Annotated in this window: 56 protein-coding genes and 2 tRNA genes (1 of these 58 running past the window's edge); 20 read left to right on the top strand and 38 right to left on the bottom strand. The window is 45.2% G+C overall.

The window, feature by feature from the left end; all coding sequences use genetic code 11:
• From ICN11_RS10790 to ICN11_RS05050, 3 genes are all read left to right on the top strand, one after another.
• A partial coding sequence (locus ICN11_RS10790) for an IS3 family transposase (protein WP_370623601.1) occupies positions 1–108 on the top strand: 108 nt, incomplete at its 5' end.
• A 45-nt stretch (positions 109–153) separates the two neighbouring features.
• Positions 154–831 (top strand): site-specific integrase, encoded by a 678-nt coding sequence (locus ICN11_RS05055; RefSeq protein ID WP_216229435.1) that lies wholly within the window; start codon positions 154–156, stop codon positions 829–831.
• 23 nt (positions 832–854) lie between these two features.
• On the top strand, positions 855–1,391 hold the full coding sequence (locus tag ICN11_RS05050) for a GIY-YIG nuclease family protein (RefSeq protein ID WP_216229434.1): 537 nt from the start codon (positions 855–857) through the stop codon (positions 1,389–1,391).
• A 339-nt stretch (positions 1,392–1,730) separates the two neighbouring features.
• Here the strand turns inward: ICN11_RS05050 and ICN11_RS05045 are convergent, their stop codons facing one another.
• From ICN11_RS05045 to ICN11_RS04985, 13 genes are all read right to left on the bottom strand, one after another.
• Complete coding sequence (locus ICN11_RS05045) at positions 1,731–3,011, bottom strand: type II toxin-antitoxin system HipA family toxin (RefSeq protein ID WP_216229433.1); 1,281 nt, start codon at positions 3,009–3,011, stop codon at positions 1,731–1,733.
• Positions 3,008–3,346 (bottom strand): helix-turn-helix domain-containing protein, encoded by a 339-nt coding sequence (locus tag ICN11_RS05040; protein WP_216229432.1) that lies wholly within the window; start codon positions 3,344–3,346, stop codon positions 3,008–3,010. The genes ICN11_RS05045 and ICN11_RS05040 overlap by 4 nt, the downstream gene beginning before the upstream one ends.
• Before the next feature lie 97 nt (positions 3,347–3,443).
• Positions 3,444–3,659: a ParD-like family protein gene (locus tag ICN11_RS05035; protein ID WP_216229431.1), complete on the bottom strand. Its 216-nt coding sequence runs from the start codon at positions 3,657–3,659 to the stop codon at positions 3,444–3,446.
• Between the two features lie 97 nt (positions 3,660–3,756).
• Positions 3,757–3,954 carry a hypothetical protein gene (locus tag ICN11_RS05030; protein ID WP_216229430.1) on the bottom strand — a complete coding sequence of 66 codons (198 nt, stop codon included), beginning with the start codon at positions 3,952–3,954 and terminating at the stop codon, positions 3,757–3,759.
• Between the two features lie 15 nt (positions 3,955–3,969).
• Entirely contained in the window at positions 3,970–4,581 is a 612-nt protein-coding gene (locus ICN11_RS05025) for a hypothetical protein (RefSeq protein ID WP_216229429.1), read from the bottom strand.
• On the bottom strand, positions 4,578–5,459 hold the full coding sequence (locus ICN11_RS05020; RefSeq protein ID WP_216229428.1) for a DUF4747 family protein: 882 nt from the start codon (positions 5,457–5,459) through the stop codon (positions 4,578–4,580). Before ICN11_RS05020 ends, ICN11_RS05025 begins: the two co-directional genes overlap by 4 nt.
• Positions 5,460–5,768: 309 nt before the next feature.
• Complete coding sequence (locus tag ICN11_RS05015) at positions 5,769–9,161, bottom strand: tyrosine-type recombinase/integrase (RefSeq protein ID WP_216229427.1); 3,393 nt, start codon at positions 9,159–9,161, stop codon at positions 5,769–5,771.
• Between the two features lie 2 nt (positions 9,162–9,163).
• Positions 9,164–11,953, bottom strand: coding sequence for a hypothetical protein (locus ICN11_RS05010; RefSeq protein ID WP_216229426.1), 2,790 nt, complete (start codon positions 11,951–11,953; stop codon positions 9,164–9,166).
• Positions 11,946–12,494 carry a hypothetical protein gene (locus ICN11_RS05005; protein ID WP_216229425.1) on the bottom strand — a complete coding sequence of 183 codons (549 nt, stop codon included), beginning with the start codon at positions 12,492–12,494 and terminating at the stop codon, positions 11,946–11,948. The genes ICN11_RS05010 and ICN11_RS05005 overlap by 8 nt, the downstream gene beginning before the upstream one ends.
• Positions 12,495–12,713: 219 nt before the next feature.
• Positions 12,714–14,750, bottom strand: coding sequence for a bifunctional (p)ppGpp synthetase/guanosine-3',5'-bis(diphosphate) 3'-pyrophosphohydrolase (locus ICN11_RS05000; protein WP_216229424.1), 2,037 nt, complete (start codon positions 14,748–14,750; stop codon positions 12,714–12,716).
• Positions 14,751–14,765: 15 nt separating this feature from the next.
• Positions 14,766–16,586: an alpha/beta fold hydrolase gene (locus tag ICN11_RS10785; protein WP_216229423.1), complete on the bottom strand. Its 1,821-nt coding sequence runs from the start codon at positions 16,584–16,586 to the stop codon at positions 14,766–14,768.
• Between the two features lie 65 nt (positions 16,587–16,651).
• Positions 16,652–17,302, bottom strand: coding sequence for a CoA transferase subunit B (locus tag ICN11_RS04990; protein ID WP_216229422.1), 651 nt, complete (start codon positions 17,300–17,302; stop codon positions 16,652–16,654).
• Positions 17,303–17,352: 50 nt separating this feature from the next.
• On the bottom strand, positions 17,353–18,051 hold the full coding sequence (locus ICN11_RS04985) for a CoA transferase subunit A (RefSeq protein ID WP_216229421.1): 699 nt from the start codon (positions 18,049–18,051) through the stop codon (positions 17,353–17,355).
• A 207-nt stretch (positions 18,052–18,258) separates the two neighbouring features.
• On the opposite strand from ICN11_RS04985, the gene ICN11_RS04980 reads away from it, so the two are divergent.
• Complete coding sequence (locus ICN11_RS04980; protein WP_216229420.1) at positions 18,259–19,929, top strand: electron transfer flavoprotein-ubiquinone oxidoreductase; 1,671 nt, start codon at positions 18,259–18,261, stop codon at positions 19,927–19,929.
• 22 nt (positions 19,930–19,951) lie between these two features.
• Here the strand turns inward: ICN11_RS04980 and ICN11_RS04975 are convergent, their stop codons facing one another.
• The 4 genes from ICN11_RS04975 to ICN11_RS04960 form a co-directional block, all read right to left on the bottom strand.
• Positions 19,952–21,109, bottom strand: a complete 1,158-nt coding sequence (locus ICN11_RS04975; protein ID WP_216229419.1) for an MFS transporter — start codon at positions 21,107–21,109, stop codon at positions 19,952–19,954.
• Between the two features lie 27 nt (positions 21,110–21,136).
• Positions 21,137–22,252: a chorismate synthase gene (gene aroC / locus ICN11_RS04970; protein WP_216229418.1), complete on the bottom strand. Its 1,116-nt coding sequence runs from the start codon at positions 22,250–22,252 to the stop codon at positions 21,137–21,139.
• Positions 22,253–22,294: 42 nt separating this feature from the next.
• The gene (locus tag ICN11_RS04965; protein ID WP_216229417.1) at positions 22,295–22,750 is read right to left on the bottom strand and encodes a CBS domain-containing protein; all 456 of its coding nucleotides are present in this window, start codon (positions 22,748–22,750) and stop codon (positions 22,295–22,297) included.
• Positions 22,751–22,827: 77 nt separating this feature from the next.
• Entirely contained in the window at positions 22,828–23,676 is an 849-nt protein-coding gene (locus ICN11_RS04960; RefSeq protein ID WP_216229416.1) for a YihY family inner membrane protein, read from the bottom strand.
• 30 nt (positions 23,677–23,706) lie between these two features.
• Here ICN11_RS04960 and wrbA point away from each other — a divergent pair, with 30 nt between their 5' ends.
• The 3 genes from wrbA to ICN11_RS04945 all read left to right on the top strand — a co-directional run bounded on the left by wrbA (position 23,707) and on the right by ICN11_RS04945 (position 25,010).
• A complete protein-coding gene (wrbA, locus tag ICN11_RS04955) occupies positions 23,707–24,303 on the top strand; it encodes an NAD(P)H:quinone oxidoreductase (protein WP_216229415.1) in 597 nt (198 codons plus the stop codon).
• Positions 24,304–24,312: 9 nt separating this feature from the next.
• On the top strand, positions 24,313–24,711 hold the full coding sequence (locus tag ICN11_RS04950; protein WP_216229414.1) for a DUF2069 domain-containing protein: 399 nt from the start codon (positions 24,313–24,315) through the stop codon (positions 24,709–24,711).
• A gap of 113 nt (positions 24,712–24,824) precedes the next feature.
• Positions 24,825–25,010, top strand: coding sequence for a hypothetical protein (locus tag ICN11_RS04945; protein ID WP_015420997.1), 186 nt, complete (start codon positions 24,825–24,827; stop codon positions 25,008–25,010).
• A 43-nt stretch (positions 25,011–25,053) separates the two neighbouring features.
• Here ICN11_RS04945 and ICN11_RS04940 read toward each other — a convergent pair whose 3' ends face one another.
• Positions 25,054–26,238 carry an MFS transporter gene (locus tag ICN11_RS04940; RefSeq protein ID WP_216229413.1) on the bottom strand — a complete coding sequence of 395 codons (1,185 nt, stop codon included), beginning with the start codon at positions 26,236–26,238 and terminating at the stop codon, positions 25,054–25,056.
• 146 nt (positions 26,239–26,384) lie between these two features.
• Between ICN11_RS04940 and ICN11_RS04935 the strand changes: the two genes are divergently transcribed.
• Both ICN11_RS04935 and ppk2 (ICN11_RS04930) read left to right on the top strand, forming a co-directional pair.
• Positions 26,385–26,687, top strand: coding sequence for a serine/threonine protein kinase (locus ICN11_RS04935; RefSeq protein WP_216229412.1), 303 nt, complete (start codon positions 26,385–26,387; stop codon positions 26,685–26,687).
• A 30-nt stretch (positions 26,688–26,717) separates the two neighbouring features.
• On the top strand, positions 26,718–27,491 hold the full coding sequence (gene ppk2 / locus ICN11_RS04930) for a polyphosphate kinase 2 (protein WP_370623598.1): 774 nt from the start codon (positions 26,718–26,720) through the stop codon (positions 27,489–27,491).
• 5 nt (positions 27,492–27,496) lie between these two features.
• Here the strand turns inward: ppk2 (ICN11_RS04930) and ICN11_RS04925 are convergent, their stop codons facing one another.
• From ICN11_RS04925 to ICN11_RS04910, 4 genes are all read right to left on the bottom strand, one after another.
• The gene (locus ICN11_RS04925; protein WP_216229411.1) at positions 27,497–28,390 is read right to left on the bottom strand and encodes an alpha/beta fold hydrolase; all 894 of its coding nucleotides are present in this window, start codon (positions 28,388–28,390) and stop codon (positions 27,497–27,499) included.
• Positions 28,391–28,452: 62 nt separating this feature from the next.
• On the bottom strand, positions 28,453–28,716 hold the full coding sequence (locus ICN11_RS04920) for a hypothetical protein (RefSeq protein ID WP_216229410.1): 264 nt from the start codon (positions 28,714–28,716) through the stop codon (positions 28,453–28,455).
• A gap of 2 nt (positions 28,717–28,718) precedes the next feature.
• Complete coding sequence (locus tag ICN11_RS04915; protein WP_216229409.1) at positions 28,719–29,405, bottom strand: DUF3313 domain-containing protein; 687 nt, start codon at positions 29,403–29,405, stop codon at positions 28,719–28,721.
• A 91-nt stretch (positions 29,406–29,496) separates the two neighbouring features.
• On the bottom strand, positions 29,497–29,844 hold the full coding sequence (locus ICN11_RS04910; RefSeq protein WP_255539885.1) for a hypothetical protein: 348 nt from the start codon (positions 29,842–29,844) through the stop codon (positions 29,497–29,499).
• A gap of 88 nt (positions 29,845–29,932) precedes the next feature.
• Here ICN11_RS04910 and ICN11_RS04905 point away from each other — a divergent pair, with 88 nt between their 5' ends.
• Complete coding sequence (locus ICN11_RS04905) at positions 29,933–30,310, top strand: carboxymuconolactone decarboxylase family protein (RefSeq protein WP_216229448.1); 378 nt, start codon at positions 29,933–29,935, stop codon at positions 30,308–30,310.
• Between the two features lie 37 nt (positions 30,311–30,347).
• Here the strand turns inward: ICN11_RS04905 and ICN11_RS04900 are convergent.
• Together ICN11_RS04900 and ICN11_RS04895 are read right to left on the bottom strand one after the other, a co-directional pair.
• A tRNA-Arg gene (locus ICN11_RS04900) sits at positions 30,348–30,424 on the bottom strand.
• Positions 30,425–30,461: 37 nt separating this feature from the next.
• Positions 30,462–30,538 (bottom strand) — tRNA-Pro (locus tag ICN11_RS04895).
• 60 nt (positions 30,539–30,598) lie between these two features.
• Here ICN11_RS04895 and ICN11_RS04890 point away from each other — a divergent pair.
• Positions 30,599–30,964: a hypothetical protein gene (locus ICN11_RS04890; RefSeq protein ID WP_216229408.1), complete on the top strand. Its 366-nt coding sequence runs from the start codon at positions 30,599–30,601 to the stop codon at positions 30,962–30,964.
• Between the two features lie 89 nt (positions 30,965–31,053).
• A complete protein-coding gene (locus ICN11_RS04885) occupies positions 31,054–33,156 on the top strand; it encodes a TonB-dependent receptor (RefSeq protein WP_216229407.1) in 2,103 nt (700 codons plus the stop codon).
• A gap of 8 nt (positions 33,157–33,164) precedes the next feature.
• Here ICN11_RS04885 and ICN11_RS04880 read toward each other — a convergent pair whose 3' ends face one another.
• From ICN11_RS04880 to ICN11_RS04860, 5 genes are all read right to left on the bottom strand, one after another.
• The gene (locus ICN11_RS04880) at positions 33,165–33,692 is read right to left on the bottom strand and encodes a chromate transporter (RefSeq protein ID WP_216229406.1); all 528 of its coding nucleotides are present in this window, start codon (positions 33,690–33,692) and stop codon (positions 33,165–33,167) included.
• On the bottom strand, positions 33,689–34,255 hold the full coding sequence (locus ICN11_RS04875) for a chromate transporter (RefSeq protein ID WP_216229405.1): 567 nt from the start codon (positions 34,253–34,255) through the stop codon (positions 33,689–33,691). The genes ICN11_RS04880 and ICN11_RS04875 overlap by 4 nt, the downstream gene beginning before the upstream one ends.
• Positions 34,256–34,257: 2 nt before the next feature.
• Positions 34,258–35,085, bottom strand: a complete 828-nt coding sequence (locus ICN11_RS04870; protein ID WP_216229404.1) for a hypothetical protein — start codon at positions 35,083–35,085, stop codon at positions 34,258–34,260.
• 48 nt (positions 35,086–35,133) lie between these two features.
• Complete coding sequence (ppk2, locus tag ICN11_RS04865) at positions 35,134–36,039, bottom strand: polyphosphate kinase 2 (protein WP_216229403.1); 906 nt, start codon at positions 36,037–36,039, stop codon at positions 35,134–35,136.
• Between the two features lie 63 nt (positions 36,040–36,102).
• The gene (locus tag ICN11_RS04860) at positions 36,103–36,879 is read right to left on the bottom strand and encodes a 1-acyl-sn-glycerol-3-phosphate acyltransferase (RefSeq protein WP_216229402.1); all 777 of its coding nucleotides are present in this window, start codon (positions 36,877–36,879) and stop codon (positions 36,103–36,105) included.
• A gap of 85 nt (positions 36,880–36,964) precedes the next feature.
• Here ICN11_RS04860 and ICN11_RS04855 point away from each other — a divergent pair, with 85 nt between their 5' ends.
• The 4 genes from ICN11_RS04855 to ICN11_RS04840 are packed head-to-tail and all read left to right on the top strand — an operon-like array spanning position 36,965 to position 40,193.
• Complete coding sequence (locus ICN11_RS04855) at positions 36,965–37,774, top strand: UDP-2,3-diacylglucosamine diphosphatase (protein ID WP_015420981.1); 810 nt, start codon at positions 36,965–36,967, stop codon at positions 37,772–37,774.
• Positions 37,771–38,799: a glycosyltransferase family 1 protein gene (locus tag ICN11_RS04850; protein ID WP_216229401.1), complete on the top strand. Its 1,029-nt coding sequence runs from the start codon at positions 37,771–37,773 to the stop codon at positions 38,797–38,799. Before ICN11_RS04855 ends, ICN11_RS04850 begins: the two co-directional genes overlap by 4 nt.
• 8 nt (positions 38,800–38,807) lie before the next feature.
• Entirely contained in the window at positions 38,808–39,209 is a 402-nt protein-coding gene (locus ICN11_RS04845; protein ID WP_216229400.1) for a diacylglycerol kinase, read from the top strand.
• Positions 39,210–39,254: 45 nt separating this feature from the next.
• Positions 39,255–40,193: a GNAT family N-acetyltransferase gene (locus ICN11_RS04840; protein WP_255539884.1), complete on the top strand. Its 939-nt coding sequence runs from the start codon at positions 39,255–39,257 to the stop codon at positions 40,191–40,193.
• 32 nt (positions 40,194–40,225) lie between these two features.
• On the opposite strand, the gene ppx is transcribed toward ICN11_RS04840, so the two are convergent.
• From ppx to ICN11_RS04810, 6 genes are all read right to left on the bottom strand, one after another.
• The gene (ppx, locus tag ICN11_RS04835; RefSeq protein ID WP_255539883.1) at positions 40,226–41,791 is read right to left on the bottom strand and encodes an exopolyphosphatase; all 1,566 of its coding nucleotides are present in this window, start codon (positions 41,789–41,791) and stop codon (positions 40,226–40,228) included.
• Positions 41,792–41,890: 99 nt separating this feature from the next.
• Positions 41,891–42,103: a GDCCVxC domain-containing (seleno)protein gene (locus ICN11_RS10780; RefSeq protein ID WP_083893709.1), complete on the bottom strand. Its 213-nt coding sequence runs from the start codon at positions 42,101–42,103 to the stop codon at positions 41,891–41,893.
• Between the two features lie 65 nt (positions 42,104–42,168).
• Positions 42,169–42,885 carry an MgtC/SapB family protein gene (locus tag ICN11_RS04825; RefSeq protein ID WP_216229398.1) on the bottom strand — a complete coding sequence of 239 codons (717 nt, stop codon included), beginning with the start codon at positions 42,883–42,885 and terminating at the stop codon, positions 42,169–42,171.
• A gap of 13 nt (positions 42,886–42,898) precedes the next feature.
• Positions 42,899–44,647 carry an alkaline phosphatase gene (locus tag ICN11_RS04820; RefSeq protein ID WP_216229397.1) on the bottom strand — a complete coding sequence of 583 codons (1,749 nt, stop codon included), beginning with the start codon at positions 44,645–44,647 and terminating at the stop codon, positions 42,899–42,901.
• Between the two features lie 47 nt (positions 44,648–44,694).
• Positions 44,695–45,201 carry an arsenate reductase ArsC gene (locus tag ICN11_RS04815; RefSeq protein ID WP_216229396.1) on the bottom strand — a complete coding sequence of 169 codons (507 nt, stop codon included), beginning with the start codon at positions 45,199–45,201 and terminating at the stop codon, positions 44,695–44,697.
• Between the two features lie 12 nt (positions 45,202–45,213).
• Positions 45,214–45,378 carry a hypothetical protein gene (locus tag ICN11_RS04810; RefSeq protein ID WP_216229395.1) on the bottom strand — a complete coding sequence of 55 codons (165 nt, stop codon included), beginning with the start codon at positions 45,376–45,378 and terminating at the stop codon, positions 45,214–45,216.
• Between the two features lie 192 nt (positions 45,379–45,570).
• Between ICN11_RS04810 and ICN11_RS04805 the strand changes: the two genes are divergently transcribed.
• From ICN11_RS04805 to ICN11_RS04790, 4 genes are all read left to right on the top strand, one after another.
• Positions 45,571–46,407 (top strand): hypothetical protein, encoded by an 837-nt coding sequence (locus ICN11_RS04805; RefSeq protein WP_216229394.1) that lies wholly within the window; start codon positions 45,571–45,573, stop codon positions 46,405–46,407.
• 234 nt (positions 46,408–46,641) lie between these two features.
• The gene (locus ICN11_RS04800; RefSeq protein ID WP_216229393.1) at positions 46,642–47,652 is read left to right on the top strand and encodes a CorA family divalent cation transporter; all 1,011 of its coding nucleotides are present in this window, start codon (positions 46,642–46,644) and stop codon (positions 47,650–47,652) included.
• Positions 47,653–47,714: 62 nt separating this feature from the next.
• Complete coding sequence (locus tag ICN11_RS04795; protein WP_255539882.1) at positions 47,715–48,164, top strand: MgtC/SapB family protein; 450 nt, start codon at positions 47,715–47,717, stop codon at positions 48,162–48,164.
• Positions 48,165–48,245: 81 nt separating this feature from the next.
• Positions 48,246–48,461 (top strand): hypothetical protein, encoded by a 216-nt coding sequence (locus ICN11_RS04790; RefSeq protein ID WP_015420968.1) that lies wholly within the window; start codon positions 48,246–48,248, stop codon positions 48,459–48,461.
• Positions 48,462–48,466: 5 nt separating this feature from the next.
• Here the strand turns inward: ICN11_RS04790 and phoR are convergent, their stop codons facing one another.
• The 3 genes in view from phoR to phoU are tightly spaced (at most 60 nt apart) and all read right to left on the bottom strand, a layout consistent with a single transcriptional unit that may run on beyond the window.
• Complete coding sequence (phoR, locus tag ICN11_RS04785) at positions 48,467–49,774, bottom strand: phosphate regulon sensor histidine kinase PhoR (protein WP_216229391.1); 1,308 nt, start codon at positions 49,772–49,774, stop codon at positions 48,467–48,469.
• 60 nt (positions 49,775–49,834) lie between these two features.
• On the bottom strand, positions 49,835–50,548 hold the full coding sequence (gene phoB / locus ICN11_RS04780; RefSeq protein WP_216229390.1) for a phosphate regulon transcriptional regulator PhoB: 714 nt from the start codon (positions 50,546–50,548) through the stop codon (positions 49,835–49,837).
• A 21-nt stretch (positions 50,549–50,569) separates the two neighbouring features.
• Positions 50,570–50,601, bottom strand: partial view of a phosphate signaling complex protein PhoU gene (gene phoU / locus ICN11_RS04775; protein ID WP_015420965.1) — the end only. It continues 676 nt past the right edge of the window; only the last 32 of its 708 coding nucleotides appear in the window; its start codon lies off the right edge, out of view; it ends in the stop codon at positions 50,570–50,572.

Raw genomic sequence — 50,601 nt, 5'->3', positions numbered from 1 at the left:
GATTACATCGAAATGTTTTACAACCCGGTTAGACGCCATAGCTACAACAATGGGCTTTCTCCGGTAAGATTTGAACAGCAGTACCAAGCGAGGTTGGGAAGTGTCTAGGATATTGGTAGCGATTCAACCAGAATTAATGGGATTCTGAATATCTTGAAACAAATTCTGACTGAAGCAGCTGATCGCCACGAATTTGAAACAGGTTTTCGCGGCATTAAACCCTTGCGGATCTCCAAGACCAAGATTGAGCCCTTCTCCTTGCTAGAAGTAGGGCAAATCCTAGAGGCGGCTCCCAAGGAATATCAACCCTATCTCACTACCGCATTTTTTACTGGTATGCGTACCTCTGAATTGCTCGGTCTTACTTGGGCCAGCGTTGATTTAAATAATGCTCGACTAACCATTGAACAAGCTTGGGTAGGTGGTGAAATTGATTCAACCAAAACTGCTGGATCAGAGCGCACGATTGACTTGTCAACTCCAGTCATTCAAGCCTTAATCGAGCAACGTAAAAACACAGAAGCAATTGAATCTGAATACGTCTTTTGCTCAAGCAACGGCAACCCCTTTAGTCGCCACAACTTTGCTAATCGCATCTGGCATCCCCTGCTAACGCAATTAAACATTAAGCGACGACGACCCTATCAAACACGCCATACAGCGGCAACGCTTTGGCTGGCCTCAGGTGAAAACCCAGAGTGGATTGCGCGGCAAATGGGTCACACGTCGACTCGCATGCTTTTTACTACCTATTCAAGGTATGTACCTAACCTTACTCGTAAAGACGGCTCGGCTTTTGAGCAACTACTGAACTCTCAACTTCCAGGATAAAAATGAATACCCCATATTACCTAATGACACAACAGGACAAAGAATATCTACTTCGTGGCGAGGAATTTCTTCGCAATCTTCTCAAAACAAGATTGATCGACTTTTCTATTAATGAAATCAAAGCAGCAGGTTATACATGCCCTGACTATCGCTCGCTTTATTTGCTTGGAAGAGATTTACCCCCAGTTCCAGCCATCTACTTTCTCTTTAATCAAGCCGGCGGAATCTACTACATTGGCCAAAGCGTGAATGTCTTTAAACGTATCTGCTCAGGACATACAAAAACGATGGGCCGCAACTGGACCAAGCTTTCCATTCTGGGACTAAAACCAGGTGCAACCCAAGAACAATTGAACTATGCCGAAGCGATGTTTATTTTTATTCATCAACATAAACGTTCTCGCAATAAACATGGCAAGACTTTGGTTGATATGAGTTTTAAAGAGGTAATACATCGTTTTGATGCTCAATTTGAAGAAACCATCTTTCCAATTGCACTTTTAGATATAGCTCAATTTATTGAATATTGGCAAAGAAATGAGGCTTTATTCCAAAAATAAGATCGGAGAGCTATGGGGGCGGGCTACCAAATACTCATAATATTTGAACAATAAAGGCTATTTGCGAACAGAATAAGCGGCTTAAAAGAGAATGCTTGAATGTTGGCTGCACCCGGCCCTACCTCAACCACCCAAACTTCATCCCCCCCACCACCTACAGTCGTAATCCGTTGCCCTCGGTTCGAGCAAAGATCGAGGGGCCAAGAATTAGAAAAAAAATCAATAGCCTGCAAAGATGCAGGCTATTTTTACCCAAAATAAACTTGGAGCACTCAAAGAAATGAGTGAAAAGCGAGGCTTACAAAGCTTAAAATCTATTTTGAGGCTGATATAGGCTGATTACAGCAACTTTAAATTAGACCAAACTTCGTTCGTTAATTTGTCGCTTACCCCAACTTCCTTAGCAAACAACCTCCAGGAGCTAACAACTCTTTTCACATCATCTAATATCAATTCTGGTTTTTTAATATCAAATTGTTTTGCTAGTGTCAGTAAGTCCGCTCTCGTATGTTCATCGAACTTGCCATTAATGCCGCATAAATGTTGATAAGTCCATTCGCCTTTTGGGTTATACGCATACATCACATCATAAGCAGGTGCTAATTTCCAAACGCCATCTGGACCCATTAAGAAGCCAAAGTTCTTAGTATGGTCATCACAATTGCGAGCCATGATATTAAAAGCGATACGTCTAAATGCCTGGGATAAAGCGTCATGCCCTAAGCTGAGTGCATTGATTGCTCTTAAGTACTGCTGATAGTCATGCACGCCTTTTAGTCTGAAATCCATTTCCATCAATCCACATAACGATTGATAAAAGATCTTTTGGTTACCCTCTCGATCGAAGCGCTTAGTCATAAAATGTGAGCGGCCATTTTCTTCAAACAGTTTGGACTCAGCCATATCTATACCAGCTTCTTTTGCCATCAAGTAGTAGGCATACTCTACCTTGCCGTAGCCCTCTGATAAACCATGCTCAGTATCCTCACCCACACCATCAAACTTTAAAAGCCAGTGCTCTGAGCCCGGTGGCGCATCAAACTGACCACCAAATACTTCATTAGTTTTGGGATTCCAAGCAATTACCGCTTTTGCTCTTGCGCCACCAGCAGAAGTGCCAACTGACAGTAAGTCTTGCAAAGATTCCTCGGGAGTATCTTCCAAATTACCCGTTAGCGCCCTTCTTGCCATCTCGACAAGATTGGACATTTCTAAAGCAGCTTTATTTTTAACAATATCTTTAGTGGCTGGCACAAACTCAAATGCGCCCATTGCTCTTTTGCCTGTATAGGCCAATCGATCCAACACAGTCACATCTCTTGGCAAAATACCTTTTGAAGCCATGTATTGATTGACCAAGGCGTTACCAAAATCATCTGGCAACGAGTCGACTAAAAATGCTGGCAAGCCTCGATAGGTTCGCTCAGGCAAACCATCAAATCGTTGTATTTGAGAAGGATTTTGGCGCAAATCTTCAAGGGGTAAATTAATCGGCGCAATATCTAAATTCAATTTAACAAACTCCGGGTCAAACTGCGTGTTCAGTTGACCGTTAGCATCTACAGCAATAGCGCAGACTCTTTTTCCCCAAAGGCTTACTGAGATCGCCCCAACACTCATGGCCTACCCTTTGATGTAGTTGCCTTCTTTCCAAAGCGTCTTGCATTCTTGCGCTCATGCCCAAGGTCGACTGCTTCAAGAGGTGATACTTGCGCTACTGGAATGAGTTGAAGCACTTGATCTAAGCCGCCTAATACACGCATTAATCGTAGTAAGGTCGACAATCGAATATCCTCACCCGCTTCGGCTTTAGCAATAGATCCTGCTGCTACGCCTGCTTTTTCCGCCAACTCTGCTCTAGGCATATTGCGCTGTAAACGTAGGCGACGCAAACGCTGCCCAAGCTCTGCTTGAAGCTCAGAATTGGTCTTAAATTTGAATTTTATATTAGACATAATAGTAGTAAATATAGCACATTATTATCTTTATTTACTATTTTAATATCAAATAAAGTCTAAGGATTTAGGCCAAACCAAACAGCATTACCCCCGCCTAAAGCTTGCCAATGCCATATTCACCGATAACTGACTCTTTATCAGCCAATAAGATCCCAAAGATTACCGAATACGACAAGTCTGGGTTATCAAGACCAACCTTCCCAATCTGCGCCCAATACTCAATTTGCTCTGCTGTTGAACGATGCTGATCAGCGCCACAAGACTTCGCTTGCCGCACAATTGCTTTTGATAATTTAACGTTCACTAACATATAGATTGACTGTATATGGAACAGGCTAATTTTCAAAGTGTTACTTTAAGTAACCCTTACATGCAAAAAATAAAAGAATTGAGTGGAAAAGTGAGATTTATGAATTGGAATCTATGACAAATCTATATTCCAGCCTTTTATCTAACTCAACTAGCTTATCGTCTACAGCACACTTCCATGCTTCATTATAAAAATCAATTTCACCAATATTAAGAGCTATATAGTCAATCGAGATTGGATATTCAACAACCTGCTTTCCTGATTTGGAATCTAGTATTTTTACGCACTTTTTCATTCTTCACTCCGATCTCTAATTGCCTTCATTATTTGACATGTTATTAATGCGATCAAACCAAGATGTAACCCTAAAAATCGATAAAGTCGCCGCTACAGCGGCTAATAATGCATATATAAACAAGAAAAATCCCGTAGCATTAAATAAAGCAGGAGTCTTGGTCAAGATGTATGAAAAATCCCATCCGAATATTATTGGCCCCACACTTTTCTCTCCGAGCTTTATTACACCGTCAACAGAAATACCGATAGCAATGATTGCAAAGAAAAGTGCGAGTAGTTGGACTATTATGAAATGTGCAAATGCGGCACTCACCTCGAGAAATGGACTGTAGGAAACTTTGGTTTTTTCTGATTTTCTTGAAATTACCTTCATAAACTTATCATCACCAAATCCAACCAAAATTGCATAGCCACCCAAAGCAAAGCCCACGATATTTGGCAATATTGAAATCGATGTATTCCACCACTGACCTGATATCCAATAGGGTTGAAGAAGCCAAGCAATCAAAATTGCTAAATGGAAGTATGGAGAAATAATCAGCGATGAAAAGCCGCCGTATGCTGCCCAATACATTTTGAATATATTGAAAACACCGCTGTAAGAAGCATATAATTTTTTTATCATTTCAACTCCCTTCGAATGATCCGAGGCAACAATTCAAAAGCTGTTGAAATCAACATTGATAGTCTTGTTTGAATCCTAGGATTGTAGGTAACACGCTCTTCCAGCGGATGCTCTTGAGTCGATAGTGTGATTACACTTCCCGCCTCATCAATACCTCGACCCGTTACATTCCCATTGGACTGAGCGATTTTTGCTAGCAATCTAATTTCATTGCTAGGGGTTAAGCCGGACTGCTGATTAGAGTGAAGTTCAATCACTTGTTTATCAACTCCTTGTTCATATAGATTCTCGAATAACCTCTTCTCAGCAGCCTCTTGATCATCAGGGTTTGGGGGCTTCACCTCAATATGAAGGTATTTAATGGTTGGCATCTTAAGAATGTTCGAGAGCGTATCTATACTAGGCTCAATGGTTATCTCTACTTGTCCATATTTAGCCTGCAGCAAGCCCGTATTAAGCAGACCCTCAAATAATCGATGAGCCTGGTTAGGTGTAAATGCACCGTCAATCTCTTTTGAGATAAACAAAAGTCTATGTTTATGCGGGAAGAAAACAAAGGGGGTAACCTCAAAATGAGGCTTCAAATGCCCTGGGATGTTAATTTGGGCTTTTTCATCTTCATCTGCGATTTTATTTTCGAGGGTATTAAACCACTGGCTATCAACTTTTAATTCAAAATACTTATAGAGCTCTCCAACAACTGCTGGCCTGCCTTCTATTGCATCATCCCGACATGCGCCAAGAAGAGCCACATAGTCGCCGCGAATATTTATAGACCTTCGAAGCTTATATGCATTATGAAATAACTCAACATACCTCTCCGGACTATGCGGCGATGGCATAACAATATTTAAAGCGCTGATACTTACTGTTCTCATTGGATTGATTAATTATTCATTACAGAAAAAATCATTAAATCATGAAAAGAACGAAAATTCAGGCGATCCAGACCCAACCCACTACATTTATTTGAATTGACCGCGAATATATTGAGACTCTTTGCCATTAACTCCTGGGTCAGCAACTCGAGCCATAGTATGCAAATTCGAACTCTGCACCAAAAAGCAATCACATATTCAATCGCACACCGATTTTTTCTAACAGCTAAGCCAATAGCTATATAGTAATTTTTAGAGACACGACTTCTTTTAATCCGTCGCCCCCCTTTAAAAATTGAGATGCAAACCTCAATCTAGAAAGGTGCACTGAACCAAAGCTAGAAGAGATAATGCCGCCCTCACCCCAAACATCGCGGCAATCACTTCATATTGCTGAAAGCCCTTCTTCTTGGAAATTTGAGTTAAATCGAGATCCACTCGAATCCTCCCCCTTGTGCTGTCGGAGACTTTTGGCTCAGCCTCTTGGATCTGACCTATCTCAAGTTGATCTTTCCAATATTGCCGCTGACGCTTAGCGGATGGAAAATCCTTACCAATGGATGGAGTGTGAGTGATATCAATTGCCTCGACAATTTGCAGCTCCCGCAAAAACCAAAGCCAACGCTTAGCCTTGGGCAACGAATCGGTCTCAATCGAAAGGTGAGTCCCAATAACCCAAAGTTCAAGAAAGTCACTCAACAATTCTTGAACGCGCTTTTGACAGGCTAGCTTCTTGCCAAGCCATGGCATTTCACCTTGATAGATCTTTTTCAGCAATTCACAAGTTTCCATTGCAATGCTGACTTGTTCAGGCTTACCAACCAAATCGGCAACTAGCCTATTGGCTTTGGGTTTTGTTAGAAACACTCCTTTTGAACGCAATACCCCCTGAGGAAGACTTGGTAGCTTCTGGATCCATAAATACAAATCCTCCAACCGATAGCCATAGCGCTCTGACGCCAACTTTAACGGGTGCAAAGCAGAATCTTCATTCTCAGGTAGTGGCACAGTTTTTGCATATTCAATGAAATTCAAAATCTCTAATACCTGTAAAGTTTTTGCCGTTATTTCCTTTGGTGGAATTACAGCCGATGACTTTGTAAATTTCACTGTCGACTTCTTTTTGACTGGAGCAATATTTTTTCCCTCCAGCAACATTCGATCGCAAATGGAATCCAAATAAACGCCCGACCTAATCTGAGGGGGCGTAGCAACCGATAGTTTTCTCTCGATTTCGTATAGATATGAAGTCGAGTAACCACTTAGAAGCTCTAAAGTAGCAGTATCCAATTGGGGCGTGAGTCTATAGGCCTTGCGCCCTAAAATAAAATCCGCCAAGTGGATGTACGAGCCCATAGTAATATCAAGTCCCGCATGGCCCATCAAGCTACTGATCTGAAGCATCGATCTCGTATTGGTTGGCGCTGATCCTAGCAATGATTGGCGCACGGATGCAGAAATCATTAATCTTCTAGAATCATGCTCTGTTGGCAAGAACCATTGCGGCAAAAAAACGCCTTTACCCTGCTCGCCTAACCAGAACATCAGCGCAAGCCAGTTGGCAAAACTATGTCTTAGATGATGAAACCGTAGCCCTTCATCATCATTTAAATGCTTAAGCGCTTTAGTGAGACGCTCTAAATTGGGGTCTCTGTCATTGACCTTGCCGTTTTTAACAAATAGGTTAAACAAGGGCTCAGCTCCCGTAATCGCCTTCAGCGGATCATGGGTATTAGGATTCTGAGCTTTATCGCTTGCCCTAATTTGATTGCGGCGAAGCACCCATAAATTGCGCACTGCAATTAATGCATGTGCAGGCATTAAAGCAAAAGCCGGCAAAAGTCGATTAGCAGAGCGTGACTTAAGTTCACGCAATCCATTTTTACAAATTTCAATCCAAAATTCAGGCGGGGTCTCCTGTGTAATGGAGACGCCTTCAATAAAGTCGATATCTTGGATTTGCAAACCCAAGACCTCCGATCGTCGCAAACCACAGAAAAAACCCAAACTCAGAGCAACCTGAAGTTGCTGGACTAGAGCATTCACTTTTGGATTCTTGCCTTCTAGACCCCCATAGAGCTTTTTAATTTCTTGCTCAAGGTGGTTGGAAATTTGAAGACAAGAATCCAAACTAATCAGATTAGTATCTACGGCACTATTACCACGACCACTTACTCGAAAAATATCATGGTCACTTAATGGCAATACACCATGCTTTGATTCCAGATACTGATGTAGCGATTTAAGAGCCCGGCCAACAATACGGCGAACACCGTTAGAAGGTGTGTCCTCTAGAGCAACTTGATAGACTTCGAGATAGGCTTCCTCATCACCTAACTTCGTTAAATCCAAACGTCCCAGCTGCCCCACTAAGCGCCCGGCAATACAGTTCACCATTTGATAAGTTGTGCGCGGTCTTTTAACCCTTCGTCCACGACCCTTGGCCAGAAGATGCTCCGCTGCCCATAACCCTAGGATGCGTACACTCGGTAGTAGCTCACCCTCATTGGCGGCCAACCAGGCCTTTACCCTTTTTTGAGGCTCATCTAGTTTCGAATTTAATACGCCACCCAAGTCTCGCAACTGCGAGGGAAGCATTTCATCTTGCTCAATCGGAGCGTTTCTCTGCTCATACTCATCATCACCCTCCTCTTGCTCCTCCTCGTCTGAATCATCTACCAAAGAAATGGGGCCCACCAAGGCGGGCATCTCCCTACTAGTAAGGCTGCTTTCATATTTAGTAGGGGGATGAATCAATCGGTCCCAAACGTGCTCGGGTAGCGAGGTACTCACAAGGCGATCGCTTGCATATTGAACTAACCAAGGAGGCATATGCAAATGAAGCCGTACCCTTACCCCATCCAAAAGGGCTTTAATTCCACCGGGCAACTTATCTGAAAAATCATGGTGGTGTGTATAAGCGCTAATCAAGCCATAAACATTTTGCCCATCAGAAACCCGTTTGAGTTCCGGCATCACTAGTTTTTGTTGATTGATAGAGCTAACTAAGATTAAACGGGTTGCCGGGTCAATAAACCAGCGCCGCAATACCGGATGCTTTGGAGGGTTTTTCCCTTTAACGGGATATAAAGAAACCCAGCGTAGCTGAGGATCATACCTCCCTTGCGCGAGAGATTTAACGAGCTCCATCAGAAAAACACTATCTACCAATGCACCATTTAACATGGCCGAGAGTAGTGCTTGACCCCACCAAGCCTGCGAACTTACGGTACACCGAGTCTCTTTTAAAGAGTGATTGAAAGCTTCAAGCAAAGGGCTAATCTTTGCCATCTTTTTCATATTGTCATGAGTAAAAGGGGATGGCGGCATTGGAGGCAGTGGTGCCGGCACATAGGGAATGGGAATATCAAAACGGCCCAGGGTATTGCCAGCCTCAATTACCTCTAAAAATCGACGTCGCACTTTAAAGCCAGAGCCAGTTTTAGCGGAGTGCTTCACCTCTAAAAGAATTGCTCTGATAGCAGACTTGTCTAATTTGAGAGTCTCTGGTTTGCACTTGAGAATTTGAGTATTTTTTTGCTGAACCTGATACAAGATTTTGAGCGTGTCCACGCTTAGATCGCTTAAATTTATCGACTGCTCGGCATGAGCTTTGTCTGATAATTTGGGATATGACTTCTCCAAATGTGACCAGCCCACCCAAATATCGGGATCTAAGTCAGAGATCTGGACTCGTGCCATGATTAAAAATCGATCACCTGAAAATCAATACCCTCTTTGCCCAATAATTTTTCAAATGGACTTTTGAGTGCCTCTCGCAGATAGTAGGGATCCATGGCCGAATCAGGCCCCCAAGGAGATTCCCCGAGTTGCCAGTGGCCCATCACCGTTTTAATCACCGTTGCAAAACTTTTCTGCTTCTCATTAAACAAAGTGGTTGCTAAAAAATGGCGCCCATTATTGGGGATCGGCCAAGAACCTAACTTTAAGGAATCTAATAGCGCTTGCAATCTTCTGCCCGAGAATTCCTTGGGTTGCCATATGCCGCCCACTTCTTCAAAAAGAAAGAGCGAGCTTTGCAATGACAGCGCAAATGACTTGGTGCCGTAGATGCGGATGTCACGATTTTTCGTCGCAGGGACTTTGAGCTCTGGACTGGTTTGAAAGGAAAGGGTTACCCATAATCTTTTGAGGTGATTCAAATAGGCGCTTACACAAGCACGTACATCGTCAGGAATCCATACAAGGCGCGCATGCGAACCGTTGTCCCGATCTTTCTCCTCCATATGCAAGAAGCCCGTTTCCTGATCAATCAGACCTAAATCCAAAATAGGAGTATTGGCATTACGAAAGGCCGTAACAATACTTAGAGCAATGCCGGTATAGGCCACTACCAGGTTGTGATAATGATGTGGCTCTTGTTGATCATGATCGGCAATTTGAGCGCGCAGCATTTCTAAGAGCGTTTTAATACCCTCTACTTTTGGAGCCCAATCATTGCCCGTGAGACTATTTGGAATCTGCGCAGTATTCTTCGATAAAGAAAAGAGAGGCTTTACTAGTGAGCCATCTTTTAGTAATTTTTTATCATCAGGCGTAGCAACTTGAATTTGCTTCCAGAGATTACGCATGATCTTGCAGTAGTAATCATCCAAAACCGCTCTATCAAGGGCGGCGTAATGAGACTGGACCTCAGACTGGGGGCTACTTCTGCCAAAAAGAGCACAGTTTCTGAGCAACTCCCCCTCTTCCAGACCTTCGAACCAGCTTGGCAAAAGCTCCCCAATGCTATCGACCCCGACCCAATCCTCATCAACCCCCGCCTCAATTAAGGCGGGTGCTATCTGCGTAATAAAAACTTTTTTATAGACCGCCTCAGTTTGGGTGAACCATTTCTTGTTACGAGTCTTGGGAAGTAATTGACCCACAGACCATATATCCGAAAAGGCAATTCGGGGAGATACCGCAACAGAGTCGCTAAAAATGATGCGGGCATTCTTATTTCTATCGGGTACTGGATATGGTCGAAGCCAAACACGATACTGATCTGAATAAGCAATCCTCCATTCAGATGGCAACTCTTCAATAGAGGTGAAACAATGCAATGAGGTCGCTTCTTTAAGGCTATGGCCAGTAAATAAAGCTACTGCGCAAAGTTTGACGGTCTCATTAAGCAGGGCTTTGGCTTGGTCACTAGCATCCATCAAGCTTTGACTGTAAAGATTTTGCAAGACGCCTATGACCCTGACAAAGAGCGGGACTCTGGCACGATCCAATCGGTTACGAAAAGATTGTGCCCTCATGATTTCCATTCGATACCTAGCTCTAGCTGCAGCGTAAAGGGTATTTAATGGAGGCAGCTCTCGTGGGCCGCCATCGGTGGAGGCTGGGTCTAAAAAATCGTCAGGCTCAAAAAAGATTTCTTCTGCCTCAAGATACTCACCGGGATGAGCGCCCTCCTCAAATAGAGTCGCTACTGTATCCACTTCTGGACCAATCCATTCGATATGGGGCCGAGTATTACTCTTACGCTTTGATGCGATGGCGGGAAAACCTTGGGCAATCCAAAATAAATGGTGATCCTCATAAATCCTTGAATCCGTCAATTTTTTTTGGGGAATCTTTTTTCTATCACCAGGAAGAGAAAAGGTATCAACTAATTTTTTTGCAAATTCACTGGGATGCCTCAATACATACCCAAAATTGACCACATCGGCAAACCCAGCAAACTCCTGACGGAATAATTCCTCAGGATTGGCGTGAATATCCGAGAACACCTGATGCATCGCATTGGGCTTGTTATAGGCAAAACAATGCGTGCTTAGGCGCTCTAGTAAAAAACCATGCTCAATAGAATGAATTTTGCGCAATAAGCGTCCGGAGTCCCGCAAGCGAGCATAGAGGTCGCTACCGTAAAAATACTTTGACTGCGCTTCCTCCTGGGAGCGGCGCAGCCTCATATAGGAGCTTAGATACAAGCCTTGCAAGCCTCGATAAACCTGATCACGCACCGTATAAATAGCCTCAGTGGGAGGTGTAGCTGATCGGTACCAAAGAGTCATCCACACGGGATGCTCCTCCTCAATCCCCCAAAATGGCGGGCCAATCGATTTCAAAACCCGCTTCTTATTCGACGCCTCACCATCCCCAGCTTCTGGACCCCATCTTCTTTCAACCTTACTTAAAAGGTATATCTTTTGGAGCTCAGGGGATTGGCGCTCTGCTTGAACAATCTCGATCCACCGCCCTAAATGATGAAAAATCTCATCTAGATCATGGGTGTAAATTGGCCCTTGGCCCAAACTCCACTGTTTTGCGCAAGCCAGAATTTCGGGCAAGTTATCTAGGTTTAGCCAAAGACCAGCCAAAGATTTAGGGATATCGAGATACCATTCGGCCACCTGGTGCAAAGCCTCAAAACCATCATATTTTGAGAAGGCAGACAGAAATGGTGTTCGATTGTCCTCATCCCTTGCAGGGGATTTACGGGGGCCCTTCCCCTCGAGAATCTGGGGTAACTCTTCGTTATCCACCAGCCCTCGACTCCCCAATATTTAATGCCTTAGCCGAACCGAGCACCTCTTCTATTTTTTTATCGGGATCTTGAAAGGCTAAATCTATTAACTTTGACCAATTTTTAGGCAGGTTAAGGGGTGGGCCCATTTTGGCCAATTCATCCTTTGGGAAGGATCTAACTCTCTCTCGCAACTCTTTAGGTCTGTTTCCAGAGAAAAACAATGGGATTAATAGATCTTGAGTCAATTCAACCAATTTTGAGGTTTTGGCATCGTCAACAAGCCAAACTGGGATCTTCGTCTTCAGACCCAAAATTGCTTTTGCTAGGAGAAGTTGGGGTTTTCCACAAATTACCTTATATTTTGCCCCTCCCCCGTTAGCTAGGAATTCGGCCGAGGACTCCTCAAACAAGACAATGGGGTGCATAACAAGCAAGGTCTCAAGGGCTTCAGAATTTAGGGATTGAACTAACTGCTGTAGAAACGGTTGATTCTCAGAAAAATCTGATTCAAGCTCGATTTGCTGGATGGTAAGAGAAATTTGCTTGATTTTCGTCATGAGACCAATTTGGGTGGTGTTCCCTTTTTAGCACACTATTTACCGAAAATCCACTATGGTCTTTGACTATTATTTTTATGTTTTTGTCAGTTTTAAAATGTCTTAATATGTATAAAACCTTATTTTAAAGCATTTAAACGCTGTTTTTTAAATATGAGCTCGACTATGTCAAGGTGGTGCAACCAGCTGAGCTACGAGCCTATATAGCCATAGAGTTTATCACCGGCGGCGCACTTGGGTCACCCCTTTGACCTCTTCGAGACTGTTTTGAACCAAACGTAAGGCTTCTGAGTCTTTAATTTCCACAGTCAATAGGATTTGAGCAAGGCCACGCTTGGCTGATTTACGCAAGTCAATGACGTGAACACCTTGCCTTGTCAGGATTTCAAACAACTCGCGCATGAGTTCAGGGCGATCTAGCCCTGTTACCGCTAAATCAGCCGGAAATACCCGTTTTGCATCACCTGTAGGCAAAGCTTCTGTAGAAACTGCATTCCAAGCAGTCTGAATCACGCGTTCTGGAGCGCGCTCCAATAGACCTCTGAAAGTTTTGCAAGATCGACGATGAATCGATACGCCGCGGCCTTGAGTAACAAAACCAGCGATCGCATCCGGCGGCACCGGCCTGCAACAACGCGCCAACTGGGTCAGTAATGAATCCACCCCAACCACTAAAACATCGCCAGCTTGACCTTGCTTGCGAGTGCTTTGCTTGAGGACAATCTCTGGGGCTGGTGCAGTAACCTTGGTCTCAGCCTTCGATTCTGTTTTGATTTCAGGAGACCTTGCACCCGCTTCTTCATCATCTAAAGCGTTAAACCAAGTGCGCACACGAGTGCGGGCACGCTGTGAGCGCAAGTAGTTGCGGTTAGGGCTTATCCAATCGCGAGATGGTCCGCCATGCTTGACGGCAATGATTTCAATAGTCTGGCCGTTCTGCAAAGGCGTATCCAGGGGAACCATCGCACCGTCAACCCGAGCGCCACGACAGCGATGACCAAGATCGGTATGAACCGCATAGGCAAAATCGATTGGTGAAGAACCCTTCTCCAAAGAAATCACCTTACCAAGCGGGGTTAGAACATAAATATGGTCATCAATCTCGTGGTGCTTCAATTGCTCCCAGGCATCTTCTTTCCAGGAGATCAGCTGCCTAGCCCAAGCAATCTGACGCTCATAGGCTACTGCTGCACTATGTGTGCCAGTTTGATGATTTGGGTTTGGTGAGCTTGGAGTATTGGATGTGGGTTTATTTTTTGGCGGTGTTGCAGTCCCAACATAAGCGCCCTCTTTGTAGCGCCAGTGCGCAGCCAAACCATACTCAGCTTGTTGATGCATTTCATTGGTGCGCACCTGAATTTCAAATGCGGTGCCATGCTCGTCCATTACTACGGTGTGCAAGGATTGATAACCGTTGGGTTTAGGTCTGGCGATGTAATCATCGAACTCGCGCGGGACGGGCTGCCAGACGTTATGTACTATTCCTAAAATGGCGTAGCAAGATTTCACATCATCTACTAAAACCCTAAATGCCCTGACGTCATAGAGGTTAGCAAAATCGAGTGACTTGCCCTGCATCTTTTTCCAAATACTGTAGATGTGTTTTGGGCGACCCTGCACCTCACCTTGAATATGGGCGGCATTTAATTCTTCTTTAAGCTTTCTGACAATCTGATCGATAAAAGATTCACGCTCAATGCGCTTGCCATCCAACATCTTGGCGATGTCGCGATACACCTCAGGGGAGAGAACTCGAAACGCCAAGTCCTCCATCTCCCATTTCATTTGCCAAATACCAAGGCGATTAGCCAATGAGGCGTCAATGTTCAGAATCTCTTGCGCCCAAGCTTTTGGCATCTCCAGCTTTTCTTGGGTAACCCACCTTAGCGTTTGCAAGCGAGAAGCAAGGTAGATGAGAACGACGCGTAAGTCATCACCAAAGGCGAGCAACATCTTTCTGAGCATTTCTTCTTGCCCAGAAATACTCAGACCACCATCGTTACGTACTAGCTTGGCTTGAGCCTGTCTAAGGCCGCGATATCCAATTAGGAGTTTGGCTGACTCATCACCAATAAGCTTAGTCAATGCTTCTTTGCCATGGGTGCGCGCAATATTAGTTGCAGCGGTTAGCGTTGCCTCATCAAGGTGCAGCTGCTTAAGGATACTAAGAACACCAGTAGCATGATTTTCTGAGGGCTCACCATACCAGCCGTCAACAATTTTGATGCTCTCAGATGCATTGCCAGCATTGGTCATGGGCGACTGAAGTCCTTAACTAAAGAATTCTTTTGCTAGAGCAACTTGTTCTGACTTCACAAAAGCAGGTGCATGCCCTACTCCTGGAATTTCAATGCTACGAATGTATGGGTTGACTTTGCACATCTCCGCCACTGTTTTAGCTGAGAGCAAATCAGATTCCCCGCCACGCACAATCAGCATCGGGATATGGATTTGTTTAAAGGCGTGCCACATCGCCATCTCCCCTGCCTTTGCCATGATTGGATTGACGGAGGCAAACGGTACAGAAATATCTGGGTCATAGTGCATAACCCAGAGGCCATCCTTTTGCACTAGCATCGGCCCGTTATAAATTTCCCACTCTTCGGGTGTATGACTTCCAAACGATGCGCAGATCTCATTTAGACGTTGCAAGGCATCTGCACGATCAGTAAAGGTAAATGGTTGACCAACATAAGAACCCAAGCGCTTAATTGCCTCTGGCTCAATGCGTGGACCGACATCATTAATCAACATGCGACGAATTGGATTCTTGGGCATTGAGGCATAGACCATACCAATCAGGCCACCCATGGAAGTTCCAAACCAATCTACTTGCGCAACGCCAAGCTGTTTAATCAAGCTTGCCATGTCTGCTACGTATTGCGGCACGGCATACAACATGGGGTTCTTGAGACGATCAGAGTCGCCTCGACCGACTACATCTGGACAGACGACGTAGTAATCATTACTCATCGCCTGCGCAAGGGTATTGAAATCACTACCTCTGCGAGTCAAGCCATGAACGCAAACTAATACCTTAGGATTATTCGGATTGCCCCAGGCGTGATAAGCCATACGATGCGGGCCATCAGGACTAGTGCAAGTAACGAAGAAAGTATCGCCATGATGAGTCACATTCGGCCTCTTAATCTCTTCGTTGAGGTGTTCGTCGTGAGTATGCTCATCCACCATACCCGCCGCTTCTGGCTGCAGGGTGACATGATCGATGCCATGATTATCTAATAGCATCGTATTGATGCGCGCCATGATGTCTGGCCACTCAGTCATATTTTCAATTTCAATATGGCCAATCAAGGCTGGGAAGCTAGGTGTCATTTCCCATACATGTAAATCATGAACTGCCAATACACCGGGGACGTTTTTAAGATCACTGCCTACTTGTAGATAGTCAATATGTAGTGGCACGCCCTCCATCAAGAAGTGATAAGACTCACGCAAGATGGAAACGGTAGACTTCAAAATCAGCAGTGAAACCAAAATAGAAAGAATGGCATCGATTGGCATCCAACCAGTTAGCTGAATCACGACACCTGCAATCAAGGCGGCGATAGAGCCCAATAGATCGCCCATCACATGAACCAGTGCAGCACGGGTATTAACGCTCTTTTTGTCGCGCGACAACACCCAAGCAACAACAATATTCATTAATAGGCCAATAGCTGCGACTACGGTAACAGTTAAGCCATCGACATTATGTGGATCATAGAAGCGACTAATCGCCTCCACCATGATCCAGACTACTAGAGCCAACATCGCAATGCTATTAACAAATGCCGCTAAGGCTTCAGCCCTTCCGAAACCAAAGGAATGTTTAGGCGATGGGGGGCGACGAGAAATAATTTGAGCCAGTAAGGCCAAGCCTAATGCAGCCGCATCCGTCACCATGTGCCCTGCATCCGATATCAAGGCCAAGGAATTTGCAAAATAAGCTGCGGCGCCTTCTACACCAGAAAAACCTAATGTCAGAACTAAAGCAATGAGGAGAAGGTTTTGATTGGAGACCTGCTTGGCATGGGAATGCTTAGCATCACCCTGCTTATGCGCATGAAGCGAATGATCAACAGCACTCATAAAAGGCTCTTTAAAAATAGAAATGGGGTCATTGACCCCATTATTTCACTATCCGATGAAAAAGGTTAGAAACCGGTTGTGTCGACAGGGGCACCTGTTTTAGACACGACTTCTTCCTTGCTTACACCTGGGGCCAACTCCACCAACTTCAAGCCCTTAGGCGTGATATCGAGGACACAAAGGTCGGTAATGATGCGACTAATGACACCCACACCAGTTAATGGCAAGGTGCACTTAGGCAAGATCTTGATTTCTTCAGTGCCGTCTTTTTTCTTGGCAACGTGCTCCATCAAGACAACTACATGCTTTACACCAGCAACCAAGTCCATGGCGCCACCCATGCCTTTAACCATCTTGCCTGGAATCATCCAGTTCGCTAAGTCACCATGCTCGCTTACCTGCATTGCACCCAAAATCGCGATATTGATTTTTCCACCACGAATCATCCCAAATGAATCCGCAGAAGAAAAGATTGAGGAGCCTGGCAAAGTAGTAATCGTTTGCTTGCCCGCATTAATCAAATCAGCATCAATAGTTTCTTCAGTTGGGAATGGACCAATACCCAATAAACCATTCTCAGACTGGAGCCAAACTTCCATTCCTTCAGGAACATGGTTCGCCACTAGAGTTGGCATACCAATACCTAAATTAACGTAGTAGCCATCCTTTAATTCTTTAGCAGCACGTGCCGCCATTTCATCTCTATTCCAAGGCATATCAATCTTCCTAAATATTCTGTACTGTTTTTATATAGCGGCTATGGGTATCAAACTGCAGACAATGTGCGTTGCTCAATACGCTTCTCAGGTGTGGTGTTGAGCACCAAGCGATGCACATAGATGCCTGGTGTGTGAATCTGATCGGGATCTAACTCGCCGTTTTCCACAATCTCTTCCACTTCGGCAACAGTAATCTTGCCCGCCATGGCGACAACTGGATTGAAGTTACGAGCGGTATAGCGATAAACCAAATTGCCAGATTTATCAGCCTTCCAAGCTTTCACTAGGGAGATATCAGAAACGATTGAACGCTCCATGATGTAGCGCTCGCCATCGAATTCTTTTTCCTCTTTACCTTCAGCAACCAAAGTACCCACACCAGTTTTGGTATAGAAAGCCGGAATACCGCAACCGCCTGCGCGCAACTTTTCTGCCAAGGTTCCTTGCGGAGTAAATTCCAACTCAAGCTCACCAGCTAAAAACTGACGCTCAAACTCTTTGTTCTCACCTACATAAGATGCAACCATCTTCTTCACTTGCCTTGAGTTCAACAGCAAACCCAAGCCAAAGCCATCTACCCCAGCGTTATTGGCAATCGCCGTCAGATTTTGCGCACCAAGATCCTTAACCGCTTGAATCAAAGCTTCAGGAATACCGCACAAACCAAAACCGCCAACGGCGAGCTTCTGGCCATCCTTCAAGATATCCCGCAGGGCATCCACGGCTGATGGGTAAGTCTTATTCATAAATTCGTCCTAATATTGCCAAAAAGGGTAAAAAAGTAATCATAACGCTTTAGCCCCTCAAGCCCGTTAGCATTGGGCACCAACCTGGTTTTTCCGGCTTGGAGCTAAACTATAGGCGTGATTTGGGGCTATATAAATGGCAGAAATGCTTAAAACACCCCAAATACCTGAAGCACCCTATTTTTTAAGCAATGCCGGAGAGATTAAATGACTGCCCAGGAATTACTCGAACAGTTTGGCCCTAGAGAATCAATGGACTACGACCTAGTCATCGTAGGTGGTGGCCCAGCAGGCTTATCTGCAGCTATTAAAGCAAAACAGCTAGCCAATGAATCCGGCAAAGAGATTAGCGTTTGCGTTCTCGAAAAAGGATCTGAAATCGGCGCGCATATTCTGTCTGGCGCAGTGATGGATCCCAAGGCGCTTACCGAACTCTTCCCGAACTGGAAAGAGCTAGGAGCACCACTCGATACCGAAGTCAGTCAAGATCAGTTTTTATTTCTAACAAAAGACAGTTCGTTCCAAGTTCCGAATTGGATGCTGCCCCACTGCTTCAAGAATGAAGGTAACTATATTGTTAGCTTAGCCAATGTCACTCGCTGGCTGGGCCAACAAGCCGAGAATCTCGGTGTAGAAATTTTCCCCGGCTTTCCGGCCGCAGAAATTCTGTACAACGAACAAGGTGCCGTATGTGGCGTTATTACAGGTGCAATGGGTCTGGATAAAGAAGGTCTGCCTACCGATCAATTTCAACTCGGCATGGAACTGCGTGCCAAGTACACCCTGTTCGCCGAAGGTTCACGTGGACATTTAGGCAAGCAACTCATTAGCAAGTTTGCGCTGGATAAAGATGTTGATCCGCAAAGTTACGGTATTGGCATTAAAGAGTTGTGGGAAGTTGAACCCTCTAAGAGCAAACCTGGCCTAGTGGTTCATACCGCTGGCTGGCCATTGGAGAGTGATACCTATGGTGGTTCATTCTTGTATCACTTGGGCGATAACAAAGTGGCTGTTGGCCTAGTGGTGGGCCTCTCCTATAAGAACCCTTACCTCTCGCCGTTTGAAGAATTCCAGCGCTATAAGTTACATCCAAAGATCCGTGAGACTTTTGAGGGCGGAAAGCGTCTCGCCTATGGCGCACGCGCACTCACAGCGGGTGGCTTAAATAGCCTACCGAAAACTGTTTTTCCGGGTGGCGCATTAATTGGTTGTGATGCTGGCTTCTTAAATGCATCACGCATCAAAGGAAGTCATGCAGCCATTAAGACCGGCATGTTGGCTGCTGAAGCTGCAGTTGCCGCACTTGCTGAAAATCGCTCTGCTGATGTGTTGGCTGCCTATCCAAGCGCGTTCAAAAATAGCTGGCTCCATACTGAGTTAAGTCAGGCGCGCAACTTTAAGCCGTGGATGTCAAAAGGTTTGTATTTAGGCACCCTCATGGTTGGCCTTGAACAAAAGCTTTTGGGTGGCAATATGCCTTGGACAATTCATTTAAAGCATGCAGATCATGAGTGCCTTGAACCAGCAGCGCAGCATCAGCCAATCGACTATCCAAAGCCCGATGGCAAGATTACGTTTGATCGCCTCTCATCCGTATTTATCTCCAATACAAATCATGCCGAAAATCAACCTATCCATCTCACCTTAAAAGATGCATCGGTACCGGTGAATTTGAATCTCAAAACCTACGCAGGTCCAGAGCAACGTTACTGCCCTGCTGGTGTATATGAGTATGTAGAAAAAGATGGTCAAGCGCAGTTGCAAATTAATTCACAAAACTGTGTGCACTGCAAGACTTGCGATATCAAGGATCCAAGTCAAAATATTATTTGGATTACCCCTGAAGGCGGTGGTGGCCCTAACTACGGATCAATGTAGAAATAGTTTTTTGAGTTTTTTGCTATCTAGCTGGGTAGTGGCGTGGACGTAGTTTCCCAATCGCCATACCTGCTAGACCACAGGCCAAAGCCGACATTACAAATACATTGCGTGGCTGAGTAGCATCCCATAACCAACCAGCAACCAAGCCCCCTAGCGTTCCACCCAAGCCATAAGATACTGTTGCCATTAATGCCTGGCCTCGCGCCTGCAGTGGGCCAGTAAACCATCGTTGTAGTAGCTTTGTGGCCGCACTATGATGGGCACCAAAAGTACCCGCATGCATTAGCTGAGCCAGAATCAATACCCAGGTCACCGGGAAGAATGCAATCAAGATAAATCGGAACACACCAATACCAAAAGCGATTTGCAAAACGACTTCAGCATCTAAGCGACTTAGTACTTTGCTCTGGAAATAAAAGAAGATCACTTCGGCCCCAACGCCTAATGCCCAGAACAAACCGATCTGAAATTTATCGTAGCCAAGATCCGCTAAGTACAGTGAATAGAACACATACAAAGCAGCATGCGCAAAGATCATAAAAAATCCAGAGAGCAAGAACCAGCGCACATCAGGATTAAATAAAACAATCAGGAGTTCGCCCTTCACCATCTTGCGACGCTCCATCTTTGGCTCATGCAAGCGAAAAGTAACTAGTGCCAAGAAGACCAAAATTACCGCGCCCACAATAGGGTAAAGCTCAATACCTTTTCGCTGAAATAATTCACCGGCAAATAAGACCATGGCAATAAAACCAATTGAGCCCCATAGGCGCAAACGGCCATAACGTTTATCAAATGAATTGTCTTTAAATAAAGCGTGTACCGTAGCCGACTCACCTAAGGGCATTAGACTACTGAGGATGGTGTGCAATACAAACATCCAAATGAAGAATGCAATGTAGCTTTGCAGGAAAAAGATACATAAAAAAGTGACTGCAGCCAAGCAGGCGCAAAAGCGAATGATCCCGATGCGATCTGAGAGATAGTCAGATAACCATCCCCAAGAGAATGGGCCGACTATTCGTGTAATTTGCAGCATGGACATTAAGACTGCGATCTCAATAACGCTAAAACCACGATCAAGAAAAAAGAGGCTGGCATAGGGAGAAACTAAGCCAACGTAAGCGAAATATAAAAAGAAAAAGGACCCGAAGGCCCAACGCACTGAAGGTGTCATTTTCTTTTTCTTAGCTGAATATTGTTATTAATCAGTTGCAGAGCCGGGACGTGCCGCTGGTATCGGAGGAACAGCATGCTTCACATCACCACACTGAGCGCGATGACGCAAAGCGTGATCGATCAACACTAAGGCTAACATCGCCTCAGCAATCGGCGTTGCCCGAATGCCGACACAAGGATCATGACGACCTTTGGTTTGCACAGTAATAGGATTGCCATCCAAATCAATTGATTGCTTTGGACTCAAAATACTAGAGGTTGGCTTGATTGCTATCGATACACGCAAATCTTGGCCGCTACTGATGCCGCCTAAAGTGCCGCCACTATGATTGCTAGCAAATCCATCTGGATGAAGCTCATCACCATGCTCGCTACCGCGTTGCGCTACCGACTTAAAGCCGGCACCAATCTCTACGCCCTTAACAGCATTGATACCCATCATGGCATGCGCAATATCAGCATCCAACTTATCAAATAAAGGCTCACCCAATCCAATAGGCACATTACGCGCCCGTACCTCAATCTTCGCCCCACAAGAATCCCCTGCTTTACGCAGTGAATCCATATAAGCCTCTAACTCAGGAACGATATCGGTATTGGCGGCAAAAAAAGGATTGCTCTCAATTAGGGCCGCATCTTTAAATGGAATCTCAATTTCACCGAGCTGACTCATGTAGCCATAAAACTCAGTGCCATATTGCTCTTTCAACCACTTCTTCGCAATTGCTGCTGCAGCCACTACAGGTGCAGTCAATCTTGCTGAAGAGCGCCCGCCACCACGAGGGTCTCGTAAACCATATTTATAGTGATAGGCATAGTCCGCATGGCCAGGTCTAAATGTTTGCAGGATGTTGCCGTAGTCTTGGCTGCGTTGATCGGTATTTCGAATCAACAATCCAATTGGCGCGCCGGTAGTTTTACCTTCGTAAACGCCAGACAGAATTTCAACCCTGTCGGCCTCTTGACGCTGAGTCACATGACGCGAAGTTCCTGGTTTGCGACGATCCAAGTCAATCTGCAAATCTGCTTCAGATAAAGACATTCCTGGAGGGCAACCATCAACAACAGCGCCGATCGCGGGACCATGGGATTCACCAAAAGTGGTGACAGTAAAGAGGAGGCCTAAAGTATTTCCTGACATATCGACATTATGTCATTTGTCAGTGCTATCAGGCTAGGCTGCTTACGGGGAGGCCTTTTGGGCCTCTTCTGGCCAGTCGCGGATATAAGCCTTGAGCATGGTGTTCTCAAAGTCTTGAGCCTCAACCACCGATTTAGCCACGTCATAGAAAGAAATCACGCCCATCAGCATCTTTTGATCAATAACCGGCAGATAGCGGGCATGCTCCACTAGCATCATCCGGCGCACTTCATCAATCTCGGTTTCCATATTACAGGTAAGCGGCTTGGCATTCATGACGCCCTTCACCTTCAGGTCATCCAATTGACCGTGGTGTTTTGCTAATGCTGCAATCACTTCACGGAACGTCAGGATGCCCACGAGTTTGTCGTATTCCATGACAACCAAAGAACCGATATCGTGCTCACTCATTACCAAGACGGCCGTTTGTAAGGCAGTGTCTGGCGCCACTGTAAATAGTGTGCTGCCCTTTACGCGCAATATGTCACAAACTTTCATATGGTCTCCAGCAATGAGTTCTTATTTAAACAATATATTCTTAAGCCCCCAAGGAATCAAGGGTCTAGCAAGGGATTTCAGTAACGAATAACCCTAACCACCCCACTCCGAATACTGGGGAGGTTGGCAACCAGGACTGCGCCAGCCAAGGTAATCCACCAAGTCAGGTAAATCCAGATAAGCGCCAATGGGAAGATGGCAAAGGCACCATAGACCGTTTTGTAAAAGGCTACATTCGTTAGAAACAGGCCAAAGCCAAACTTCATCAACTCAAAAGTCAGCGCCGCAAAGAAGGCTCCACTCAAAGCGTCACGCCACTGGATTTGCGCATACGGGAGAATTTTGTAGGCAACCGAGAATACGGACATTGCCAGCAGCACTGGAACTACTGTTGCAAATAAACCTAAGCCAAAACTCAGCGTCTCAGTCCATCCCTCCGCAGCACTAAATAAAAGACCGCTCAAGTAAGTCCCGATACCCAGCAGAATAGGTCCCAATATAGTTGCTGCAGAGTAGATAGCAATCTTCTTCAGGATGGGTCGACTTTGAGTAACTCGAAAGATCTGATTAAAGGCGCTCTCAATCACCGCCATGGTCATGATGGTCGTAATCACCAGGCCAACTAAACCAATCAAGGTAAGGCCCTTGGCCTGCGCTGAAAATTGATCCAAATAATTAAAGACCTGCTGATTTAGGCCGCCAGGCATATAGGTATCAAGAAGCCATGCCTGAAAGGCATATTTAATCCTGACTACGCTGGGTAAGTAGCCAATCAGAATCGAGGCCACTGTCAACATCGGAACCAAGGCAAGCGTAGTCGTAAAGGCCAAACTGGCAGCAACTTGCTTCAGATTTTGGCCACGATTGCGCTCCCATATCTCTTTTCCAAGAGAGAGCCATAATTGAGGATTCTGAATGAGGCGCATCGCCCATATCATAAGAGATAAGAGAACCATATGAGCCAATCTGACATTTTAGTTTTGTACTACTCACGCTACGGAGCCACCCGAGACTTGGCACGCCTAATTGCTGAGGGCGTTGAAAGCGTTCCAGGAGCGAATGCCCGGTTACGCACAGTCCCGGCCATCTCCACCGTTTGCGAATCTACCGAAGCTGCTGTCCCAGCAGATGGCGCCCCTTATGTTGAGTATTCAGATTTAAAAGAATGTATTGGTTTAGCACTTGGATCCCCAACTCGCTTTGGCAACATGGCCGCCCCGATGAAATACTTTTGGGATGGCAGCTCCTCCGAGTGGATGAATGGCGCTCTCGTTGGTAAACCTGCTTGCGTCTTTACCAGCACAGGCAGCCTGCATGGCGGACAAGAAAGCACCCTACTCACCATGATGATTCCCCTGCTTCACCACGGCATGATGATTATGGGTATTCCGTATAGCGAGCCCGATCTGATGAGCACCTCAACCGGTGGCAGTCCTTATGGCGTAACTCATCTTGCACATGCTGACGGCAGAGCACCCGTTAGCGCCGAAGAACAACGCTTAGCCATTGCCCAAGGTAAGCGCCTGGCACTGACCGCCCTCAAACTTATCTAAAGGCAATTCATGTTCAAAAGCTGGCTCTCCAAAAATCCATATCAGTTCATCGCAACTGCAGCTTTTGTTGACTTGTTCATTCTCTGCATAGCCTGGGAATGGTTTATCTCTCCGCTCAGACCTGGTGGCTCATGGCTCATTCTAAAAGCCATCCCCCTGTTATTTGCTATTCCAGGCCTATGGAAAGGCAATGTCTACACCATGCAATGGGCTTCGATGCTGATCTTGCTCTACATCACCGAAGGCTTAGTCCGGATTTTGGAAACCGGGGCTAATTTTTGGATGGCCGCCCTAGAAACTACCCTAGGAACGGTTGCCTTTGTTTGCCTACTGATCTACCTCAAACCGATCAAAGCGCGGGCCAAAGCGGCAAAAAAGGAGTTGGCTGAGGCTGAAAAACAGGCTTAGAGGGCAAAAAATGGTTGATTTGACTGGTTTTTGTTAATTTCTTCAAAAATATTACTTATTCCTGTCATCTCAGCCACTTTTCCATGCGTTGTATGGTCATGGAGGTGGCAAATATGTCAACAAGACTCAAACGTTGGGCCCGTGCAATTCAACAAATCGACTTGTCCAAAAGGACGCCTGAGGTCGCGATCGGCTATTTAGATAGCAAATACCGCGATATCGCTTGGCGCTATATCCGAATCTTAGGCTTTGAGCGCACCATCAGCTTTATGGCTAGCAATAACTTCCACCCGGAATAACTCTGCAGAGCCCTTAGCTTTCCAATCACCCCAGATGAGGTATTTATCTGGGGTTTTGTGTTTCTGGGGGTCCAAAAACCCAAAAGCCGAGCAATAGAAAAGCTAGGCCAGCGCACGAGCCTGAAAACAGAAATGCATAACTAGGGTCAAAGGATTCATAAAGCCATCCAAATATCAATGAGGCTGGGAGCAGCATCAATCCTGAGATAAGGTTAAACCAACCAAAAGCTGTACCAGCCATTCCCTTTGGAGCCAAGTCTGCCACCAGCGCCTTCTCAACACCTTCTGTCGCAGCCTTGAATAATCCATAGATTGCAAATAGCCCGCAGAGCATCCACAAAGAAATGCCAGAAAAACTCATTGCGATATAAAAGAAGGCAAAAGCACTCCAGGCAATCAAGATGAAATTTTTACGACTAAAGCGATCCGATAAGGATGAAAGCGGAGTTCCGAAAATAGTTGTGATCAAAGAAATGGCAGCCCATAGCAATGGAATTTGCTCTTGAGGAACACCAAGCTCCCTTGCTCGCAATAAGAGAAACATGTCAGATGAGTTTGCTAGAGCAAAAATACCAGCAACCAAAATATAACGCTTAAATTGCGGAGGTAATCCTTGTAGAGACCAGGAGAATGGCTGCACTACAGCTTGCTCCCGCTCTGGCTCTTTCAGACAAAGAGCCAAACCAACCGCAATAATCCCAGGAACAATCGCCCATAGAAAGATATCTCTCAAGGGCACCTGCATCGAAAGCAAAAATGCTGCAATTAGAGGTCCGAGCACAGCGCCCGCATTATCCATTGAACGATGCAGCCCAAATGTAATGCCACGTTGATTAGGTGCAACACTCTCCGCTAATAATGCATCTCGCGGGGAGCTTCTCAAGCCCTTGCCAAGACGATCCGTAAATCGAATACATAAAACCCATGTCCATGAATTTGCAATTGCAACTAAAGGCCTCCCAATACCAGCCAAAAAATAGCCGATCACAATCCAAGGCTTTGTCTTTTTTGTACGGTCAACAATGACGCCGGAAACCAACTTAAAGATGCTGGAGGTAGCTTCAGCAATCCCCTCAATTAAGCCCAGCGCCTTTGGTCCAGCCATGAGTACAGTAGCAAGATATAGAGGCATCAAGGGATACAGCATCTCGCTGGCAGCGTCATTGACAAAACTAATTAGCCCAATGAGCCAGACCGTTCGAGGAAGAGAAAATAAAGTCTTAAACATATTGACCCAATTTAGCATCAAATTAAATATGACTTCGACTGTCACAATCGCTTGAAACTCCACTCAATAAAACGTAGCATCAGGGGGATAGGCATAAGCCTTTTAGCAAGTTTTAACAAATAGCACTCTCTTCAAAGGAATACATCATGAGTCAAAAAAAGTTAGTAAAGCAATTATTGAAAAAATTGGACAAGCTGGAAGCCGAAAGAGAGAAGCTGATTGACAAGCTAGCAAAAGCATTGGATAAGCTGGAGAAAAAGACTCCGGCTAAAAAAGTACCGGCAAAGAAAGTTGCTGCGAAAAAGACTCCAGCCAAAAAAGTAGTTGCCAAGAAGGTAGTAGCTAAAAAAGTTCCAGCCAAAAAAGTTCCTGCTAAGAAAGCTCCGGCTAAAAAAGCAGTTGCCAAAAAGGTAGTAGCTAAAAAAGTAGCTCCAGCAACAACCGCTTAATAATCATTAAGCGAAATCTAAAGGCTGCCCGTGAGTAAATCACTGATTTCCGAGGATACTTACGAGGCAGACTTACGACTTCTTCAAATTGAATTAGTCAAACTACAGCGCCACATTATTCAAAGCGGTAAACGCATCCTAGTAATTTTTGAGGGGCGTGATACTGCGGGCAAAGATGGAAGCATTAAAAGCGTTACTGAAAATTTAAGCCCTAGAGACACTAAGGTTGTTGCCCTGGCGGCCCCCTCCTCTCTTGAGGAGCATGAATGGTACTTTCAGCGCTATGTTGCACAGCTACCCTCATCCGGTCAAACCGTCCTCTTTAATCGAAGTTGGTATAACCGTGCCGGTGTTGAAAAAGTAATGGGGTTTTGCACCGATGATCAATACAAATTATTCATGGCAACAGTGAATGATTTTGAATCCTTGCTTGTAAGATCCAATATTCAGATCATCAAGTACTACCTAGATATCTCCAAGGAAGAGCAAGCCAAGAGACTCAAAGATCGGGAAAAAGATCCTCTGAAGCAGTGGAAGATTAGCCCTATAGATCAGAAAGCTCAAAAGATGTGGGGCGCTTACTCGGATGCTCGAGACAAAATGCTCAAGCAAACTAGCTCATCAGATGCACCTTGGACCGTCATTAATGCAAACGATAAAAAGCTTGCACACCTCAATCTGATTGCGGATTTGTTATCAAGATTTTCTTATCCAGAGAAAGACAAGAAAATTCTCAAGATTGATCCAAAGATTGTTTTAACTTGGCCAGCAAACTCTAAAAAGCTACCCAAGCTATATCCGTAGATCCATCAAGTAAAAAATAATTCTGCCTCAGCAAGAAGCTCTTGAGGCAACTCTTCAGGGATGTAGTGACCGGATGGAACACTTTTCCCAGAGACGGTTTTCGCCACTCTCTTCCAATCTTCGATTGGAGTGAAGCATTTAGAAACCAGGCCATGTTCACCCCAGAGAACTCTCAAAGGCATCGCCAGCATTTTTCCAGCATCTCTATCTGCTCGATCATGAATTAAATCAATTGATGCTGCAGCACGATAGTCCTCGCACATAGCATGCATAGACTCTGGATTACTTGCACCCGCTAGATACTCTGCCCACGATTGCGCATCAAAAATTGCGGTACCAGCATGTCTACCCATATGATTTCTGAGCCAGAACTCGGGATTGGCACCAATCAGTGTTTCTGGAATCGGATTAGGCTGGATCAAGAAAAACCAATGCCAATAGCCTTTGGCAAATTCCATGGTCGTATTCTCATACATCGTCAGCGTTGGAGAAATATCGAGCACCATCAAACGCTCCACACTTTCAGGGAAATCCATCGCCAAGCGATGCGATACCCGCCCGCCTCGGTCATGACCCAATACAGAAAACTTTTTATGCCCAAGCGCTTGCATCACAGCATGCTGATCAGCAGCCATGGATCTCTTTGAATATGTTGAATGATCAGGTGCGCCCACTGGTTTTGATGAAGCGCCATAACCTCGAAGATCAGTCACAACCACCGAAAACCGTTTTGCCAATTCCGAGGCGACATGCCTCCATATAGCCTTAGTTTGAGGGAAGCCATGAAGTAATAGCAACGCTGGTCCTGAGCCCGCAGTCTGGCAAGCAATTTCAATCGGCCCATCTACAGAGGGGACCGTCACGATGGACTCTTTAAAACCTTCAATTACATAGGACATGATTTGCTCCAATAAAAAAGAGCCTCTTTCGAGGCCCTTTCATTCTATCAATCTATTGCCAATTACCTTGCAGCCATAACTTCAATTTCAGCAACCGTCACATAACCCTTACCCTGCGCATCAATCCTACTGAAATGATCATAGATCCGAGGCATACAACCCTTTGCCTCATCAAGAGTCAGCTTGCCATCACGATTGGTATCGCATTTAGCAAAGCGTTCTTGAATTTCTTTATTACGTGAGGCGTCATCAGCTCGCGCAGGGGCTACTACAAATACAAATGCTGCTGCGCCGATCAGTCCAAGGTATTTAATGAGAGTTCGCATATTTATTTACTAGCAGTTGCTCTTGGATCAGCAGAAGTTTCCATAGCTACCTTAACTACCTTCTTAGCCATTGCAACAAAGGATTCAACTGAACCACCACCGGTACGGAATGATTCACCCTGAATAGTTACCAAGCCTTCACCAATTACTTCTTTGGTTTGACTGTCGGTAATCTTGCTCTCTACTAACATCGCTGGAGTTTTAGAGTTAACACCGCCAGCATAAGCTGCCGCGTTCATCGCCAAACCAATCGGCGTGAAATTCCATGGCTGCAAGCTGTCTGTTGAACTTTCTGCACCGGTAATACCTACAGAGATACGAGCTACGCCAGGGCCTGGTTGATTTACGATCTTAATGTTTCCACGGCCGTTCACCGCATTCACCATTGAATCCTGTAATGCGATCTGCGCCTGACTAATCGCCTCTGGAGAAATCTCCTTAGTAGCGTTCTGATTTAAATAAATTGGATCCAAAATCACTGCGGTGTATGAGCCTGGATTAACGCCACCCTTACGATATCTCCAGATGCGAGTATCTGCTTCAGAAGTAGCCATAGGCACAAGCACGGAGTAATTTGGCAAGAAACCTGACTTCGGCATTGGCTGACTGGCCAATTTAGGAGTATTACTACAAGCAGCCAATAAAGTAGCCACAGAGATTGCTGCAACTAAAGCGCCTAATTTGTTCATTTCTTATCCAGTATGTGGTGTGATTGACATTAGCTCTTGAGCTAGTTTCATCCGATCATACGCCTCATTTGGAATCAGGATTTAAAGCGTTCTATGGTGCCGGGCAAGGCATGAGAGTTCCCGACTTTTGGTGAAGCTGTGGCTTGCACTCAACTGGTGCAGTAGCTGCTTTTGGGCTTGGCGTTACGGCAGCTGAAGATGATTGCGTCACTGCAGCCGGAGTTGCCTTAGGCGCACTCACGTTTAAGGCAGGGATAGATTTATAAAATTGCTTATCAGTCCCAGGACAAGGCATTAAAGCGCCAGTCTTAGCATTCATGATTGGTTTGCATTCAGGGTCCGCCTGAAGTCTTGCCTCGAGCTTATCAACGGTACAGGCGCTTAACAGAGCGAGCACAAAAAAGAGAGTGGCAATGCGCATAGGGGCGATGATTTTCATTGAAGTCATTCTAGGCTAAACAGTTGTACATGAATAGTGGCAATATATATAGAATCGATTCAATATGACAACACCACAGGAGATCAAGATGAATAAAGAAGCATTTGAAAAAGGCCTGAAAACTCGCCGAGAGGTACTGGGGTCGGAGTATGTGGATAACTCCATCAAGAATGCGGGCGAATTTAATATGCCCATGCAAGAGTTGGTTACTGAGTTTGCTTGGAATGCAATCTGGAATAGACCCGGCTTAGATCGGCGCTCTAGGAGCATGATTAACCTAGCGATGCTGACCGCACTCAACCGCCCTCATGAACTCAAGTTACACCTCAAAGGCGCGATTAATAATGGTCTTACGAAAGACGAGATTCGTGAAATCCTAATGCAGACGGCAATCTACTGTGGTGTACCGGCAGCGATTGATAGTTTTAGATGCGCCAAGGAAGTCTTCGCGGAAATGGGAATTTAAAGCGGGGAGCTTGTGGGCTGGGTAGAACAGGAGAGTTTGGCCTGCCCAGCACGATTCGAACGTGCGACCTACGCCTTAGAAGGGCGTTGCTCTATCCAGCTGAGCTATAGGCAGTGTGTACTGGGACTGAAAACGTAAAACAAAGAGAAAGTGGTCGGAGTACAAGGATTCGAACCTTGGACCCCCTGCTCCCAAAGCAGGTGCGCTACCAGGCTGCGCTACACTCCGACGGAATCGATATTCTACACTGAGATGGCCTACAAGGGCAAATACTGTAAGATTTGGTGCATGAGCGCCTTATTTTTAAGCAAATTGAACAAGCAATTCCGGGGATGGATCGCCCTGAGCTTTTTGCTTGCCAGCTTAATAGGCACTCACTGGATTGGCTTTGCACATGGTATTGCCCACTCCGGAATACACCACCAAAACATCGAACTGAGTTGCGCAGATCAAGCCCCCACCCTTGGTCATAGCACTGCAAGTTGTCATCTATTAGACGCACTCACGCTTGCGGGCTTCGTTGCCTCAACACCCAACTTATTTATTGGCAGCAACTTCTTTCATGAAGCACAACTGGCATCCAATGAATCCCCTCCAGCCCGAATTCATATTGGGCTATATCAATCTAGAGCTCCCCCTAGCTTCATTCTGTAAATCGCCTGACTCGCCAAACTGAATTGTTTGGCCTCTAGATTTATTGCGCCAGTGAATATGCTGTGCGCATTTGGAATGAAGGAAACACTATGCATCAAATCGATAAGCCATTGGCTAAGCACAAGCTAATCTCTGTTTTAGTTTCAGGACTGATTAGCACTTCCGCGCTTGCACAATCTCAGCCCTCTTTAGAGATAACAGCCACTGGATCTCAAGAGGCAACGCAAAGTATTTTGACGCCGACTAAGATTTTGCAAGGTGATGAGCTGTTAAACAAGCTAGGCACAACATTGGGCGCAACACTGGCTAATGAGCTAGGTGTATCCGCAACAGGCTATGGCGCTGGATCATCTCGCCCAGTCATTCGTGGCCTTGAAGGCTCTCGTGTTCAGATTTTGCAAAATGGTCTGTCAGTTGGCGATGTCTCGAACATCTCTCAGGATCATGCTGTTGGAAACAACATGCAAAATACCCATCAAGTCGAGATCTTGCGCGGCGCAGCCGCACTTCTTTATGGGTCAGGCTCCAGCGGTGGATTAGTTAACGTAGTGAATGACCGCATCCTCACCAACTTACCGGATAGACCCACGGGTGCAGTCAATACCAGCTACGAAACAGTGAACAATGGCAGAGCGGGTTCGGTTGAGGTGGATGGTGCCTTTGGATCTGTCGCGGTTCACGTGGATACCGCAATTAACAATGCCAATAATTACCGTATACCAGGCAACTCAACCCAATCACAAGGTGAGCCTGCTGCTGGGTGGAGCATCCCGCCAGGCGGTGATGGCGGAAACAATTACAGCGGTAAGTTGCCTAACTCTTTTAGCAATCAGAATAATTTAGGCGCGGGTATTTCCTATATCGGACAGAATGGTTATACGGGCGTTTCAGTTGAGCGTCTCAATAATAATTACGGCATTCCAACGCCTGAGGGTGGATCGATTAATCAGTCGCAAAATCGATATGACCTGCAACATCAAACGCGTGATCCATTTGATGGCTTCTCCTCTTTTAAATTTAGTGCCGCTAACTCCAATTACAACCATACCGAATTTAATAATGTGGGCGAAGCAGCATCTCTATGGAAGAACATTGCCAATGAAGCTCGCTTTGAGCTTGCCCACAATCCACTGGCTGGTTGGAAAGGCACCTTCGGGGCGCAAGTATCTGCAGCCTCTTTAAACGCCACCGAAGTTGGCACAGGGAGTTACGCGATTGTTCCGCCAACCAAGACCAACTCGAATGCCTTGTTTTGGATTGAGGAAGGCAAATGGAATTCTCTACAAGGTAATTTAGGTCTGCGTTACAACAACGTTGCGCAGAATCCTAATCTAGGAACGACCTTGGATCCCCAGCCCACAGTTGATCCTACCGGAACAACACCCAGCATTGCCTTGCAGAATCGTAAATTTAATCTCATGTCCTACTCTGCGGGTGGCCTGTGGAGCTTTATGCAAGGTCATGGTGCTGGAGTCGCCTATACGGTCACCCAACGTGCTCCAAGCGCTCAAGAGCTTTACTCATATGGTGCGCATGAATCTACCGCCACATTCGACATTGGCAACCCCAACCTCACCAAAGAGACCTCCCATAACCTAGAGTTCAACATTCAGAAAAATAGCGGCTTAATGCGCGGCAAAGCAAGTGTGTACGCAAATCGCTTCAATAATTACATCTATGGTTATTACACAGGCGCAGCAATTAACAATCCCGGTCAGGAAGGTGATGGCTTTAGCGTAGTCACAGCCCAACAAGCGGCTGCAACCATTAAAGGTATTGAGGGTGAGCTCACTTATAACTGGCAACAACATGGTGTCGGTGGGCGCATATTTGGTGATGCCTCTCAAGGCACTTTTGATGCGGGCGGAAATTTACCCCTCCAGCCGGCTCCACGTTTAGGCGCAGAAATTGCTCATCAACGCAATGGCTGGCTTACTAATGCTAGCTATATCTATAGCTATCAACAAAATCGATTGGCGGCATGGGAACAGGGTCCAGCACCCAGCTACAACCTCCTAAATGCAGGGATCTCTTATACAGAGAAAATTAAGGATGTGAATTGGACTGTGTATATGAACTTAAAGAACTTACTCAATGAGCAAATTCGTTATGCCACTACACCAATGGCCGTGAGATTGTATGCACCCCAACCCGGCAGGAGCCTGATGATTGGGTTGCGGGGTACGTTTTAGGCCCTAGACTATGTCAGATAAGCTATCAGCACTGCACCAAATCCTCCAGAACCCAAGATCACCAATACTGGATTTATTTTGGTTCTGAGGATCAGGTAAAAACTCATCAAAGCAAGTGCTGCAGTAATCCCGCTAACTAGAGATGCCTTGCCAACGGCATAGACTCCAGAGCCCATTAGGCCAATTGAAATAGGCTCTAATGCATTTTGTATAGATCGTCTCCAAGGATTTTCACCAAAATGATTCCAAAGGCGGCCCACATAAAAACATAGGAAGCTAGATGGCAAGAAAAAGGAAAGGAGTACTACTCCCGCCCCAACTAGCCCGGCAACTTGATAGCCAATGACCAGAACCATCAACATATTGGGTCCAGGCGCTAATTGGCCAATACTGTAGATGTGAACAAATTGAGTATGGTCAATACCAAACTGATGCGCAAGCAATGTTTGCATCTCAGGCAACACCGCAGTACCACCCCCTACCGCCAAAATAGAGAGCAAAGAAAAGCTGAGTGCCAACTGAATCAATGAACTCACTGTTTTACACTCGGCCGATAAAGATAGAGAGAAATCGGCGCCATGATCAAAATCACGTATGGCAAAGATAGCTTCATAACACTCATCAACAGAAAAGTAGAAATAATGATGAGCAAAGACTTTAAATGTCGCCAGTGATCACTGCCAATTTTGTAGGTAATGGCTGCTAAAAGGCCTGTTGCAGCTGCCGCAATACCGGCTAAGACAAAATTCATCAAGGGGTGATCAGCAGCGCCAACATAAATGATGCCAATGAGTAAAACAAAGATAGATCCTGGAAGAATTAATCCTAAGCTTGCTATCAGCGCCCCTAGAAATCCACGGAAATGATCGCCAGCAAGTACAGCCAAATTGACGGAGTTAAGTCCTGGCATCGTTTGACTAATGGCTAAATAAGCCATGAATTCATCGGCAGAAAGCCACTTACGCTTCTCGACCAATAAGATCCGTTCATAAGCAATAATTCCGCCCCCAAAACTAACAGCGCCAACGATGAGAAATTGGATAAAAAGATCCAATAATTGTGGGGTCTTTTTAACGCTCAACTCAACATCAGCACTCATGCTTACTCCGGCCTTCCATAGACTAAGGCCGTTTTAGTGCTTCCAATCTCAAGCCAGCTTGATAGCTCAACCTGAAGTTTTTTAAAAAACTTATCTGCTCGCTTATGAGCCTTTGCCTGACCTCTATTAGCATCATTAACGCGATATGAAAAAGCAAGCTCGCCAACAATCGGGTCGCCTACACTTTTCATCCAAATCGCTATCTCGCAATGTGCCTGAACACCATCGCCAAAAACTAAATTACCAATTGGCAAGCATGCTTCTAAAATTTTATTAGTGCGTCCACCAACAATTCGAAGAGGCTCCTGCTTGTTGATAGATAGAGTGCTTAAACCAGGAAAGAATTTAATAGCACTAGCAAGAGACCGATCAAATAAACTATCGATAGGCACCGCATCAAGAATAGCGTTATTCGAATAAATTGATCTTGTTGAGCCCACAGCATCACCCCTCAGAATCTCTTCCTTAAGTCGCAATCTGGATTTCATGCTTTTCTTTGGCGACGGATCAAATCGATGGGATTGGGCAAGGTCTTGAGTCCGGCACTTTAGAGTTACCTCACACCAATCATCGACCCAGATGTTTTGTCGCGATTCACGGACGCGCAGAATAATATTGTTGCGTCGAAAATCTTCGCCAGGAGTATCGTAAAAATAGATATTACGCAGCCCTGTAGTAGCGTTATCCAGATGGAAAAACTCTACTTTACTTTTCTTGCAAAACTGAAGGATCTGATCACTTAAAGCTGTAATCCTGCTTCTTCGATCAAGACCCTGCGGCTTGATGAGAAGCTTAAATTCTCTATTGGTAATTGCTAGCTTGGATTTCATTCGGTTAACCCCTCATATTGATGAGAGGTTAACACTATCTAAGCAAGATCAGTAGATCTCAGGGACGTACATATCCTTAGGAACTGGACCCCTCAAGTAGTCTGGATTATGAACACGTGCCGGCAGAGTGATTTCCGGATGATCAATCTCTTTGTAAGGAATCTGATCAAGTAGATGAGAGATGCAGTTTAAGCGCGCCTTCTTTTTATCATTTGCAGCAACCACCCACCACGGCGCCTCAGGGATATTGGTGCGCTCTAACATGGTCTCTTTTGCCTTTGTATAAGCTTCCCAGTGACGACGTGCGTCGAGATCCATTGGGCTTAACTTCCACTGCTTCAAGGGATCATGGATACGCATCATGAAGCGGTTGTACTGCTCATCATCTGAAATTGAGAACCAATATTTAATTAATATGATCCCTGAGCGAATGATCATGCGCTCAAACTCGGGAACCGTACGTAAGAACTCTTCGTACTCATCATCGGTACAGAATCCCATGACCTTCTCAACACCTGCTCGGTTATACCAGCTACGGTCAAAGAGAACGATTTCACCGCCTGCGGGTAAATTGGATACATAACGCTGAAAATACCACTGGGTCTTTTCACGTTCGCTAGGTGCGGTCAGCGCGACTACTTTACAAACACGGGGATTGAGTCGCTGGGTAATACGTTTGATAGCCCCGCCCTTACCCGCAGAGTCGCGGCCTTCAAACAAGACGGCCACCTTAAGTTTATTTTCAACAACCCAATCTTGGAGCTTTACTAATTCACCTTGAAGACGAAATAGCTCCTTAAAGTAAACGTTTCGCGGAATAATGGAGCTACTGCCACCGTCCTGCGACAGGCGATCATCATCGAGCTCCATTTCGAGCTCTTCATCCATGCTATCCAAGATTTCTTCTTGTGCACGCTGATACCACTCAGCCATCTCTTTGTGTTTTGATGTCATTTTTTCCTCAAACCGATACTAGCTTTGTATCCCAAGGATATGACACTTTTATTACAAATGCAGCTAAATGGTCTTTGCAATCAGCTCCTGAGCATGGGCTGCTAGCTGCTTCCTATCAAAGGATGACTCTAAGTCATGCTCGTAAGGTGGCAAAACTGTCAAAGTAGCCTGCAAATCACGCGCACTCAGAATGTTGGCCATCGACTCCAACAAGCCCATATCACCAACAAAGGCCGGGGCTTCACTTCGCTCTCCAGTGGACTTGGAAATATATTGGATCGCCAGAGGAAAAACTGGGGCCCGTGAAACAATTGCCGCCTCAAATAAATTGGGCCTGAATGGCAAAACACACTCTCCAACAGTAGAGGTGCCCTCAGGAAAGATGCAAATCGATTCGGTTTGCAAAACCTTGGCCATCTGACCAACCACCTGTCTTGCATGGCGAGAGCTATCCCGGCGAATAAATACGGTGCCAAGTTGTTTAGCCATCCACCCAAATACTGGCCACCCCTCTACTTCCGACTTAGCCACAAACCTAATGGGCTTGAACGCATTGATGACATGAATATCTATCCATGAAATATGGTTAGATGCCATTAGATAAGGAGAATCCATTAATAACTGATCTCCCTGAATGGATAGATGGATATTAAATATTTTTAAGAGACGCTTTGACCATAGTTGAATTTTTTGATCTTTATGAGGCCTCTTGAGAAATGGAAAGACAAAAGAGAGAGTGCAAACCCCGCTAAGAACGTGTGCCCCTATTTGGAACCAATGACAAAGCTTCAAGAATTTAGAGGTCTGTTGCAAATGTATGGTCGGTGGTAATTTATTCATATAGAAACAACAATATAAATCAAGTCATCAAACTGACTTAAAAGTGTCATGATGCATACATATTGAGTAGGCTTAATGCTTAATCATGATGCATTACAGAGCTATCTGGATTTCAGATGTACACCTAGGAACATCAGGGTGTCAGGCAAACTACCTTCTCGATTTTCTAAAACACAATGAGGCAGATAAATTTTATCTGGTCGGGGACATTATCGACGGCTGGCGCCTTAAGCAATCATTTTACTGGCCTCAAGCCCACAATGACGTAGTCCAAAAGTTACTACGTAAAGCCCGAAAAGGTGCCGAGGTCATTTACATCCCTGGTAATCATGACGAAGCTGCACGTCAATACTTCGGCATGTCTTTTGGCGATATTAAAGTTCAAGAAGAGGTTATTCATACAACGCTAGATGGTAGAAAACTCTGGGTTACCCATGGTGATCTGTTCGATGGTGTGATGCAATACGCAAAGTGGCTAGCTTATGTAGGCGACTCTCTCTACTCCTTTATTTTATATATCAACCGCTATTTCAATATGCTGCGGGTCAAAATGGGCCTGCAGTATTGGTCTCTTTCGCAATACTTAAAACATCAAGTTAAAAACGCAGTAAGTTACATAGCCGATTTCGAACACATCATGGCCAGAGAAGCGCGTTTACGCGATTGTGATGGCGTGGTATGTGGTCATATCCACAAAGCTGAAATTCGTGAGATCGATGGACTCCTTTACTGCAACGATGGCGACTGGGTTGAAAGCCTTTCTGCGCTTGTTGAAACGACAACCGGCGAACTCAAAATCATTTACTGGACTCACATCAAGGGCGACCCAGTTGTAAGCCCCGAAATTACTCTCCAACCCGTTGTTGAATCTCTCATTAAAGAGGCTGCCTTATGAAAATTATGATCATTACTGACGCATGGGATCCACAAGTAAATGGAGTGGTGCGAACACTAAAACAAACTCGTGCTGAATTAATTGCAATGGGTCATGAGGTTGAGATGATCACCCCAAATGGATTCAAATCAATTCCCTGCCCTACTTACCCAGATATTGCCCTCTCCCTATTTCCAGGAAAGGAAGTAGCTCGACGCATTAAAGAATTTGCTCCAGATGCAATGCATATTGCAACGGAAGGTCCCCTAGGTTTATCAGCACGCTCCTATGCGGTGAAGAATAGACTCCCATTCTCAACCGCCTACCACACTCGATTCCCTGAATACGTCAAGGCCCGCACAGGCATCCCGCTCGGCATCACCTATGCCTTTATCCGCTGGTTCCACGGTCCATCTATGGCAGTAATGGCGCCAACGATTGTGGTGAAGGATGACCTAGAGAAATATGGCCTATCGAATGTTGTACTGTGGTCACGTGGCGTAGATTTGGACATCTTCAAAATGCAAGACTCCAAGGCGCTCAATACAGCACACCCCATTTTTCTCTACGTTGGTCGAGTTGCAGTTGAAAAGAATATCAACGCCTTCCTAGAGATTGATCTTCCGGGCTCAAAATGGGTTGTTGGCGATGGCCCTGCCATGGCCGGCATCAAGGAACAGTATCCTGACATTAATTATCTTGGCGTCTTGCAACAACACGAATTAGCCAAGGTTTATGCGGCAGCTGATGTATTTGTATTTCCTAGCAAGACCGATACCTTTGGCTTGGTTTTACTCGAAGCGATGGCCTGCGGCACGCCAGTGGCCGCCTACCCAGTAACCGGTCCAATTGATGTCCTAGGGAGCTCGCCAGCTGGTGCAATGCATGAAGATCTCCGGGAAGCCTGCCTTCAGGCCTTGAAAATTCCTCGCGAAGTCGCTAGAGCGCATGCCGAGAAGTTCTCCTGGCGCGCAGCATCCGAGCAGTTCGCAAATCACCTTAAGCCAGTACCGTCAACAGAAGTTCACATTACAGCATTAGCCTAAGGTTTACTTTGACTACACCTTACAACATTAATCAAAATCCACACAAAGGAAATCGTGGGTTCGCTCGAGCCTGGTATGCAGCAAAAAATTCGTGGTGTGGATTTGTATACGCATTCAAAGAAGAGAGTGCATTTAGACAAGAATTGACTTTACTAGCCGTACTCTCTCCTATTGCATTTTTCTTGCCCATTAGCCCTCTTGAGAAATGCGCCCTCATCTCTTCACTAATTATGGTTTTGGTAGTTGAACTACTCAATTCCAGCGTTGAAGCAGCAATTGATCGGATCTCATTTGATCATCATGATCTCTCCAAAAGAGCTAAAGATTTTGGGTCAGCCGCTGTCATGCTCTCCCTTCTCATTGCAACTGCATTCTGGGCAACGATTTGCATACCGCTTGTCATCAATTAGTCATGCAGTGCACTTACGATCTCAAAATACACATTAAGGAAAACTATGTCTGATATTCCAAACCCATTAGGCGCATTCGATATCTTCAATTCCCGTTTTGAAGGTAAACCAAGAAAATTAAAAAAACATAAAGCCGAAGCGCTTAAGAAGTTATTTTCCAAAAAGATTGCTAAAAAGCTATTTGGCAAAAAATTTGCCTTGCGAACTCGCGCTGAATTAACAGCGATAGAGCCTATTCAAGTCGATAAGGCAACTTCAAAACCTAAACGCCCTGCCTTTCAAATCACCTGGGCAAGTAATCCAAGTGAAATTAAAGAAGCTCAGCGCTTGCGCTACAAGGTATTTGCAGAGGAGATGGGCGCAAACCTACCGGCCAATTCTGAGGGTCTCGATGTTGATGAGTTTGATGCCTATTGCGATCATCTCCTAATTCGCGATCAAGAGTCACTCAAGGTAGTAGGAACCTATCGCGTTCTCCCACCACATAAGGCTATGGAGATTGGTCGCCTGTACTCTGATTCTGAGTTTGATTTATCACGCTTAAATCACTTACGCCCAAAGATGGTTGAGCTTGGCAGATCTTGTGTACATGCCGATTACCGCTCTGGCGCAGTCATAATGGCTCTGTGGAGTGGTTTGGCACAGTATATGCAAAAGCATAATTATGAAATCATGTTGGGTTGTGCGAGCATCCCAATGGCTGATGGCGGTCACTTCGCAGCAAGCCTCTATAACTCTCTGAGCAATGAGCAAATGGCGCCAGTAGAAAATCATGCATTCCCTCGCCTACCCTTACCACTGGACCGACTAAACGGCGGTCTAGAAGTGGAGCCGCCACCTTTGATTAAGGGCTACCTCAAATTAGGCGCCAAGATTTGTAGCGCACCCGCTTGGGATCCAGACTTTAATACTGCAGACGTTTTGACAATGCTGCGCCTTTCAGAAATTAATCCACGTTACGCGAAGCATTTCTTGGGCCTGTAAGAAAGTTAGGGGGTTGAACACCCCCTAATCAATTACTTCAAACTTACTTTGTATGGCCGGCCGATACGATCCCATTCGGCGGCTTCTTTTAGTAGACTAAATTCAGTTAAGGGATGCTCTCTTGCCCAGTCTTTCGAGAGACTAACTAAGTAAGATCCGTCATGCTCAGACACTTTAACTTTAGGCAAATTAACATCACTTCTGCCTCTGCATAGGGCCTGGGCTAAACGCAAGCAAAATAGCATGCGCCAATCTTTGAAGCTGGGGTTATTGGCCAACTTTCCTAACTTTCCGGTATGCCCTATTAATAGCGCAGCCAATCTGGCTTGATCGTTCTTAGAAAATCCTGGCATATCTGCATTACCAGCAATATATGCAGAATGCTTGTGATAACCATTATGAGAAATCGAAAGGCCAATTTCGTGAAGGTTGGCAGCCCACTGAAGTAGTGCAATGTTGTCGGATCTACTTTCAGAGTCAGGCTTTGGCAATTGAGCTAAAAATTCTGCAGCATGGTGCCCTACTCGCCTTGCCTGATCCCGATCTACAGCATAGCGTTGCATAAATTGTTCTACCGTCACAAAGCGCATGTCCTCATGTTGCGAGCGCCCCAATAAGTCATACAGGACACCAACACGTAAAGCGGCATCGGTAACCTCCATACTCTCAATACCAAGCTCATCGAAGACGGCAATCATAATCGCCAAACCGCCAGGCCAAACGGCACGTCGATCATCCTTAAGACCAAGTAACTCAACTTGGCTTATGTGCTCATATTTGAGCAGATGTTTTTTCATGGCCTTGAGGCCATCACGCGTGATTAATCCGCTGGAGCCATTAACACGACCCATAGTCAGACCTTCATCGACATGGCAATTAAAATTATTTTCAGCAATCAAATCAGCTAAGGCACGTGCTGTACCAGATGAGCCAATGACCTGCTTCCAACCGCTTTTTAAATAGGCGCCAGAAATCACCTGAATCTCACGGCGCGCAGCCAACTCGGCCTCCTTAAAGGCATGCGCATCAATATTACCTTTTGGGAAAAAGCGCAAGCTGTGGGAAACGCAACCAATATAAAGACTTTCCATCAGCTTTGGCTCGTATCCCTTGCCAATGATCAACTCAGTCGAGCCACCGCCGATATCAACTACCAAACGATTTCCTTGGACCGATGAAACCTCATGGGCTGCCCCAATATAAATCAGTCGAGCTTCCTCTACACCGGCAATCACCTCAATGGGAAAACCTAGAGCCTCTTCAGCATCCCGGACAAAATTCGCGGCATTTTTGGCCACTCGCAATGTATTGGTAGCAACCGCTCGAACCCTAGAGGGGTCAAAACCCCTAATACGCTCCCCAAAGCGATGAAGAGCTGAGATGCCCCGCTGATAGGCGTCATTGCCCAATAGCTTGCTATCGGTCAATCCAGCCGCAAGGCGGACAGATTCGCGCAGCGTATCGATTGGACGAAGCTGAGTACCAGAAGGTGTCTTAACAACTTGGGCCACCAACATGCGAAAACTATTGGAACCTAAATCGACAGCTGCGACCAAGTCAGAGGATTGTTTTGCGGAGAAGTCTTTAAAAAGGGCCAAAATATTCCCAATAACTAGGCTAATTTATTTGAATATGTCTATTTTATGAAAATAACGTGACACATTCATGAAACCAAGCCGTAGTCTACTGGTAATTATCTAAGCCGCTAAGTTTTGCTCCGAGCTTGAGCAATCAAGACTACCAAAACTACAAAAAATACAGCAATCACCAGACTTTGGCTTAAGAATGATGCTGCAAGACGGGCAGCGATAGAGATGCTGAGAATATCCACTGGGGATTTCAAGAATCTCATGACCTTGGCAGGTAGGACAGGTAATGATGGAGTGCTGGTTTTTAGATAAAGTATTCACCTTTTGAATACTGAACTCCTAATGTTTCAGGAACAAGACAACGCGATATGAAAGGGAGAGGAATACTAGTCAGTTGTGCTTGGACTCCAGAATGCTTGACTAACGTAATCTAGACCAGCTAATTTAGCAATCAACCCATCCATTTGAAGGCCATCAACTGCTGTAGCGGTCAATACCGCCTGAATCTCGACATCATCATTACCAAACTGATGAACCTCAATATCCCGAGTTTGATATCCAGCAGCTTCTAGGGCCTCAATAAAGTACTTTAGAGCTATTTTTTGGGAATATTTTGGAGTAATGATGTAAACGGAATTTGTAACCTCAACAGACTCTGTGTCTAGAGGTTGGCTATTAATCAGGCCCACCATGGGGCGAAGCAATGTATTTGCAGCTAAAACAAATAATGTAGCCAAGGCTGCCTCCAAAATCAGGTCTGCACCAGCCAGCGCACCCACCGCTCCAGAACCCCAAAGCGTGGCCGCGGTATTGATTCCGCGGACATTGCCCTCTTCGCGCATGATGACGCCAGCGCCCAAGAAACCAATGCCCGAAACAACATAGGCCATAACGTGTACGGCGCCCTCATGCCCCACCAATCTATTTGCTGCATCCACAAATATTGCGGCCCCTAAGGCGACCAGAATGTTGGTCCTTAAGCCTGCGGTACGTTGACGAAATTGGCGCTCAAGCCCAATGAACCCACCAAAAATAAAGGCAGCCGAAAGACTGACAGCCGTGTCAGCCAACGAGATCAAGTTAATATTATTTAAGAACTCCATCAAGCTAATACGCTCATTTAGATTTACTACTTCCTAGACCTAGGGTATCAACCATAACCCTAAACACCTCGGTGTTATCCATAAAGCCCCGAAACTTTTCCGAACCAGGGCCCATGGCATTAAGTACAGCGTCATCTGCGGTATGAACACCAACCGATTGGTTTGAAGGTAAATTGCCTGGCATATGGATTGCATCCTCTTGCATCTGAATGTACTTAGGATTGGCGACATACTTGCCCGCCTCATCTTTCACTGCCGGCTTAAACGTAGCATCAAGCTTAGGATGAAGGGTCTCATAGTGATCAGGATAATTTCCATAAAAGAATGCCAAACGCTTAGAGACATCAATCTGGTTCGGATAACCTTCCACGTTGGCCTTAGGGTAGTTTGGATAACCCGCCTCCGCGTACACACCAACCTTTTCCCGCAAAGGTCCTGGCTTAGCATCATGAACAACACCGCTAATGGATCCACTGTGCGTATGATCTGGGGTCACAATAATTAATGTATCAGGATGGGTTTTCGCAAAGTCTTTAGCAATTTGTACCGCATTACTCAACATGATGGTATCAAAAGCCGCACGCTCCCAATCCAAGGGGTGGTTAAACTTATCAATCAAGGCGGCCTCAACCATCAAGAAAAAACCATTTGGGTTTTTGGACAGTACATTGATGGCAGATCTTGTCATATCCGTTAGATCAGGTTGATTTGGATATTGTTCGACAGTATTTTTCTTCAAAAAGAATCGGTCTAGCGATCCATCCATATTGTCAGGATGAAAAACACCAAATAGTTTTTTGGTGCTTGCGGCATTTCCAGCCTTAATTAACTCGTCTTTATCAAAGCTAATCTCATAGCCATTAGCTTTAAATTGTTCGACAAGATTTTTCTCATCCTTGCGCTTTGAACCCTTATTGGACTGAGGGTAAAAATAAGCGGAGCCACCACCTAAGATGACCTCCGCCCCACTTGCCAGAAGTTGATCGGCAATATAGGATTTATCAGCCCGTCTTCGGGTGTGGGCAACTAGCGCACCAGGAGTGGCATCCTGAAGCTCAGCATCTGAAACTATGCCAACTGACATTTTTGTTTTACGCTTGATTAATTCTGCGATTGTCTCAACCTTCGGATGAGACAAGTTATCTGAAGCCCTGGACACATAAACGCCCATTGCATTCACGGCAGTCTTGTGACCGGTTGTGTATGCACTCATTGAGTTTGCTGAATCCGTTATCAAAGAATCGGAGCCGGATGTACCGATCAAGGCAGTATTGGGCATATCGTCGAATGACAGCTTGCCTTGATATTTCCCTTCAGAGATTCCTTTTGAAAATACACGTGCTGAAGTTCGATTTGCAATAGTCATACCATCGCCAATAAATAGGATGACATTCTTAACCCTCCTCGGCCCGCTAGCATAGACATCCCAGGAAACCTGTAAGGCTTGTTGGCTAGATTTTGCAGTCAGGATGTATTTTCCAGCCTGATTTAATTGAACATCACGATAAATTAAGGAGCTACCCTTTCCCGATTCAATAGAAATGAAAGTGGGCTGCTGTTTAACAAGCTTAGAAATGGGAGCCCCATTCAGCTGGATTTCTAACTCTTCCGGCGTAGCTGCTCCATCGAACTCAATTTTGATATCAAATTGGGATCCCAGCAAAATTGCGGCATTATCAATCGGATAAAGTGCTGCTGCACTCGCCACACCTAATTGCAACGAGAATATTAATAAGGCAACTAAGCGAGATAAATTAAACATGTCTATTGGGAGGTAAGAAGATTAAGGAATGCTTCGATGTCATTTTGCTATTTTGCAAACTTAATGCGGTGATGAATACTTTGGAGTCGTTCTTTGATCTCAAATCGATCAAGCTTGTCTATAGGCAAGTCCATTAGCAACTCAATTCGATTACGTAAACCCATTTCTACCTGCTTAAAAGCATGGAGCATTGCCTCATCACCAGTCTCAACTGCGGCAGGGTCTGGAAAGCCCCAATGCGCGGTTGATGGGCGCCCTGGCCAATATGGACAGTCCTCCCCTACTGCGGAGTCGCACAGAGTAATAACAAAGTTCATCTTGGGCGCACCTTCACGTCCAAACTCATCCCAACTTTTACTTCTCAAAATCTCTAACGGGTAACCCATTGGCTTAATTAACTCGATTGCTATGGGATGCACTACACCAACTGGTTTTGCCCCGGCAGAATAACCAATAAAGCGGCCGTGACTGAGTGTCGTAGCTAAAGCCTCGGCCATAATCGATCTTGCGGAGTTGCCAGAACAAAGAAATAGAATATTTTGTGCGTGACTCATATCTACCAACACTTAGATCAACTCATCCAATTGCAATGCGTATCTTTTATCCACTAAAAATACGTTTGCACGAGATTCCACCTTAAAAGCCTTTTGCTCTAGTAGACCCTCTTTAGGATTGGTATCCTCTAAGCCCAATTTCGCCTCATGCGAACGAAATATCGTTGCTAAATTCATATTTGTCCTGTAGTCCATGGCTCTCAGCCTTTGTATAGAAAAAAATGATGATGATCCATCATAGGAGTCGAATATTTCAATTTGATTAATAAGGGCAAGAATCACGCCCTTCCATCAATTAATAGGATTATTTCTTCAAGATGTAACAAAGAAAGATTATTTTGAAAGCTTTAGAAATTCAGCCGTCAATTGATGCGATTCGCCGCTTTCCTGTTAATTTTCATTTCCCTCTCCGGGAATGCTTTTGAGCCTCTGAATACAGATGATGCGGGGACTGTTGCCGAGGGATTGAATCAAATTGAGCAGTATTTTTTCAAAACTGCAGCGCATGGTGGTGGCACCGCCTCAACAGTCGACATCATTACACCGGGAGAGGAGTACTTTGGCGGAGGAGGAGCAAAGGCCTTCCCCCTCACATATACAAGGGGTTTGAGTAAAAACGTTGAGGCTTCTATCGGGGCGACTTATTTCTCAATTCCTCGAGGAAATTACTCGCCGATCTCAAATAAGGTCTTGGCTGTGAAATGGCGGTTTTTAGAGGCTAAAGATGGGCAATGGGCGCTTGCAATTAAGCCCAGCTTCACCCTACCCGGATCAACCCAACAGCAAGTTCATGGCTTGGACCTAGCTTTACCAAGCTATGGCCTTAATCTCATTAACTCTCACTACTGGGATGCACTTGAAATACATCTCAATGCTTCATATATGAAATCACCCTACAACACGAATTACGCAGTTGGCACGGGCCCACCAACCAATAGAACCAATATTCTCTTTTTTTCTATGGCGCCAGTCTGGCGCGCATCGCAAAATATCCGACTTGCACTGGATACCGGTATCACTACCAACCCACCCAGCACGGAGCAATACCTTACAAGCTATGCTTTGCTGGCAGCAATTATTTCCGTGTCCGATGAGCTCGACATCGGCTTGTCGTATATGCGCAGTGCTGCCAATATGGGGATAGTCATTAGCAACTCGGGAGTTAGCGCCTCCCGCTCTGAAATTGGATTTACCTGGAGATATTAACTACCCAAACGGTGACCTACATAACGATTTCTATATGACACTCTAATATCGCGCCAAATAATAAAAACTTTAATTAGTAATTTTTTCATAGTAATTAGACCTCAAATTGTTATCGCTTCATTAGCGATTGGACCAACTCTAAGGATTTATTAAGTCAGCATCATGTCAGCATTAATACGAAATAGCCAAACATCATCCTTACAATCAGCATACTCAGATAAAAGCCTTCATTTAATGACTCCATCTCCAATCCAACCCTTTCCCATTAATGGCGTTGTTTTTGCTTGGGCCATGACATCCTCCGGGAAAAATCATGAGATCCCCCTATTCGATATTGCCGATGCTCTGAATGATCCAGAGTTATCCGTTTGGCTACACCTCAACTTAGCGAACTCGCAGGTGCAGCGCTGGTTGAAAAATACACCCCTCATACCAGATCGCGTTGTGGAAATGATTGATGAGGGCGTTACTCGCAGTCGACTGGAGCGTATTGAAAAACTGGATGACTGCCTACTGATGGTGATGAATGACTTTCATCAAGAATTCGGCGATAAAGAAGGTGATTCAAATCTTGGCACTTTATGGGCCATTCTCACTCCTCGTTTAATGATCTCACTCAGAAATAATCCCCTGAGAACAACCGATCGATTGCGCTCCGACCTTAGAGATGGGCTATTAAATCCCTGCTCTGCAATCGAGCTCTTTCATGAGTTGATTGATTTACGTGCGGAGTATCTCAGAACATTATTAATGCGCTTGTCTGAAACGATGGATGATCTCGAGGAAATATTGCTAAAGGGAAAAGAATTACCAGAGCACGAATATCTTGGCAGAGTTCGTATTCAATGTAGCCGCCTACGTCGCCAGTTCTCACCAGAGTTGATTGCATTAAATCGCCTACAGAAACGCTTGCCCTACTGGTTTTCCGATGAAGACAAATATCGCCTTAACGATGATTTGGACTTACTGTCTTATCTAGTTCAGGAGATTTCTAACCTATATGATCGGGCCAAAGTATTACAGGATGAACAAGCTGCTCATGTCGCTGAATTTAATGCTAGAAACCTGCAGGTTCTCTCTGTAATGACCGTAATCTTTCTCCCAATGACTCTCATTACTGGAATTATGGGTATGAATATGGAAGACTTGCCTGGCATTAAAGAATCCTTTTATATTGTGATGGTGTTGATGGCCATGGCTGGTGCTGCCGTTTATCTTTCCCTCAAAATGAGAAAAATTATCTAACTGTTTTATTGAAAAGACGTCCATACTGGAAATATATGGAATATCTAAATCATTATGGGGAAATGGCTTTACGTCTCTCCTTGGCTCTATTTGCTGGAATTGTCCTAGGCTTAAACCGTTGGGTACACCACAAATCCGCAGGCATTAGAACCCACTCTCTGGTAGCTATCGGCTCAGCTACGGCGGTTATGTCAATTGGATACTTTGGAAAAACAGATACCCAGGCATTAAGTCATGTTTTGCAAGGGCTGATTACGGGTCTTGGGTTTCTTGGAGCCGGCGTCATCATCCGGGAAAGCAGCACTCAAAAGGTTCATGGATTGACTACCTCTGCCAGCATATGGTCCTGCGCACTGATTGCTGCTGCATTTGGCGCAGGCGAACTGATGCTGGGCATTATGGCCTTGTGCGCCATACTCATCACCCTCATTATTGGAGGGCCGCTAGAACGACTTCTTGGCAGAATTACAGGGCTTAAACGAAGTTCAGAGATTTCGGGTGATTCAGACTAGTAAAACGGCCCGCTAAAAAGACATTTTTGTCATATTACTTTGCTAGCATTGGTGCGTTCTTATTAACTTATTTGGAAATCCATGAGCGCATATAAATATGAAGATGCTGTTAAACAGCTTCAGGAGTCAGGTGCCATTGGCTTGCAAGACTTTAAAAATTTGTCCTACGAAGATCTGCATGAACTCCTTGAAGAGATCAAGGTATGGTGTCTTTATGCAAACGGTAAGCTAGATAAGCTTCCCAAAGAATCCAAAAAGAAAAAAGGTAAAGACAAGAAAAAAGATAAGAAGGATTAATTCCCTTAACTATCTAGGTGTGCGATTCTCTCTTTAGGGAAGCGCAGTGTAAAAGTACTTCCCTTACCAGGGGTACTTTCAATAATTAATTGGGCTTGATGTCGATTGGCAATATGCTTAACAATCGCAAGTCCTAGGCCGGTACCTCCCGTGTCACGAGACCGGCTTCGATCCACTCGATAAAAACGCTCAGTTAAACGTGACAAATGCTCGGAAGCAATTCCTGGACCCGTATCCGTTACAGAGAACTCCCCCTCACCCTGTGCATTGATGCGCCAGTTTGCGCTAATTGAGGCAATGTCGGGCGTATAACGAATAGCATTGGAAACCAGATTACCAAATGCAGAGAGAATTTCCCGCTCTTCACCCATTAGATTATCGGCGCTAGAAATATCAAAGTTAAATGCGTGGCGACCTTGGGATAAAGCCTCCGCATCATTTTTTAGCAATGCCATTAAGGTTGGGATTTGGATGAGCTGCATTGGGGCCGGCAAAGTATTTGCCTCAAGATTAGCCAAGGTTAACAAGTCCTCTACCAGGCTTTTCATCCTTTGAGCTTGTGACATCATCATTTCAAAATACTGATGCTGCTGAGCCTTACCCAAATCTAATGACTGCATCGTCTCTAAAAAACCCATCAATACCGTGATTGGTGTACGCATCTCATGGGAGACATTAGCCACAAAATCACGACGCATTGCGTCCGCCTTCTGCAAATCCGTAACATCCTGCACCAATAAAAGATGCCTCTTATCGCCAAAAGGAAAAGCCTGCAACATTAAACTCAAATTTGCCTTGGGGCCCATACGCTCGAGCAATAGTGGCTCTTCAAATTGGCGCTTGTATAGATACTGAACAAATTCTGGTCGACGTATTAAGAAGTTGACCCTTTGCATTACGTCCCGCTTAAAGTTGAGTCCAAAAAAACGTTCAGAAATAGCGTTGCACCACTCGATTTGATCTTGATCATCCAGCATCAGGATGCCATTAGGCGATGCCTGAAAAGCCTCAATAAATCGATTGTGTTGCTTTTCAATAGATCGAATTTGTTGCTTTAAACCCCTTACCAACCTTTGAATGCGAAAAAAAATCTCTTCCCAGTAGCCGCTTGGCAAAGACATGCTTTCTAGGGCGTCCCTTAAGGTGTATTTACGTAGGCGAGCAAGATTAATGTATGAATACATCAGTGGAATAGCAAGAACAGCGATTCCAGCGGCAATGCCAAAAAATGGACCAAAATTCGATAAAGCCATTAATCCAGCAAAAAATGCCAAAATAATGAGCAGCGCAAAACGGGTAATTACGGAGAGCATTAGGCAATCTTAGAACATCTGAGCCAAGTACTTAAAAAACCTTAGCCAGATAGGGTGAAGTTAGGTCTGAGTCGGCAGCTTTGTAATGCGATAACCACTTCCGCGGACTGTTTCTATATAGCGGTCGCAGTCAGTAGGCGCTAAAGCAGCTCGCAAGCGCTTGATGTGAACATCAACGGTGCGCTCTTCTATGTAAACCTCATTGCCCCAAACTTTATCCAGCAAGTTGGCCCGTGAATGAACCCTCTCAGGATTTGCCATCATAAATTGCAGCAGCCTGTATTCCGTTGGACCTAGAGATATAGGCTGAGGATCCAGATTTGGCCAAACGGCAGTAATGCGGTGGGAGACAGGGTCAAGTCTTAAGGGTCCAACTGAAAGTGGCCCCGTATCCTCGATTGGGGTTTGGCGACGTAAAAGTGCCTTGACCCTAGCAATCAACTCCTTAGGGGAAAATGGCTTGGTCACATAGTCATCAGCCCCAGAATCTAGGCCTAAAACCTTATCCGACTCTTCGCTCTTTGCGGTCAACATCAAAATTGGGAGCGATCGAGTACGTTCATTTGCCCTTAACTCCTTGGCAAATTGAACACCTGATTTACCCGGCAACATCCAATCCAAGATTAATAAGCTAGGCAGTTGATCGCGCATCATATTGAGGGCTACATCCGTCTGCAATGCTTTTTCAACCTCATATCCAGCATGAGTCAGGTTGATCGCAATTAACTCAGCAATCGAAGGCTCATCCTCAACAATCAATATTCGGTGAGTCATCAGAGATTCTGCCTTGATTTATTAAGGTTTATTAGCCTCGCGAACCAAATCCT

This window comes from Polynucleobacter sp. 78F-HAINBA, from assembly GCF_018882325.1.
Taxonomy (GTDB): Bacteria; Pseudomonadota; Gammaproteobacteria; order Burkholderiales; family Burkholderiaceae; genus Polynucleobacter.
The sequence above is the reverse complement of the archived record's forward strand: the minus strand, read 5'-3'. Positions and strand labels throughout refer to the sequence as shown.

What these genes read in the sequence shown, in the direction of transcription:
- ICN11_RS04820 (WP_216229397.1), bottom strand. Translation starts at nt 44,647, where the DNA reads ATGTTTAATTTATCTCGCTTAGTTGCCTTATTAATATTCTCGTTGCAA.
- ICN11_RS04825 (WP_216229398.1), bottom strand. Translation starts at nt 42,885, where the DNA reads ATGGAGTTCTTAAATAATATTAACTTGATCTCGTTGGCTGACACGGCT.
- ICN11_RS05050 (WP_216229434.1), top strand. Translation starts at nt 855, where the DNA reads ATGACACAACAGGACAAAGAATATCTACTTCGTGGCGAGGAATTTCTT.
- ICN11_RS04810 (WP_216229395.1), bottom strand. Translation starts at nt 45,378, where the DNA reads ATGAATTTAGCAACGATATTTCGTTCGCATGAGGCGAAATTGGGCTTA.
- ICN11_RS04935 (WP_216229412.1), top strand. Translation starts at nt 26,385, where the DNA reads ATGAGTCAAAAAAAGTTAGTAAAGCAATTATTGAAAAAATTGGACAAG.
- ICN11_RS04920 (WP_216229410.1), bottom strand. Translation starts at nt 28,716, where the DNA reads ATGCGAACTCTCATTAAATACCTTGGACTGATCGGCGCAGCAGCATTT.
- ICN11_RS04800 (WP_216229393.1), top strand. Translation starts at nt 46,642, where the DNA reads ATGACTCCATCTCCAATCCAACCCTTTCCCATTAATGGCGTTGTTTTT.
- ICN11_RS04885 (WP_216229407.1), top strand. Translation starts at nt 31,054, where the DNA reads ATGCATCAAATCGATAAGCCATTGGCTAAGCACAAGCTAATCTCTGTT.
- phoR (WP_216229391.1), bottom strand. Translation starts at nt 49,774, where the DNA reads ATGCTCTCCGTAATTACCCGTTTTGCGCTGCTCATTATTTTGGCATTT.
- ICN11_RS04795 (WP_255539882.1), top strand. Translation starts at nt 47,715, where the DNA reads ATGGCTTTACGTCTCTCCTTGGCTCTATTTGCTGGAATTGTCCTAGGC.
- ICN11_RS04890 (WP_216229408.1), top strand. Translation starts at nt 30,599, where the DNA reads ATGAGCGCCTTATTTTTAAGCAAATTGAACAAGCAATTCCGGGGATGG.
- phoB (WP_216229390.1), bottom strand. Translation starts at nt 50,548, where the DNA reads ATGACTCACCGAATATTGATTGTTGAGGATGAGCCTTCGATTGCTGAG.
- ICN11_RS04875 (WP_216229405.1), bottom strand. Translation starts at nt 34,255, where the DNA reads ATGAGTGCTGATGTTGAGTTGAGCGTTAAAAAGACCCCACAATTATTG.
- ICN11_RS04905 (WP_216229448.1), top strand. Translation starts at nt 29,933, where the DNA reads ATGAATAAAGAAGCATTTGAAAAAGGCCTGAAAACTCGCCGAGAGGTA.
- ICN11_RS04840 (WP_255539884.1), top strand. Translation starts at nt 39,255, where the DNA reads ATGTCTGATATTCCAAACCCATTAGGCGCATTCGATATCTTCAATTCC.
- ICN11_RS04915 (WP_216229409.1), bottom strand. Translation starts at nt 29,405, where the DNA reads ATGAACAAATTAGGCGCTTTAGTTGCAGCAATCTCTGTGGCTACTTTA.
- ICN11_RS05015 (WP_216229427.1), bottom strand. Translation starts at nt 9,161, where the DNA reads ATGGCACGAGTCCAGATCTCTGACTTAGATCCCGATATTTGGGTGGGC.
- ICN11_RS04965 (WP_216229417.1), bottom strand. Translation starts at nt 22,750, where the DNA reads ATGAAAGTTTGTGACATATTGCGCGTAAAGGGCAGCACACTATTTACA.
- ICN11_RS04855 (WP_015420981.1), top strand. Translation starts at nt 36,965, where the DNA reads ATGATGCATTACAGAGCTATCTGGATTTCAGATGTACACCTAGGAACA.
- ICN11_RS05005 (WP_216229425.1), bottom strand. Translation starts at nt 12,494, where the DNA reads ATGACGAAAATCAAGCAAATTTCTCTTACCATCCAGCAAATCGAGCTT.
- ICN11_RS04815 (WP_216229396.1), bottom strand. Translation starts at nt 45,201, where the DNA reads ATGAGTCACGCACAAAATATTCTATTTCTTTGTTCTGGCAACTCCGCA.
- ppk2 (WP_216229403.1), bottom strand. Translation starts at nt 36,039, where the DNA reads ATGACATCAAAACACAAAGAGATGGCTGAGTGGTATCAGCGTGCACAA.
- ICN11_RS05040 (WP_216229432.1), bottom strand. Translation starts at nt 3,346, where the DNA reads ATGTCTAATATAAAATTCAAATTTAAGACCAATTCTGAGCTTCAAGCA.
- ICN11_RS04960 (WP_216229416.1), bottom strand. Translation starts at nt 23,676, where the DNA reads ATGCGCCTCATTCAGAATCCTCAATTATGGCTCTCTCTTGGAAAAGAG.
- ICN11_RS04850 (WP_216229401.1), top strand. Translation starts at nt 37,771, where the DNA reads ATGAAAATTATGATCATTACTGACGCATGGGATCCACAAGTAAATGGA.
- ICN11_RS04950 (WP_216229414.1), top strand. Translation starts at nt 24,313, where the DNA reads ATGTTCAAAAGCTGGCTCTCCAAAAATCCATATCAGTTCATCGCAACT.
- ICN11_RS04980 (WP_216229420.1), top strand. Translation starts at nt 18,259, where the DNA reads ATGACTGCCCAGGAATTACTCGAACAGTTTGGCCCTAGAGAATCAATG.
- ICN11_RS05030 (WP_216229430.1), bottom strand. Translation starts at nt 3,954, where the DNA reads ATGAAAAAGTGCGTAAAAATACTAGATTCCAAATCAGGAAAGCAGGTT.
- ICN11_RS05020 (WP_216229428.1), bottom strand. Translation starts at nt 5,459, where the DNA reads ATGAGAACAGTAAGTATCAGCGCTTTAAATATTGTTATGCCATCGCCG.
- ICN11_RS05025 (WP_216229429.1), bottom strand. Translation starts at nt 4,581, where the DNA reads ATGATAAAAAAATTATATGCTTCTTACAGCGGTGTTTTCAATATATTC.
- ICN11_RS04870 (WP_216229404.1), bottom strand. Translation starts at nt 35,085, where the DNA reads ATGAAATCCAAGCTAGCAATTACCAATAGAGAATTTAAGCTTCTCATC.
- aroC (WP_216229418.1), bottom strand. Translation starts at nt 22,252, where the DNA reads ATGTCAGGAAATACTTTAGGCCTCCTCTTTACTGTCACCACTTTTGGT.
- ICN11_RS05045 (WP_216229433.1), bottom strand. Translation starts at nt 3,011, where the DNA reads ATGAGTGTTGGGGCGATCTCAGTAAGCCTTTGGGGAAAAAGAGTCTGC.
- ICN11_RS04910 (WP_255539885.1), bottom strand. Translation starts at nt 29,844, where the DNA reads ATGAAAATCATCGCCCCTATGCGCATTGCCACTCTCTTTTTTGTGCTC.
- ICN11_RS04925 (WP_216229411.1), bottom strand. Translation starts at nt 28,390, where the DNA reads ATGTCCTATGTAATTGAAGGTTTTAAAGAGTCCATCGTGACGGTCCCC.
- ICN11_RS04790 (WP_015420968.1), top strand. Translation starts at nt 48,246, where the DNA reads ATGAGCGCATATAAATATGAAGATGCTGTTAAACAGCTTCAGGAGTCA.
- ICN11_RS05000 (WP_216229424.1), bottom strand. Translation starts at nt 14,750, where the DNA reads ATGACCAATGCTGGCAATGCATCTGAGAGCATCAAAATTGTTGACGGC.
- ICN11_RS04940 (WP_216229413.1), bottom strand. Translation starts at nt 26,238, where the DNA reads ATGTTTAAGACTTTATTTTCTCTTCCTCGAACGGTCTGGCTCATTGGG.
- wrbA (WP_216229415.1), top strand. Translation starts at nt 23,707, where the DNA reads ATGAGCCAATCTGACATTTTAGTTTTGTACTACTCACGCTACGGAGCC.
- ICN11_RS04860 (WP_216229402.1), bottom strand. Translation starts at nt 36,879, where the DNA reads ATGAATAAATTACCACCGACCATACATTTGCAACAGACCTCTAAATTC.
- ICN11_RS04985 (WP_216229421.1), bottom strand. Translation starts at nt 18,051, where the DNA reads ATGAATAAGACTTACCCATCAGCCGTGGATGCCCTGCGGGATATCTTG.
- ICN11_RS10785 (WP_216229423.1), bottom strand. Translation starts at nt 16,586, where the DNA reads ATGAGTGCTGTTGATCATTCGCTTCATGCGCATAAGCAGGGTGATGCT.
- ICN11_RS05035 (WP_216229431.1), bottom strand. Translation starts at nt 3,659, where the DNA reads ATGTTAGTGAACGTTAAATTATCAAAAGCAATTGTGCGGCAAGCGAAG.
- ICN11_RS04805 (WP_216229394.1), top strand. Translation starts at nt 45,571, where the DNA reads ATGCGATTCGCCGCTTTCCTGTTAATTTTCATTTCCCTCTCCGGGAAT.
- ICN11_RS04990 (WP_216229422.1), bottom strand. Translation starts at nt 17,302, where the DNA reads ATGCCTTGGAATAGAGATGAAATGGCGGCACGTGCTGCTAAAGAATTA.
- ICN11_RS04975 (WP_216229419.1), bottom strand. Translation starts at nt 21,109, where the DNA reads ATGACACCTTCAGTGCGTTGGGCCTTCGGGTCCTTTTTCTTTTTATAT.
- ICN11_RS04945 (WP_015420997.1), top strand. Translation starts at nt 24,825, where the DNA reads ATGTCAACAAGACTCAAACGTTGGGCCCGTGCAATTCAACAAATCGAC.